The organism is Streptomyces sp. NPDC101152 (assembly GCF_044768275.1).
Lineage (GTDB): Bacteria > Actinomycetota > Actinomycetes > Streptomycetales > Streptomycetaceae > Streptomyces.
The window spans coordinates 71,208-125,312 of sequence record NZ_JBIWPO010000026.1; the positions used below are offsets into that span (position 1 = coordinate 71,208).

Annotated in this window: 58 protein-coding genes, 1 tRNA gene and 2 pseudogenes; 27 read left to right on the forward strand and 34 right to left on the reverse strand. The window is 70.6% G+C overall.

The genetic code is table 11. The annotated features are described in order from the left end of the window. The first annotated feature begins 137 nt into the window (after positions 1-137). Positions 138-1,253 (forward strand): ADP-ribosylglycohydrolase family protein, encoded by a 1,116-nt coding sequence (locus tag ACIRVK_RS28590; protein ID WP_404251977.1) that lies wholly within the window; start codon positions 138-140, stop codon positions 1,251-1,253. Between the two features lie 121 nt (positions 1,254-1,374). Further along, positions 1,375-1,560: an RICIN domain-containing protein gene (locus ACIRVK_RS28595; protein ID WP_404251978.1), complete on the forward strand. Its 186-nt coding sequence runs from the start codon at positions 1,375-1,377 to the stop codon at positions 1,558-1,560. Between the two features lie 69 nt (positions 1,561-1,629). Here ACIRVK_RS28595 and ACIRVK_RS28600 read toward each other — a convergent pair whose 3' ends face one another. Both ACIRVK_RS28600 and ACIRVK_RS28605 read right to left on the reverse strand, forming a co-directional pair. Then, positions 1,630-3,204 (reverse strand): sodium:solute symporter family protein, encoded by a 1,575-nt coding sequence (locus tag ACIRVK_RS28600; RefSeq protein WP_404251979.1) that lies wholly within the window; start codon positions 3,202-3,204, stop codon positions 1,630-1,632. A gap of 161 nt (positions 3,205-3,365) precedes the next feature. Further along, positions 3,366-4,151 (reverse strand): SDR family oxidoreductase, encoded by a 786-nt coding sequence (locus tag ACIRVK_RS28605; protein WP_404251980.1) that lies wholly within the window; start codon positions 4,149-4,151, stop codon positions 3,366-3,368. A gap of 80 nt (positions 4,152-4,231) precedes the next feature. Between ACIRVK_RS28605 and ACIRVK_RS28610 the strand changes: the two genes are divergently transcribed. Next, positions 4,232-5,071, forward strand: a complete 840-nt coding sequence (locus ACIRVK_RS28610) for a hypothetical protein (RefSeq protein WP_404251982.1) — start codon at positions 4,232-4,234, stop codon at positions 5,069-5,071. A gap of 114 nt (positions 5,072-5,185) precedes the next feature. Here the strand turns inward: ACIRVK_RS28610 and ACIRVK_RS28615 are convergent, their stop codons facing one another. The 3 genes from ACIRVK_RS28615 to ACIRVK_RS28625 form a co-directional block, all read right to left on the reverse strand. Further along, a complete protein-coding gene (locus ACIRVK_RS28615) occupies positions 5,186-5,377 on the reverse strand; it encodes a DUF397 domain-containing protein (protein ID WP_404251984.1) in 192 nt (63 codons plus the stop codon). A gap of 227 nt (positions 5,378-5,604) precedes the next feature. Further along, entirely contained in the window at positions 5,605-6,462 is an 858-nt protein-coding gene (locus ACIRVK_RS28620) for a helix-turn-helix domain-containing protein (RefSeq protein ID WP_404251986.1), read from the reverse strand. 283 nt (positions 6,463-6,745) lie between these two features. Continuing rightward, entirely contained in the window at positions 6,746-7,504 is a 759-nt protein-coding gene (locus ACIRVK_RS28625; protein ID WP_404251989.1) for a GPP34 family phosphoprotein, read from the reverse strand. A 236-nt stretch (positions 7,505-7,740) separates the two neighbouring features. Here ACIRVK_RS28625 and ACIRVK_RS28630 point away from each other — a divergent pair, with 236 nt between their 5' ends. Further along, positions 7,741-10,641, forward strand: a complete 2,901-nt coding sequence (locus tag ACIRVK_RS28630; RefSeq protein WP_404251991.1) for a D-alanyl-D-alanine carboxypeptidase — start codon at positions 7,741-7,743, stop codon at positions 10,639-10,641. Positions 10,642-10,861: 220 nt separating this feature from the next. Beyond that, entirely contained in the window at positions 10,862-12,754 is a 1,893-nt protein-coding gene (locus tag ACIRVK_RS28635) for an MFS transporter (protein ID WP_404251993.1), read from the forward strand. Between the two features lie 7 nt (positions 12,755-12,761). Here the strand turns inward: ACIRVK_RS28635 and ACIRVK_RS28640 are convergent, their stop codons facing one another. After that, on the reverse strand, positions 12,762-13,274 hold the full coding sequence (locus tag ACIRVK_RS28640; protein WP_404251995.1) for a glutathione peroxidase: 513 nt from the start codon (positions 13,272-13,274) through the stop codon (positions 12,762-12,764). A gap of 9 nt (positions 13,275-13,283) precedes the next feature. Further along, positions 13,284-14,279 carry a transcriptional regulator gene (locus ACIRVK_RS28645; protein ID WP_404251997.1) on the reverse strand — a complete coding sequence of 332 codons (996 nt, stop codon included), beginning with the start codon at positions 14,277-14,279 and terminating at the stop codon, positions 13,284-13,286. A 92-nt stretch (positions 14,280-14,371) separates the two neighbouring features. On the opposite strand from ACIRVK_RS28645, the gene ACIRVK_RS28650 reads away from it, so the two are divergent. Then, positions 14,372-15,562 (forward strand): MFS transporter, encoded by a 1,191-nt coding sequence (locus ACIRVK_RS28650; RefSeq protein ID WP_404251999.1) that lies wholly within the window; start codon positions 14,372-14,374, stop codon positions 15,560-15,562. A gap of 138 nt (positions 15,563-15,700) precedes the next feature. Here the strand turns inward: ACIRVK_RS28650 and ACIRVK_RS28655 are convergent, their stop codons facing one another. Next, complete coding sequence (locus ACIRVK_RS28655) at positions 15,701-17,116, reverse strand: N,N-dimethylformamidase beta subunit family domain-containing protein (RefSeq protein WP_404252001.1); 1,416 nt, start codon at positions 17,114-17,116, stop codon at positions 15,701-15,703. A 329-nt stretch (positions 17,117-17,445) separates the two neighbouring features. Here ACIRVK_RS28655 and ACIRVK_RS28660 point away from each other — a divergent pair, with 329 nt between their 5' ends. Continuing rightward, positions 17,446-18,234 (forward strand): calcium-binding protein, encoded by a 789-nt coding sequence (locus ACIRVK_RS28660; protein WP_404252003.1) that lies wholly within the window; start codon positions 17,446-17,448, stop codon positions 18,232-18,234. A 102-nt stretch (positions 18,235-18,336) separates the two neighbouring features. Here the strand turns inward: ACIRVK_RS28660 and ACIRVK_RS28665 are convergent, their stop codons facing one another. Next, a complete protein-coding gene (locus tag ACIRVK_RS28665) occupies positions 18,337-18,744 on the reverse strand; it encodes a RidA family protein (protein WP_404252005.1) in 408 nt (135 codons plus the stop codon). A gap of 100 nt (positions 18,745-18,844) precedes the next feature. On the opposite strand from ACIRVK_RS28665, the gene ACIRVK_RS28670 reads away from it, so the two are divergent. After that, positions 18,845-19,216 (forward strand): winged helix-turn-helix transcriptional regulator, encoded by a 372-nt coding sequence (locus ACIRVK_RS28670; protein WP_404252007.1) that lies wholly within the window; start codon positions 18,845-18,847, stop codon positions 19,214-19,216. Here ACIRVK_RS28670 and ACIRVK_RS28675 read toward each other — a convergent pair. Next, the gene (locus tag ACIRVK_RS28675; protein WP_404252009.1) at positions 19,171-19,569 is read right to left on the reverse strand and encodes a hypothetical protein; all 399 of its coding nucleotides are present in this window, start codon (positions 19,567-19,569) and stop codon (positions 19,171-19,173) included. The two genes, ACIRVK_RS28670 and ACIRVK_RS28675, sit on opposite strands and share 46 nt — an antisense overlap. Before the next feature lie 194 nt (positions 19,570-19,763). Further along, positions 19,764-20,168, reverse strand: coding sequence for a winged helix-turn-helix transcriptional regulator (locus ACIRVK_RS28680; RefSeq protein WP_404252011.1), 405 nt, complete (start codon positions 20,166-20,168; stop codon positions 19,764-19,766). A 143-nt stretch (positions 20,169-20,311) separates the two neighbouring features. Here ACIRVK_RS28680 and ACIRVK_RS28685 point away from each other — a divergent pair, with 143 nt between their 5' ends. Then, positions 20,312-21,184 carry an SDR family oxidoreductase gene (locus ACIRVK_RS28685; protein ID WP_404252013.1) on the forward strand — a complete coding sequence of 291 codons (873 nt, stop codon included), beginning with the start codon at positions 20,312-20,314 and terminating at the stop codon, positions 21,182-21,184. A gap of 28 nt (positions 21,185-21,212) precedes the next feature. Here the strand turns inward: ACIRVK_RS28685 and ACIRVK_RS28690 are convergent. Both ACIRVK_RS28690 and ACIRVK_RS28695 read right to left on the reverse strand, forming a co-directional pair. Beyond that, positions 21,213-21,352: pseudogene (locus tag ACIRVK_RS28690) on the reverse strand (IS630 family transposase); the annotation flags it as partial. Between the two features lie 203 nt (positions 21,353-21,555). Further along, entirely contained in the window at positions 21,556-21,819 is a 264-nt protein-coding gene (locus ACIRVK_RS28695) for a hypothetical protein (protein WP_404252015.1), read from the reverse strand. A gap of 209 nt (positions 21,820-22,028) precedes the next feature. Between ACIRVK_RS28695 and ACIRVK_RS28700 the strand changes: the two genes are divergently transcribed. From ACIRVK_RS28700 to ACIRVK_RS28735, 8 genes are all read left to right on the forward strand, one after another. Beyond that, entirely contained in the window at positions 22,029-22,724 is a 696-nt protein-coding gene (locus ACIRVK_RS28700) for a response regulator transcription factor (protein WP_404252017.1), read from the forward strand. Between the two features lie 6 nt (positions 22,725-22,730). Then, positions 22,731-24,128: a sensor histidine kinase gene (locus ACIRVK_RS28705; protein WP_404252019.1), complete on the forward strand. Its 1,398-nt coding sequence runs from the start codon at positions 22,731-22,733 to the stop codon at positions 24,126-24,128. 192 nt (positions 24,129-24,320) lie between these two features. Beyond that, entirely contained in the window at positions 24,321-24,743 is a 423-nt protein-coding gene (locus ACIRVK_RS28710) for a hypothetical protein (RefSeq protein ID WP_404252021.1), read from the forward strand. Further along, complete coding sequence (locus ACIRVK_RS28715) at positions 24,740-25,687, forward strand: FAD:protein FMN transferase (protein ID WP_404252023.1); 948 nt, start codon at positions 24,740-24,742, stop codon at positions 25,685-25,687. The genes ACIRVK_RS28710 and ACIRVK_RS28715 overlap by 4 nt, the downstream gene beginning before the upstream one ends. Continuing rightward, entirely contained in the window at positions 25,684-26,424 is a 741-nt protein-coding gene (locus tag ACIRVK_RS28720) for a ferric reductase-like transmembrane domain-containing protein (RefSeq protein WP_404252025.1), read from the forward strand. Before ACIRVK_RS28715 ends, ACIRVK_RS28720 begins: the two co-directional genes overlap by 4 nt. Next, a complete protein-coding gene (locus ACIRVK_RS28725; protein WP_404252027.1) occupies positions 26,421-27,776 on the forward strand; it encodes an NADH-ubiquinone oxidoreductase-F iron-sulfur binding region domain-containing protein in 1,356 nt (451 codons plus the stop codon). The genes ACIRVK_RS28720 and ACIRVK_RS28725 overlap by 4 nt, the downstream gene beginning before the upstream one ends. Before the next feature lie 5 nt (positions 27,777-27,781). Next, positions 27,782-28,027 carry a ferredoxin gene (locus tag ACIRVK_RS28730; protein ID WP_404252029.1) on the forward strand — a complete coding sequence of 82 codons (246 nt, stop codon included), beginning with the start codon at positions 27,782-27,784 and terminating at the stop codon, positions 28,025-28,027. 118 nt (positions 28,028-28,145) lie between these two features. Continuing rightward, the gene (locus ACIRVK_RS28735; RefSeq protein ID WP_404252031.1) at positions 28,146-28,784 is read left to right on the forward strand and encodes a hypothetical protein; all 639 of its coding nucleotides are present in this window, start codon (positions 28,146-28,148) and stop codon (positions 28,782-28,784) included. Between the two features lie 41 nt (positions 28,785-28,825). Here the strand turns inward: ACIRVK_RS28735 and ACIRVK_RS28740 are convergent, their stop codons facing one another. Continuing rightward, the gene (locus ACIRVK_RS28740; protein WP_404252035.1) at positions 28,826-29,263 is read right to left on the reverse strand and encodes a hypothetical protein; all 438 of its coding nucleotides are present in this window, start codon (positions 29,261-29,263) and stop codon (positions 28,826-28,828) included. A gap of 410 nt (positions 29,264-29,673) precedes the next feature. Here ACIRVK_RS28740 and ACIRVK_RS28745 point away from each other — a divergent pair. Then, a pseudogene (locus ACIRVK_RS28745) lies at positions 29,674-29,884 on the forward strand (DoxX family protein); the annotation flags it as partial. A gap of 150 nt (positions 29,885-30,034) precedes the next feature. On the opposite strand, the gene ACIRVK_RS28750 reads toward ACIRVK_RS28745, so the two are convergent. Then, complete coding sequence (locus ACIRVK_RS28750; protein ID WP_404252037.1) at positions 30,035-30,259, reverse strand: cold-shock protein; 225 nt, start codon at positions 30,257-30,259, stop codon at positions 30,035-30,037. Between ACIRVK_RS28750 and ACIRVK_RS28755 the strand changes: the two genes are divergently transcribed. Next, on the forward strand, positions 30,258-30,521 hold the full coding sequence (locus tag ACIRVK_RS28755) for a hypothetical protein (protein WP_404252039.1): 264 nt from the start codon (positions 30,258-30,260) through the stop codon (positions 30,519-30,521). The genes ACIRVK_RS28750 and ACIRVK_RS28755 overlap by 2 nt on opposite strands. 482 nt (positions 30,522-31,003) lie before the next feature. Here ACIRVK_RS28755 and ACIRVK_RS28760 read toward each other — a convergent pair whose 3' ends face one another. The 4 genes from ACIRVK_RS28760 to ACIRVK_RS28775 all read right to left on the reverse strand — a co-directional run bounded on the left by ACIRVK_RS28760 (position 31,004) and on the right by ACIRVK_RS28775 (position 33,838). After that, positions 31,004-31,357, reverse strand: a complete 354-nt coding sequence (locus tag ACIRVK_RS28760) for a VOC family protein (protein ID WP_404252041.1) — start codon at positions 31,355-31,357, stop codon at positions 31,004-31,006. Between the two features lie 142 nt (positions 31,358-31,499). Next, entirely contained in the window at positions 31,500-31,703 is a 204-nt protein-coding gene (locus tag ACIRVK_RS28765) for a hypothetical protein (protein WP_404252043.1), read from the reverse strand. A gap of 480 nt (positions 31,704-32,183) precedes the next feature. Then, positions 32,184-32,750, reverse strand: a complete 567-nt coding sequence (locus ACIRVK_RS28770; RefSeq protein WP_404252045.1) for a Uma2 family endonuclease — start codon at positions 32,748-32,750, stop codon at positions 32,184-32,186. Positions 32,751-33,331: 581 nt separating this feature from the next. Continuing rightward, entirely contained in the window at positions 33,332-33,838 is a 507-nt protein-coding gene (locus tag ACIRVK_RS28775) for an RICIN domain-containing protein (RefSeq protein WP_404252047.1), read from the reverse strand. 1,940 nt (positions 33,839-35,778) lie between these two features. On the opposite strand from ACIRVK_RS28775, the gene ACIRVK_RS28780 reads away from it, so the two are divergent. The 8 genes from ACIRVK_RS28780 (at position 35,779) to ACIRVK_RS28815 (ending at position 40,837) form a co-directional block, all read left to right on the forward strand. After that, complete coding sequence (locus ACIRVK_RS28780; RefSeq protein ID WP_404252049.1) at positions 35,779-36,198, forward strand: TIGR03668 family PPOX class F420-dependent oxidoreductase; 420 nt, start codon at positions 35,779-35,781, stop codon at positions 36,196-36,198. Between the two features lie 55 nt (positions 36,199-36,253). After that, positions 36,254-37,024 carry a GntR family transcriptional regulator gene (locus ACIRVK_RS28785; protein ID WP_404252051.1) on the forward strand — a complete coding sequence of 257 codons (771 nt, stop codon included), beginning with the start codon at positions 36,254-36,256 and terminating at the stop codon, positions 37,022-37,024. 194 nt (positions 37,025-37,218) lie between these two features. Beyond that, complete coding sequence (locus ACIRVK_RS28790) at positions 37,219-37,467, forward strand: hypothetical protein (RefSeq protein ID WP_404252053.1); 249 nt, start codon at positions 37,219-37,221, stop codon at positions 37,465-37,467. Further along, the gene (locus ACIRVK_RS28795; protein WP_404252055.1) at positions 37,464-37,874 is read left to right on the forward strand and encodes an XRE family transcriptional regulator; all 411 of its coding nucleotides are present in this window, start codon (positions 37,464-37,466) and stop codon (positions 37,872-37,874) included. The genes ACIRVK_RS28790 and ACIRVK_RS28795 overlap by 4 nt, the downstream gene beginning before the upstream one ends. Beyond that, positions 37,871-38,083 carry a hypothetical protein gene (locus ACIRVK_RS28800; protein ID WP_404252057.1) on the forward strand — a complete coding sequence of 71 codons (213 nt, stop codon included), beginning with the start codon at positions 37,871-37,873 and terminating at the stop codon, positions 38,081-38,083. The genes ACIRVK_RS28795 and ACIRVK_RS28800 overlap by 4 nt, the downstream gene beginning before the upstream one ends. Further along, positions 38,080-39,501: a replication initiator protein RepSA gene (gene repSA / locus ACIRVK_RS28805; RefSeq protein ID WP_404252059.1), complete on the forward strand. Its 1,422-nt coding sequence runs from the start codon at positions 38,080-38,082 to the stop codon at positions 39,499-39,501. Before ACIRVK_RS28800 ends, repSA begins: the two co-directional genes overlap by 4 nt. Next, on the forward strand, positions 39,501-39,713 hold the full coding sequence (locus ACIRVK_RS28810) for an excisionase family DNA-binding protein (protein WP_404252061.1): 213 nt from the start codon (positions 39,501-39,503) through the stop codon (positions 39,711-39,713). The genes repSA and ACIRVK_RS28810 overlap by 1 nt, the downstream gene beginning before the upstream one ends. Further along, positions 39,713-40,837: a tyrosine-type recombinase/integrase gene (locus ACIRVK_RS28815; RefSeq protein ID WP_404252063.1), complete on the forward strand. Its 1,125-nt coding sequence runs from the start codon at positions 39,713-39,715 to the stop codon at positions 40,835-40,837. Before ACIRVK_RS28810 ends, ACIRVK_RS28815 begins: the two co-directional genes overlap by 1 nt. A gap of 90 nt (positions 40,838-40,927) precedes the next feature. Here ACIRVK_RS28815 and ACIRVK_RS28820 read toward each other — a convergent pair. The 15 genes from ACIRVK_RS28820 to ACIRVK_RS28890 form a co-directional block, all read right to left on the reverse strand. After that, positions 40,928-41,000 (reverse strand) — tRNA-Arg (locus tag ACIRVK_RS28820). 300 nt (positions 41,001-41,300) lie between these two features. Then, positions 41,301-41,537 carry an acyl-CoA carboxylase subunit epsilon gene (locus tag ACIRVK_RS28825; RefSeq protein ID WP_404252065.1) on the reverse strand — a complete coding sequence of 79 codons (237 nt, stop codon included), beginning with the start codon at positions 41,535-41,537 and terminating at the stop codon, positions 41,301-41,303. An 8-nt stretch (positions 41,538-41,545) separates the two neighbouring features. Beyond that, positions 41,546-43,144 (reverse strand): acyl-CoA carboxylase subunit beta, encoded by a 1,599-nt coding sequence (locus ACIRVK_RS28830; RefSeq protein ID WP_404252067.1) that lies wholly within the window; start codon positions 43,142-43,144, stop codon positions 41,546-41,548. Beyond that, positions 43,141-44,007: a 4'-phosphopantetheinyl transferase family protein gene (locus ACIRVK_RS28835; protein WP_404252069.1), complete on the reverse strand. Its 867-nt coding sequence runs from the start codon at positions 44,005-44,007 to the stop codon at positions 43,141-43,143. Before ACIRVK_RS28835 ends, ACIRVK_RS28830 begins: the two co-directional genes overlap by 4 nt. Before the next feature lie 232 nt (positions 44,008-44,239). Further along, positions 44,240-45,118 carry an alpha/beta hydrolase gene (locus ACIRVK_RS28840; protein ID WP_404252071.1) on the reverse strand — a complete coding sequence of 293 codons (879 nt, stop codon included), beginning with the start codon at positions 45,116-45,118 and terminating at the stop codon, positions 44,240-44,242. A 4-nt stretch (positions 45,119-45,122) separates the two neighbouring features. Next, positions 45,123-46,670, reverse strand: a complete 1,548-nt coding sequence (locus tag ACIRVK_RS28845; protein WP_404252093.1) for an FAD-dependent monooxygenase — start codon at positions 46,668-46,670, stop codon at positions 45,123-45,125. A gap of 143 nt (positions 46,671-46,813) precedes the next feature. Further along, complete coding sequence (locus tag ACIRVK_RS28850) at positions 46,814-48,319, reverse strand: FAD-dependent monooxygenase (RefSeq protein ID WP_404252073.1); 1,506 nt, start codon at positions 48,317-48,319, stop codon at positions 46,814-46,816. 2 nt (positions 48,320-48,321) lie between these two features. After that, the gene (locus ACIRVK_RS28855) at positions 48,322-49,272 is read right to left on the reverse strand and encodes an aromatase/cyclase (RefSeq protein WP_404252075.1); all 951 of its coding nucleotides are present in this window, start codon (positions 49,270-49,272) and stop codon (positions 48,322-48,324) included. A 78-nt stretch (positions 49,273-49,350) separates the two neighbouring features. Next, positions 49,351-50,139 (reverse strand): 3-oxoacyl-ACP reductase FabG, encoded by a 789-nt coding sequence (gene fabG / locus ACIRVK_RS28860; protein ID WP_404252077.1) that lies wholly within the window; start codon positions 50,137-50,139, stop codon positions 49,351-49,353. A 117-nt stretch (positions 50,140-50,256) separates the two neighbouring features. Next, positions 50,257-50,532: an acyl carrier protein gene (locus ACIRVK_RS28865; protein ID WP_404252079.1), complete on the reverse strand. Its 276-nt coding sequence runs from the start codon at positions 50,530-50,532 to the stop codon at positions 50,257-50,259. 83 nt (positions 50,533-50,615) lie between these two features. Continuing rightward, the gene (locus ACIRVK_RS28870) at positions 50,616-51,827 is read right to left on the reverse strand and encodes a ketosynthase chain-length factor (RefSeq protein ID WP_404252081.1); all 1,212 of its coding nucleotides are present in this window, start codon (positions 51,825-51,827) and stop codon (positions 50,616-50,618) included. Continuing rightward, complete coding sequence (locus ACIRVK_RS28875) at positions 51,824-53,095, reverse strand: beta-ketoacyl-[acyl-carrier-protein] synthase family protein (RefSeq protein ID WP_404252083.1); 1,272 nt, start codon at positions 53,093-53,095, stop codon at positions 51,824-51,826. Before ACIRVK_RS28875 ends, ACIRVK_RS28870 begins: the two co-directional genes overlap by 4 nt. Beyond that, on the reverse strand, positions 53,092-53,421 hold the full coding sequence (locus ACIRVK_RS28880; RefSeq protein ID WP_404252085.1) for a TcmI family type II polyketide cyclase: 330 nt from the start codon (positions 53,419-53,421) through the stop codon (positions 53,092-53,094). Before ACIRVK_RS28880 ends, ACIRVK_RS28875 begins: the two co-directional genes overlap by 4 nt. A gap of 126 nt (positions 53,422-53,547) precedes the next feature. Beyond that, a complete protein-coding gene (locus ACIRVK_RS28885; RefSeq protein ID WP_404252087.1) occupies positions 53,548-53,718 on the reverse strand; it encodes a hypothetical protein in 171 nt (56 codons plus the stop codon). A 23-nt stretch (positions 53,719-53,741) separates the two neighbouring features. Beyond that, positions 53,742-54,105: acetyl-CoA carboxylase biotin carboxyl carrier protein subunit (locus ACIRVK_RS28890; protein ID WP_404252089.1), on the reverse strand; the 364-nt coding region annotated here is incomplete at its 5' end.

The following is a 54,105-nucleotide window of genomic DNA, read 5'->3' on the forward strand; positions in this document are numbered from 1 at the left end:
CCCCTTGAACCCTCCCATGAGCGGCCACTCCCGTCACTCGCCGCAAACTCCGTGCCCCCTCAACCCACCGTCCCCGTTCGATTACAGTGCTGGACTGTCATGCGTCGGGCGGAGCCACAGTCACAGGAGGGGTCTTGGTGAGTGCGACAGCCGGGGCCGTGTGGGGCCGTGTCGAACAGCAGGACTTCCGCAGCCGGGTGCGCGGGACGCTGCTCGGGGCGGCCGTCGGGGACGCGCTCGGGGCGCCGGTCGACGACCTCCTTCTCGACCAGATCCGGGAGACGTACGGCGCCGAGGGGCTGGTGGACCTCGCCTTCGCCTTCGGCAGACGGGGTGCCGTCACCCACCTCACCCAGCTCACCCTCTTCTCCGTGGACGGGCTGATACGGGCCCAGGTGCGGCGTGACACCGGCGCCTGGCACCCGCCGACCGACCTGCACCGGGCGTACCTGCGGTGGGCGGCCACCCAGCGGGACTGGGGGCCCGACGAGCGCCGTAAGGACGACGGGTGGCTGGCGCGGGAGGAGTGGCTGTACGCGCGCCGGGACCCGGCCCGTTCGCTGCTGATCGGGCTCGGCGACGAGACCATGGGCACCCTGGACGCGCCCAAGAACCCGGCCGAGGTCGGGGCCGAGGCGGTCGCCCGGTCCGCGCCCTTCGGGCTGCTGGTCGGCTGGGAGCCCCAACTCGTCGTCCAGCTCGCGGTGGAGTGCGCCGCGCAGACCCACGGCCACCCGACCGCCTACCTGTCGGCGGGGGCGTACGCGGTGATCGTGCACGCGCTCGCCCGGGGCGACAGCCTCGACGGCGCCGTACAGCGGGCGCTGGCGCTGCTGGCCGCGCGGCCCGGACACCAGCCGGTGTCGGACGCCCTGCAGCACGCGCTGGGCGCGGTACGTCAGGGCATGCCCATCCCGCTGCGGGTGGAGGAACTGGCCGGCGACGGCTCCGCCGAGGGCGTGCTGGCCGCCGCGGTGTACTGCGCCCTGGTCGGCGAGGACGTACGGCACGGGCTGTGCCTGGCCGTGAACCAGGACGGCCCCTCGGGCCCGACCGGCGCCCTCACCGGCGGTCTCCTGGGCGCCCTGCACGGCGAGACCGCCCTCCCCCCGGCCTGGCTGGCCGAACTGGAGGGCCGCCCCACCATCCTCGAACTCGCCGACGACTTCGCCATGGAGATGACCCAGGGCCCGGCCCTCCACGGTCCGGCGGGCGCGGCCCCGGGCTGGCTGGCGCGGTATCCCAGGGCTTAGGGCCCTTCTGACGGATCTCCGCGGCGTCGCGACGCCCGGCACGCACTCCCCCACTCTCGGCTGCGCTCGAGCGGTGGGACCCCCATGCCGCACGGTGCGAAGGGACAGGTGGCTCCGCCACATGACCCTTCGCACCGCACGCCGGACGCTCACCGACGCGGGAGGCGGCTACTTCAAGATGGTCGACTCCGCCGGCGACCTGGTCGCGGATGTCGCGTCCGCCTCCACCGCCAACGGTGCCCTGATCGTCCAGGCGACGGACACCGGCGCCAATGACGAACTGTGGCAGGTCGTGCGGGTCAACTGAGAAGCGCACAGGCGATGGCCCGGGCTCCTGGTCGAGCCCGGGCCACCGCCCGTTCGTACCCTGTCCGGCTCAGTCCTTCACGGGCGCCCTGCCGAGGGTGTCGTCCACCCCGCCCGCGGGGACCGGCACCGCGGCCGCCGTGCTGTCGTCGTCCGTGTTGACGCGTTCGATGACGGCCAGGCGGTCCGGGGTGTCCTCGGGCTTGAGGTAGCCGACGAGGACGTACAGGAGCAGGGAGACGGCCAGCGGGACCGAGACCTGGTACTGGAGGGGGACGCCGCCCTTGACGTTCCAGTTGATCGGGTAGTTGACCAGCCAGAAGGCGAGCAGACCCATCGACCAGCTGGTGAGGGCCGCCGTGGGGCCGGAGCGGCGGAACGGGCGCAGCAGGCCCAGCATCATCGGGATGGCGATCGGGCCCATCAGACCCGCCACCCACTTGATGACGATCGTGATGATGTCCTTGAAGGCGGGGGAGTTGACCTGCGTCGCCACGGACATCGACAGGGCGAGGAAGACCACCGTGGTCACCCGGGCCGCGATGAGGCCGGAGCGCGGGCCCCACTCCCGGGCCCGCCGGGACAGCACCGGCGCCGCGTCCCGGGTGAAGACCGCCGCGATCGCGTTGGCGTCGGAGGAGCACATGGCCATCGTGTGGGAGAAGAAGCCGACGATGACGAGGCCCAACAGGCCGTGCGGAAGCAGCTGTTCGGTCATCAGGCCGTAGGAGTCGGAGCCGTCCGGCTTCTTGGCGTGGACCAGCAGCGGCGACATCCACATGGGGAAGAAGAGGACCACCGGCCACACCAGCCACAGGACGGCGGACAGCCGGGCCGAGCGTTCGGCCGCGCGCGGGCTGCCGGTGGCCATGTAGCGCTGGGCCTGGTTGAGCATGCCGCCGTTGTACTCGAAAAGCTTGATGAAGAGGAACGCGAGCAGGAAGACCGTCCCGTACGGCCCGACCAGACCCTTGCCGTGCCCGTGCAGGGCGGGCTGGTTCCAGGCGTCGAAGAAGCCGATGTTCTTGTCGTGCAGCTTCAGGACGACCGCGACGAACATGGAGACGCCGGCCAGCAACTGGATGACGAACTGGCCGAGTTCCGTCAGCGCGTCCGCCCACAGGCCGCCGATCGTGCAGTAGACGGCGGTGATCGCGCCGGTGATGAGGATGCCCTGGTTCAGCGTGACGCCGGTGAAGACGGACAGCAGCGTGGCGATCGCCGCCCACTTCGCGGCAACGTCCACGATCTTCAGCAGCATGCCGGACCAGACGAGGGCCTGCTGCGTCTTCAGGTCGTACCGGTTCTTCAGGTACTCCAGCGGGGAGGCCACATGGAGCCGGGAGCGCAGCCGGTTGATCCGCGGCGCGAACAGTTTCGAGCCGATGGCGATGCCCAGCGCGATCGGGAAGGACCAGGTCACGAAGGAGGTGACACCGTAGGTGTAGGCGATGCCCGCGTAGCCCGTGAACAGGACCGCGCTGTAACCCGACATGTGGTGCGAGATGCCGGACAGCCACCAGGGCATCTTGCCGCCGGCCGTGAAGAAGTCGCTGACGTTGCCCACCTGCTTGTGCGACCAGACGCCGATGGCCACCATCACGCCGAAATAGCCGATGAGCACGGCCCAGTCGAGACTGTTCATGAGCCCCCTTCCAGGGTCCGCTGCCGGGTTCGGGCATGTGAACTCTGGGTGGGGTGGCATGATCACGGCAAGCAAGCGTAGGGTCAAGAGACGGCAAAAATGTTCCGCTCAGTGGCCCAGGTTTACGTATATGAATGATCGGGTTGGCTGAAACCTGCCGCTCAGCGCATCAGCTCCCCCGCGTTGACCAGCAGCGACTGCCCGGTGATCGCCCGCGCCCGGTCCGAGGCCAGGAACACCGCCGCGTCGGCCACGTCCGCGTCCGTGGCGAGGTCGGGGAGCGCCATCCGGGAGGTCAGGCGCTGCAGCACCTCGGCCTCCGGGACGCCCTCCGTCTGTGCCGTGAACTGGACGTACGCCTGCACCGGCGGCCCCCACATCCAGCCCGGCAGCACGGTGTTGACCCGGATGCGGCGCGGCCCCAGTTCCCGGGCGAGCGAGTACATCGCGCTCGTCAGCGCCCCCTTGGAGGCCGCGTACGCCGCCTGCGCCACCTGCGTCGGAGCCGCCACGGACGACTGCGTCCCGATGAACACCACCGACCCCCCGCGCTCGCTCATCGCCGGCAGACACGCCCGCGTCATCCGCAGCGTGCCGACCAGGTTCACGTCGATCACCGCGTGCCAGGTGGCGAAGTCCGCGTCCGCGAGGCCGCCGAAGTAGCTGTCCCAGGCGGCCACATGGACCACCGCGTCGATCCGCCCGAACCGCTCCCGCGCGAGCCCCGCCAGCGCCTCGCACTGCCCCTCGTCGGTGATGTCCGTCGCCCGGTACGCCGTGTGCGCCCCGTCCGGATCGATCTCCCCGGCGCTCTTGGCGAGGTTCGCCTCCGTACGCGCCCCGAGCACCGCGTTCCCGCCGTCCCGGACGACCGCCGCGGCGACCTGGTGACCGAGCCCGACGCCGACTCCCGACACGACGACGGTCTTGCCCGTGAGCAGTGACATCCGAGCCTCCGGGGGTATGGCCAATTATCTGACGGGGCGTCAGAGTATGGGCGTCCGGCGGAGGACGGAAGGGGAGCGACATGAGCGAGGAAACCCGCAGCGACGTGTACGCCGAGCTGGCCGCGGTGGGGCCGTACGGGGTGCGGCCCGGCCACGCCCTCATCACCATGGTCGAACCGCACCCGGGCCACGAGTACGCGTACAACCGCTGGTACGAGGACGACCACTACTACGCCGGCGCGATGGCCATGCCCTGGATGTACGCCGGCCGCCGCTGGGTGGCCACCCGCGATCTCCAACTCCTGCGCTACCCCGAGAAGTCGGCGATCGCCCAGCCCGTCACCGCCGGCTGCTACATCTCGACGTACTGGGTCACGGACGGCCGCTACGACGACCACATGAAGTGGACCGTCGCCATCAACAAGCGCCTCAACCGCGACGCCCGGGTCTACCAGGACCGTACCCACGTCTTCACGGCGTTCCAGGACCACGAGGCGACCGTGTACCGGGACGGCGCGGCGGGGCCCCGCGACTTCCACGCCCTCGACCATCCCTACGCGGGGCTCGTGCTGGAGGTGATCGACGCCGAATCCCCGGAGCAGCGGGCGGAGTTGCTCGAGTGGCTGCGCTCACGGCACCTGCCCGGGCGCCTGGCGGGCTCCCCGGCCGCGATGGTCACCGTCTTCCGGCCGACACCGCTTCCCGGGGACCGCATGACCTACGTGAAGCAGGTCGAGGGCGTCGACACCCGGCTGACGCTGCTGTGGTTCCTGGAGGCGGATCCACGCGAGTGCTGGGAGGCGTACTTCACGGACCTGGACGAGCCGGTGGCCGAGGCGGGCCTGGGGAGGGTGGAACTGGTGGCGCCGTTCGTGCCGACCGTTCCCGGGACGGACCGCTACGTCGACCGCCTTCGGTAGCTCCAGGGCGGTTTCCGGACACAAGCCGAGCCCCCTCGGCAAGGACGGCGAGCTCGTCGAGAGGGCTCTGGTGGTGAAGCTTGTGCGGTTGTCGCATGCGTGACAGGCGTGCCGTTACGCCTTGACCGAGGCCACGAAGGCGTTCCAGGCGTCGGCCGGGAAGGCGAGGACCGGGCCCTCGGTGACCTTGGAGTCCCGAACGGCCATGGCCGCGATCACCGGGGACTTGACCTCTACGCACGCGCCGTTGCCGGTGGAGTAGGAGGACTTGGTCCAGGTGGCCTGGGCGCCCTGACGAATTGCCATTTTTGCTCCGTAATACCCGTTGATGAGTTGCTGGGTTTCCGCCAACCTTGGTGCGCGGTTGGCGTGATCGACGTTACTCGCCAACCTCGGAGTACGAAGCGACTATTCACTCGACCGGATGGCATATTCCAGGTGGGTCTTCCAATCCGGCCGGGGGAAGGTGTACTGTACGGCGCCTTCCGTCGAGGAAGGCCGAAGAAGGCCGATATGACGGGCCCCGGCCGGCCTCAGCGGGCGTACTCCTTCGCGATGTCCGCGATGCACTGACGCGACTGCTCCGGGTTCAGCGCCTGCGCCCTGAGGTGCTCGTACATGACGCTGTACTTCTGCACGTCGTTGGCCTTCTCCAGGTACAGGTCGCTGGTCACGCCCTCGATGTAGACGACGCTGGAGTCGGCCGCGTCGGGGAACTCCAGGATCGCGTACTGGCCGTTCACGCCCGGGTGCGCACCCATCTCGAAGGGGATGACCTGCACGGTGACGTGCGGCAGCTGGGACTGCTCGACGAGATGCTCCAACTGGTCCCGCATCAGCGACCTGTTGCCGACCACGCGCCTGAGCGCCGCCTCGTCCATCACGGTCCACAGCCGCAGCGGGTTCTCCGGCGCGGTGATTCGTTCCTGCCGACGCAGGCGCACCTGCACGCGCTTGTCCACGTCGGCGGCGGCCGTCTCCGGCAACGCCCCCGCGATCAGCGCCTCCGCGTACTGCCGGGTCTGCAACAGGCCGGGGACCACCTGGGGGTCGTACACCCGCAGACTGGCCGCGTCCGTCTCCAGCCCGATGTACACGCTGTAGGGGATGTCCCCGAAGGAGTGCCACCACCCCTGCTGGCGGCTGTCCTTGGCCATCTGCATCAGCGAGTCGACGATCCGGTGGTCCTCCACCTCGTACACCCCGCACAGATCGCGGACGTCGCGCTGGCTGATACTGCGCCGTCCGTTCTCCAGCCGGCTGATCTTCGACTGCGACACCAGCAGTCGCTCGGCGACCTCCTCGGCGGTCATGCCCTTGAGCTCACGGAGCCGGCGCAGCTCCTGGCCGAGCCGGCGTCGCCTGACGGTGGGATTGACATTGGACGCCACGGGACGTGCACCTCCGGCTGCGGACCACTGGTTGCCACTTTGCGTATCTGCTGCTGAGCAGACTGCCACCAAGGGGCTTACTACCGCTGCCAAACGGTGGATATGCGCTGCATACGCGCCAGTTCACGGCACATGGCGCGAGCCGGGCGCGAACGCGGTCGCGCGGGGCGGCGGGACCTCGCGATCCCGTCACCCCGCGCTAACCAGCGGCTCCCGAACCGGGTCTGGGGACTTCGGTGCGGCGTGTGCGGTACTGCCCTGTGCGTTGTCGTGGGCCCGCGGCTCAGTGGGCCACGACACGCGCCATGGAACCTCGGCGCGGCTGCATCGGAACACCACGAGCGGGTTCCGGTGCGGGCCTGGCGGGTCCGGCGGCGGCCTGACGGCCGGCCGGGGCCGGGCTGCGGCGGGGCTGGGCGGCCACGCCGTTCTGGACGTCCATCACGGCGTGCGCGACGAGCCCGCCCATGGGGTCGTGCCGGATCAGATCCCGCAACCGGGAGCGCGAGGACCTGCCCTCGTTGCCCGGGTACAGGTGCTTGCCGAGGCCGACCGCGTGCGCCAGCGCGGCGAGTGCCGCGGTCCGTGGGTCCGGCGGTACGCCGGTCCGGATCGCGGAATCCAGCCGGGCTCGGATCTCCCGGCTGATCTCGTTGTCCGTCGCCTGGTAGCGAGTCGTCGGCAGCACCCCGCACATCTGACCGGCCACGGCATGCACCATGCCGCACCGCTCCAGATGCGAGAGGTAGGTCTGGCGCAGCCCGAGACGCGGCCCGCCAATCCAGTTCACCGCCCGCACGGGAGCGCCGCGCCTACGCAGCAACTCCAACGCGCAGTCCAAGGTTGGGTCTCCAGTCGGCCGTGGGGCTACCACGGCGATACGATCCCCGTCTGGGGCTATCCGTCCGGCCAGCGCCAGCTCCACTAGCTGTGCTCCGGCCAGACCGAGGTCGAGCGACTGCGGCTGTGCAGTGGTACCCGTGGCCGGGTCCAGTGCCAGCAGCAGAAGCTCCTCCGGAAGTGTTCTGCGGCTCCTGCCCATCCATGCCTCCCCGCGTGGATGAAAGACAGGGTGACCCCTCTCACATTGGTCTGTCGAGGGTGCGTGACCTCTTTGTGAGGGAACCGGTAGGTATGTCGTTCTCGTCTACCGCAGGGGTTAAGCCCCCACACAGGACACTGGTACATGGTTCGGACAGCGTGTACGGCGGTGTCCCGGGCGGCGATTCACGGTTCGGTTGACGGTTCGGCAGCCGCGTGCGGAGCATGCGGCGGCACATGGAGGAGGCATCGGTGGCGGGCGAGTCCCCCGACAGGTCGAAACAGCGCGAGTCGTCGGCAGAACCGACGTCGGGGAGCGCGGTCCCGGTTCCCGAGACACCCCACCCGAAGCCCGACCCCCGCCTCACGACAACCCGAGGCGGCGTCGACACGGCAACCCGAGCCATCTCGACGCAGTCCCTCAGGCCCCGGCCCCAACACCGCCCGGACCCGTCCGACTCCGTTCGGGAGACGACGCCGGATGACGCGATCACCGGGGCGGAGGGCGAGACGGCCGAGGATGTGGCCGACGGGTCTGGCGCTGAGGCGGGCGCCCGTACGGCCGCCGGGGCGACGGACGGAGCGGCTGGGCCGGAGTCGACGCCGGATGGGGCCGACGGTTCGACGGGGGAGGCGGCCGGTGGCCGATCGCCCGCAACCGCCCGCGCGGCGGCCGACGGGGTGGCGGATGAGACCGCCGACGAGGCGGAAGCGGCTTCCGGCGGCGGTTCCGACGCGGCTGGGCCTGCGGCCGCCGAGGTCGAAGCGGGGTCCGACGGGACGAGCGGGGCCCGGGAGGCCGCGGCCGATGGGGCGGAAGGGTCGGTCGGGCGCGCAGCCGACGCGGTGACAGACGAGGCGGCCGGTGGACCGGCGGAGGGGACAGACGGCGGCGTGACCGGCGTGGAGGTGGCTGAGGGGCGGTCTGGGCCGTCGGAGAAGGCTGCGGGGGGTTCCGGAGCGTCCGAGGGCGCGGAGGCCGTCCAGAGGGCCGACGGCGCCGCGGAAGCGGAAGCCGTGGTGGAGGCTCGGGTGGCCGACGGCGCGGTGACGGGTGTCCCGAAGTCCGGGCGCGCCGAGGATGCGCAGGATGCCGACGGCGCCGGGGAGTCCGCGGAAGCGGAAGCCGTGGTGGAGGCTCGGGTGGCCGACGGCGCGGTGACGGGTGTCCCGAAGTCCGGGCGCGCCGAGGATGCGGAGGATGCCGACGGCGCCGGGGAGCCTGCGGAAGCGGAGGACGCCGGGGATGCTCGGCGGTCCGGCAGTGCGGCCGAGGAGGGTGACGATTCCCCAGAGGCGGCCGGCGAGGTCGGCGACGCGCGACTGCGCGCGGCTGTGGCGGCGTGGGTCCGGACGGGCGACACCGACTCGAAGGACGCCGAGGACGCCGAGGACGCCGAGGACGCTGACATCGATGCCGAGCCGCAGTCCGGAACGGACACGGCAACCGACGCCCCCGTCGACGAACCCGCGGTCGCCGATGGCGAGAAGGCCCCACAGGGGCCACCCGCACCCGGCGACGAAAGTGGTACGGGTGGTGCGGGTGGGAAAAACAAGGACAACGCACCCGCACCCGGCAAAGCATCCGGCGCCGCCCCGCAGGGCCCCGTCGATCAGCCCACCGCCGTCTTCAAGCGGCCCAAGCCGCAGGTCGACCAGCCGACCACCATGCTCAAGATCGGCGGCAAGCTGGCGGACGTTCCGTCCGACGCGCCCTCCGACGCCCCGTCCGACCCCGAGCGCACCAGCAAGTTCGTCGCGCTCAAGCCCCTCGACGAGCCCGCCACCAGGAAGCCGGCGGACGCCACCGCCCCCGTCCCCCAGGTCGGCCCCGAGCGCACCACCCAGCAGCCGCTGCCCCCGAAGCCGCCCCTCGACCTCCTGGCCGAGCTGACCAACACCCCGCCCCCGCCCCAGACCCCGGTCCGCACGGTCGTGCGCCGGGTCAAGATCTGGACCCCCCTCGTCCTGCTCCTCGTCCTCGTCTTTGCGATCGTGCAGGCCGTACGCCCCCTCCCGACCCCCACCCTCGCCCTCACCGCCGACAACTCGTACACCTTCTCCGGCAGCAGCGCCGCACTGCCGTGGCCGAACGAGGGCCAGGGCCGCCTGGACATCAACGGCATCGGCACGATGGGCACCTTCGGCAAGCAGACACCCGTCCCCATCGGCTCGGTCGCCAAGGCCATGACGGCGTACATCGTCCTCCAGGACCACCCGCTCAAACCGGGCCAGGACGGCCCGAAGATCACGGTGGACGCGCTCGCGGAGAAGGAGGGCGGCTACGACAAGCACAACGAGTCCACGCTCAACACCGTCAAGAAGGGCGACGTCCTCTCCGAGAAGCAGGCCCTGTCGGCGGTCATGATCCCGTCGGCGAACAACATCGCCCGCCTCCTCGCCCGCTGGGACGCCGGCTCCGAGGCCGCGTTCATCACGAAGATGAACGACACCGCCAAGAAGCTCGGCATGACCGGCACCACGTACACCGACGCCTCCGGTCTCAAGGAGACCACCGTCTCCACCGCCTCGGACCAGGTGAAGCTGGGCAACGAGCTGGTGCGGATCCCGGCCCTCATGGACATCACCAAGCTGCCGAACTGGACGGACCCCTCCGGCCAGAAGTGGCGCAACTACAACTCCCTCGTCCCCTACGACGGCGCCATCGGCATCAAGACCGGCACCACCACCAAGGCCGGCGGCAACCTCCTGTTCGCCGCCACCAAGGTCGTCGGAGGCGAGACGGTCACCGTGGTCGGCGCGATCCTCGGCCAGCACACGGCCCCGATCATCGACACCGTCAACGGGGTCAGCAAGACGGCGATGCTCGCGGCCCAGGCCGCGCTGAAGTCGGTGACGATCCTGAAGAAGGGCGATGTCGTCGGGTACGTCGACGACGAGCTCGGCGGCCACACCCCGATCGTCGCCACCAAGGACGTCACCGCCGTCGGCTGGTCCGGGTTCCGGGTGAAGCTGTCCTTCGCCGCCGGCCACGTCCCGCACACCGCGAAGGCCGGCACCCAGGTGGGCACCCTCACCGTCGGTGACGGCACCAGCGGTGCGGTGAAGGTCCCGGTGGCCCTGCAGAAGGACCTCGCCGAACCCGGCCTCACGGCCAAGCTCAAGCGCCTCGGCTGAGCCGTCGTCCCCCGTACGCCACCCCGTTCGGCACCGCGTACCCCGCCGGGCACCCGGCAGGGAGCCCTCGGGCGGGGTGCGTGCTAGCGTCACGAAACGGGCAGGTCGCCGTTCACGGTGCGCGACCGGGACACCCGACCGGGACGTGGCCGGGGCAACGGACGGCCGACGGGACGCGTCTCAGAACAGAAGACAGGACACCCAAGGGGAGTGCCTACAGGTGGCCACTGCGGAGCCGACACGCGCCGACGACGCCGATCCGGGCCCGGGAACCGGCCCGCGAATACGCGTGCCCGTAAACCCTCGCGAGAACCGGCCCGAGGACCGGCAGGGGGAAGTCCGTACGACGGCCTCCGCCGGAGACACGACCTCCGTCAGGGACAGAGGCCTCCGCGCCTTCCACGCCCTGCGGGAGCGCCTGCTGCGCCACCCGGTGCTCTCGATCACCGTCCTGTCGGGCCTCCTGCACATCGCCTGGTTCTTCACGTTCGCGAACAGTGGTGGTGACCTCGCGGCGCAGGACGCGTGGGCCGAGTTCGTCGGCCGGCACCCCGACTCGGCGTACAACCTCGCCTGGTACGGCGGGATGCACCCGGTGTCGTACAGCATGGTGTCGCCGTACCTGATGTCGCTGCTCGGCGTCCGTATGACCATGATGATCGCCGGGACGTTCTCGGCCGGGCTGCTGACCATGATCCTCATCCGCAGCCGGGCGGTGCGGAACCCGCTGTGGGCCTCGCTGGCGGGTCTCGTCGCCTTCCTGTGCAACGCGGCCTCGGGGCGGGTCACCTTCGGTCTGGGCACGATGTTCGCGCTGGGCGCGGTCGCCGTCGTCTTCTGCTGGCCGCGCAAGTGGCGTCACAAGCGGCGCGCCAAGGCCGCCTGCGCCGCGCTGCTGGCGGCGCTCGCCACCATGTCCTCGCCGGTGGCCGGCCTGTTCGTGGGGCTGGTCGCCGTCGCGCTGTTCCTGCAGAAGCGCCGGCCCGGCGCCTGGGCGCTCGGCCTGGCGCCGGCCGCCGTGGTGGGGGTGTCGGCCTGGCTGTTCCCCTTCTCGGGCACCCAGCCGATGACGATCGCCTCGGTGATACTGCCCTTCACCTACGCCGTCTTCTGCTTCACCCTGGTCCCCAAGGAGTGGGCGACGGTCCGGCTGACGTCGGCCGTGTACGGCTTCGGGGTGCTCGCCGTCTGGCTGGTCAGCTCGCAGATCGGGTCCAACATCACCCGGCTCGCGATGCTGTTCGCCGGGGTCACGCTGGTCGCGGCGCTGCCGTTCCACGCCCGGCGCTCGCGGCAGTGGTGGCTGACCGTGGTGGCCATAGTGGGTTTCACGTTCTGGATCGGCTACAAGTCGGTGGACGACGTCATCCACACCACGCCCGCCGCGTCCTGGGCGCGCGAGCTCGCGCCCCTGGTCAACCAGCTCCAGAAGGCCGGCGCCGAGAAGGGCCGCGTCGAGGTCGTCCCCGCCCGCTCCCACCGCGAGGCCTCCGCGCTCGCCCCGTACGTCAACCTGGCCCGCGGCTGGAACCGCCAGGCCGACATGGAGCGCAACCCGATCTTCTACGACGACACCCTCGACTCGGCGAACTACCACGAGTGGCTCCAGCGCTGGGCCGTCCACTTCGTCGTGCTGCCCAAGGACGAACCGGACGGCAACGGCGGGGAGCGCGAGCGGCAGCTCCTGCAGGAGGGCATGCCGTATCTGAAGCAGATCTGGGGCGACGCCAACTGGCAGCTGTTCCAGGTCACCGACGCGGCGCCGCTGGCCGAGCCGAACGCAGTGGTCGACCGGGCCGAGCAGGGCGAGATGACCATGCAGGTCAAGAAGGCCGGCCGGATCCTCATCAAGATCCCGTACTCGCCGTGGCTGAGCATCGTCGACGCCCAGGGCAAGAAGCTCAAGCCCCCGCAGGAGACGCAGGCCTCCAAGCACCGCGCCGAGGGCCGGCCGAAGTCGTACGACAACGTCAACGGCTGCCTGATGGAGACCGGGAAGGACGCGTACGGCGACCAGTGGACGATGCTCATCGCCCCGAAGGCGGGGACGTACCGCCTGGCGGCGCCCTACACGCTGCCCCGCGGCACGCCCTGCCCCGACGAACTCAAATGATCACAGGTCAGCCTGCGAGCGCGCTCTCCACGGCCGCCACGACCTCCGGCGCCTCCGGCTCGGTCTGCGGCGAGAACCGGGCGACGACCTTGCCGTCCCGGCCGACCAGGAACTTCTCGAAGTTCCAGCGGATGTCGCCGGTGTGGCCCTCCGCGTCGGCGAAGCCGGTCAGCCGGTCGTAGAGGGGGTGCCGGCCCTCGCCGTTCACCTCGACCTTCTCGGTCAGCGGAAACGTCACGCCGTAGGTCGCCGAGCAGAACTCGGCGATCTCCTCGGCGCTGCCCGGCTCCTGGCCCAGGAACTGGTTGCAGGGCACGCCGAGGACGGTGAAGCCCTGGTCGGCGTAGCGCTCGTGGAGGCGCTCGAGCCCGGTGTACTGCGGGGTCAGCCCGCACTTGGATGCCACGTTCACGATCAGGACCGCCCTGCCCGCGTACTGGGAGAGGTCGGCGGATCCGCCCTGGAGGGCGCCGATCTCCACGTCGAGGGGACCGGCGCCGTTGCTGTCTGCAGTCGTCATGAGCGGATGCTAACTCCGGTACGTGTCGGGCCGGTTCCCGGCCTCCAGGAGCACCTCGCCGGCCGGCGTGCGGGAGTAGAGGACCGAACGGCCCGAGCGCCCGCGTTCCACCAGCCCCGCATCCAGCAGGACCTTCAGGTGCCGGCCGACGGAACCCAGCGCCTGCCCGGTCACCGCCACCAACAGGGTCGTGCTCAGGGGGGAGTCGAGCAGCGTCAGGACCTCGGCGCGGGCCGCCCCCAGCAGGGCGCCGAGAGCGGCGGGGACCGCCTCGCGGTCGGCGCCCGACAGGACGCCCGCGCACGGGTAGACGAGGGCGTAGCGCCGCCGGTCGTCCTCCCAGGAGACCCAGCCGCCCTGCCGCTGCGGGGTCACCGGGACGAAGACCAGTTCGGCGCCGGAGATCTCGCGGGGCGGGTACTCGAAGAGGTTCACCTGCAGCCGGTTCTCGCCGAGCCAGCGGGTCCGCCCCGGCCGCAGCTCGTCCAGCACCGTCGCCCAGCCGCCCTGGCTGACCTGCGCGGTGCGGGCGACCACGTCGGCCTCCAGGACGCGCCGGCGCCGGTCCCAGTACGGCCGTACCGTCTCGGTCCAGACGTGGGCGAACAGGTCGGCCGCGCGCTCGGGCAGGTCGTCGCGGTCCAGGGCGGCGGGCAGTGGGCCGCCGGCCAGCGAGACGACCAGGTCGGCGCGGGCCCGGTCGGCGGGCGTGGTCCGTACCCGGGCGAGGCCCTCGTCGACGGATTCGCCGTCCCTCGGGGTGGGGGCTAGGAAGTCCGCGGTCCAGACCCGTCCGAGCCCGGCGCGCACCAGCAGCGCGGTGACGGGATCGGCGGCCAGCCGCGCGCGGTAGCCCGGCAGGTGCTCGCGCAGCCACGCCCGCTCGCCCGGGTGCGCGGCCTCACCGGCGTGCAGCAGCTTGAGCGAGGCCAGCGTCTCGGCGAGCGGGGACAGCACGAACCGGCTGCCCGCGAGCGTGTCGGCGTTGATCTGCCACCACCCCATACCGCGCGCCCCCCACTGCCCTGGCCTGGACGACCTTTCGCGCTCACGCGAAACAGTAACGGCCCGTCGCCCCGCCTTCCGAGACTGCGTCCATGCGCAGCTACCAAGACCTCTTCCGCACACCGGAGTTCACGCCGTTCTTCCTCGCCTCCGCCGCCCAGACCGCGGCCCAGACGATCGGCGGTCTGGCGCTCGGCACCCTGGTCTACCGGGTCACCGACTCGCCGCTGCTGTCCGCGGTGAGCATGTTCGGGCCGCAGTTGGCGCAGGTGCTGGGGGCCACGTTCCTGCTGTCGGGCGCCGACCGGCTGCCGCCGAGGTCGACCCTGACCGGCATCGGCCTCGCCTTCGCGGCCGGCACGGCGCTGCTCGCGCTGCCCGGTCTGCCGATCGCGGCCGTCTTCGCCCTCGTCCTCGTCCAGGGCCTCGTCGCCTCCCTCGGTGGGGGAGTGCGCTGGGGGCTGCTGAACGAGATCCTCTCCAAGGACGGCTATCTGCTGGGGCGTTCGGTGTTCAACATGCTCTCCGGGCTGATGCAGATCACCGGGTTCGCGACCGGCGGCGTCCTGCTGACCGTCCTGTCCCCCCAGGCGTGTCTGCTGCTGGCGGCCGCCCTCTACGCCACGACCGCCCTCGGCATGCGGCTCGGGCTGACCGCACGCCCGCCGCGCTCCGCGGGCCGCCCGACCGTCTCGGCGACCTGGCGCACCAACGTCCTGCTGTGGTCCGACCGCCCCCGCCGCCTCACCTACCTGGGCCTGTGGATCCCCAACGGCCTGGTCGTCGGCTGCGAGTCGCTCTACGTCTCCTACGCGCCGCACGCCGCCGGCGCGCTGTTCGCCTGCGGGGCACTGGGCATGTTCGCCGGCGACGTGACCGTCGGCCGCCTGGTCCCGGCCACGGTACGCCGGCGATTGGCGACCCCACTGCTCCTGCTGCTGGCCACGCCCTACCTGTTCTTCGCCCTGCACCCGGCGCTCCCCGTGGCCGCCCTCGCCGCCGCCCTCGCCTCGGTGGGCTTCGGCGCGAGCCTGGTCCAACAGGAGCGGCTGATGCGCCTGACCCCCGACGAACTGAGCGGCCACGCCCTCGGGTTGCACTCCTCGGGAATGCTCACGATGCAGGGCGTGGCGGCGGCCCTGGCGGGTTTGCTGGCCCAACTGACCACACCGGCCCGGTCGATGACCCTGATGGCCCTCGCGTCGATCGCGGTGACGTTGACGCTGTCCGCGGCCGCCCGCCGCGGGGCGCCCCAACGGGTGCCGGTGGCACAGGAGTCGTAGCCCTGAAGGGGCCTCACTGCGGACGCCCGGCAACTGGCCGTCCTGCTGCCGGCCGACGCGGAGACGGCCCAGGCGGTGGAACGGCTGCGCAGCCGCCGCTCCCACGGCACCCTCCGCGCGATCTCCTGACGGCGGACGTCAGGTCGCCGCCGCCCCGTACACCTCTTTCACGTTCGGCCGGGGTGCCGGGCGGTGCCGCGCGGCCGGGCCCTCGGCGAAGGCGCGCAGGAGGTTCTCGGTGGTGCGGGTCACGAAGGCGCGGGTGCGGACGTTCATGCCGTGGTCGTGGCCGCCGTCGGGGGTGCCGGCCATCAGGGCCTCGACCCAGCGCATGGTGCCGCTGGCGAAGACGCCCGCGCCGCCGGGGGCGGTGTAGTACGCCGAGTCGCTGTGGCTGGAGTTTCCGTTGCACACCAAGGGCGAGTGCGCGGTGATCTCGAGCGGCTCGGGGACGGGTGCGCCGGGGGTGACCCGGTCGTACTCGACGCCCACCAGATGGTCGAAGCCGTCGCCCGCCCGGACGCCGGTCCCCTCGTACAGCCAGTGGTCGGCGGCGTGGACGACGTACGGGGCGTCGACCGGATAGCCCTCGTAGAGCACGCCGGTGAGCGAGGACTCGGGGTCGGGGGCCGGGGCCGCCCGGAAGTCGGTGGTGACCAGGTCGGGCCGGGACGGGTCGCAGGGATCGGCGTGGTAGTCCGACTTGTAGCAGACCACGGTGCGTTCGGGCGCTGTCCCGCCCGCCTCCAGACGTATCCGGCGGAAGCAGGTGTTGGCGCCGAGGAAGGCGACGTTGGTGCCGGCGTCGCGGGCCGCGGTGACGTGCTGCCGCTGCTGGGGCGTCCAGTACTCGTCGTGCCCCAGGCTGACCACGGCCCGGGCGCCGTGCAGGACGCCGGGATCGCGGTGGACGTCCGCGCCGGTGGTGTAGGCGAGCGGTATGCCGAGCCGTTCGGCCAGCACCACCGCCGCCCGCTCGTACACCAGGAACTTCTCGGCGCCCTCCGCGTCGTAGGGCCGGTCGAAGCTGACGGCGAGCGAACGGGTGAGGTAGGCGCCGTCGGCACCGGCGTAGAGGCTGTATCCGCCCCACCTGTTGTACGCCTGCCAGGTGGCCGGGGCGTGCATGAGGACGGTACGGCCGACGCCCTCGGTGGACCGCACGATGAGCGGGACGTAGCGCTGGTGGCCGTTGTCCGCCTCAAGCCGCAGCAGGTACGCCCCCTCGGGCCAGCCCGCGGTGGAGAAGCTGAGGGTGCGCCGCCAGTCGGCACGGACGGTGCGGGTGTCGGACAGCAGACGCGGCGCCGACTGCACTCTCCCCGGTATGCGCTCCGAGGCCCAGACGCGGCGCGCCTGCGCGCCCCCGTACCAGCCGACGCGGAAGGCGGAGACACGGAAGGAGGACGCGGTGGTCGACACGTACAGTCCGCATTCCTCCCCGGGCGTCACACTCACCCGGTCGGCGTACCCGACCACGGCGTCCGGCGGCCCCTGGGACCGGATCCGCCAGTCGGAGGTCCCGGGCCGATCGCGCTCGGCCGTCGTCGTCACCGGGTGCCGCGCGCCCCCACCGTGACCACGACCCCCCTCCGCCCCGGGCGAGCACGCGGCGGCCGCCGCGGAACCGACACCGACCCCGGCGCACACCCGCAGGAACCCCCGGCGCCCCAACTCCCCAGAACTCGGACCCACACCGCCTCCCGCACGTCACCACACCCGAAACGCCCTTCCTGGGCCACGGTGCCACAGCCGGGGCGGGGGCGCTCCGCCGACGTCGGGCTGTGACCCACCTCGGCGCCGTCGAAACAACTCCATGGTGAAGCCTTGGCCAAAGCCATAAGATCCCCCCCGACCAACCAGAAACCTGTGGGGGAACACTCATGCGCGCAACCACGCGCCGCCTCGCCCTGCTCGGCGCCGGCGCCGCGCTGCTCACCACCGCCCTCGGCGCCACCGCCGCCCGGGCGGACGACGGCGGCAGCGGCGACATCACGATCGACAAGGTCGTCGTCAACGGCGGCAAACCGGTCGTCGTCGGCACCACCAAGGTGGTGTCCGCCAAGGTCTCCGTGACCGCGTCGGACGACTCCGGCATCGCCGAGACCACGTACATCAGCGCCTTCGGCCCGAACCCGAACTACGCGCAGATCTGGTACGACGACGGCGCCATCACGTGCGTCAAGGCGAACGCCACCACGTCGACCTGCACCGGCACCCTGACCTTCGACCCGCAGGCGGCGACCGGCTTCGTCGACAACAACGCCGCCGCCACCTGGAACCTCTCCACCCTCGTCACGGCCAACGACCTCGACTACATCCACCGCGACGCGGCCACCACGTTCAGGGTGCAGCGCGCCTCGTCCGTCACGGTCAACGCCGCACCGGAGCCGGTCCGCAAGGGCAGGACCATCACCGTCACCGGCAAGCTCGCCCGGGCCAACTGGGACGACAACAAGTACCACGGCTACGCCAACCAGCCGGTGAAGCTGCAGTTCCGCAAGAAGGGCGGCACCACCTACACCACCCTGAAGACGATCAGCTCCAACACGACGGGCGACCTCAAAACCACCGTCACCGCCACCGCCGACGGCTACTACCGCTACAGCTTCGCGGGGACGCCCACCACGGCGGCGAGCGACGCGGCGGGGGACTTCGTGCACGTGCGCTGACGTGAGGCACTGGCGACGGCGCGTCGCCAACTGGCCGGCGCGCCGGTACTCGTGCCTGGACGTACGTGCGCACGCGGCTTCGCCGGTATGGGGGGCAGCTGTTCAGTCCAGGATGGCCGTGGCTTCGACCTCGACCAGATGGTCGGGGACGTCCAGGGCCGCGACACCCAGCAGCGTGGTCGGCGGGACCGGGGTGATCCCCAGCTTCGCGGACGCCCGGGCGATGCCCTCCAGGAGCGGGGGCATCTTGTCGGGGGTCCAGTCGACGACGTAGAAGGTCAGCTTCGCCACGTCGTCGAAGGTTCCGCCCGCCGCTGACAGGGCGGTGCCGATGTTGAGGTAGCACTGCTCGACCTGCGCGGCGAGGTCACCTTCGCCGACCGTGGTCCCCCCGGCGTCCCAGGCGACCTGACCGGCGATGAAGACCAGCTTCGACCCCGTCGCGATCGACACCTGCCGATAGACATCGATCTTGGGCAGTCCACTCGGGTTCACCAGCTTGATGGCCATGGTGCTGCTTCCTTGTCTCGGTCTCTTGTGGTTACTCAGGAACCGTAGGAGAGTGAACGCTGACATGGAAGAACGCACTTTCCAGTGACGGGGGAACCCGATGGTGACCAAGGGCTCAGCCGAGGATGCGGACCTCCGGCGCGCGGACTCGCTGGCGCGGGAGATCTTCTCCGACGTCGCCAACAAGTGGGCGTTCCTGATCATCGAGACTCTCGGTGAGCGCACCCTGCGTTTCAGCGAACTGCGCAACGAGATCGAGGGCATCAGCCACAAGATGCTCACCCAGAACCTGCGCATGCTGGAGCGCAACGGCCTGGTCGAGAGGAACGTGCACCCCACCGTCCCGCCGCGGGTCGAATACACCCTCACCGAGCCGGGCCAGGGCCTGCGCGCGACCGTTGACGGCATGTGCGACTGGACGCACCGCTACTTCGGGCACATCGAGGCCGCCCGCCACCGCTTCGACGCCTGACGGAGTATCAGCGCCTGCGACAGATCGCGGAAGAGGCCGGAGAGGCGTGGCTCAACCGGCTGGCCGACGAAGCCGACTCCGAGGGAACGGAAGGGTCGGTCTCGCTCGAGGAGATGGCCGCCTTGCTCCGCGTCCATGAGGCCTGACCCATTGGGGCACGTCACGCGCTTCACGCCGCGCGCCCAGCGGGACATGCTCGAGATGCTCTCGGGCAGCCGGTCCTCCAGGGACGGCAGCAGCAGGGCCTGATGCGCGTCGAACGCCCGGAAAGTCTTGTCCACCGCCGCCGGACTGCCCTGAGGCCGCTTCGTCTCGGTCGGCTCCATCTCGAACAGCCGACCCCGGTCCCGCATGCCGAGATCATCTCGTACGAAAGATCACGAGCTGCAGGTGGGTTGCCCGTTACTGGGGAGCGCGCCTCCAACGCCTGATGAAGCGGTTACTGAGGTTGAACTCGTGATGTCGCCGGGTTGCTCAGGTGAGTCTGAATTGTCGGTCCGGTCTCGGCGAGGCGGTCGTCTATGACCAGACCGCCGGCCGCCACCGATTACCGGGTGCGCTCAGCGCGGTCGTCGTACTCTTCGCGGGCGGTGATGACTTCTTCGATGTGCAGCACGGACCACTCCGTGAGTGCCTTCAGCGGTTCCCGCAGCGTCTGGCCGAGCGCGGTCAGCTCGTACTCCACGTGCGGCGGCACCTCTGGGTAGACGGTCCGGCTGATCAGCCCGTCGCGTTCGAGGGTGCGCAGCGTCTGGGTGAGCATCTTCTCGCTCACGCCCGCCAGCGCCTGCCGGAGCCGGCCGAACCGGGAGGTCCCGTTCCGGCCGAGTTCGCCCAGCACGAGGACCGCCCACTTGCTGCCGATCTGGTCGAGCAGGTCCCGCGACGGGCAGCCGCGCTCGTAAGGATCGAACGACGGTATGCGCCCGGTCACGTTCTCGACAGCAGCCATTCGGCTCACCTCAATGCTTTCTCTCCCGTAAGTACCCTACCAATAAGTGGCTACTCCCCAGCAGAGAGTGTGCAGATCATCCTGTGTTGCATCCGCCGCGGACGGACCGCGGCAGGCGTGCGAGGCACGCGCGGCAGGAAGGAATGACCATCATGCCGATCGTCGTCACCGGAGCCACCGGCCAGCTGGGCGGGCTCACCATCGAGGCACTGCTGCGGCGCGGGATCCCGGCCGCGGACATCATCGCGACCGGCCGGGACATCGACCGGATCAAGGACCTGGCCGACCGAGGCATCACGGTACGCCGCGCCGACTTCGCGGACGCCGACGGTCTGGCCGAGGCATTCGCGGGGGCGGACAGGCTGCTGCTGATCTCGGCCTCGGTCCCCGTGGGCGAGCGGGTCGCCAACCACCGCCGCGTGATCGACGCCGCGGCGTCCGCAGGCGTGTCGCTGGTGGCCTACACGAGCACGACGCACGCGGACACGGTCACCACCGTCATCGGTGCCACGCACCGCGCGACCGAGGAGTATCTGCGGGACTGCGGAATCCCCAGCGTGCTGCTGCGCAACGGCTGGTACCTGGAGAACTACACCAGCCAACTGCCGCAGATCCTGCAGAACGGCGCCGTCGTCGGCGCCGCAGGCGAGGGGCGGATCAGCGCCGCGTCCCGCGCCGACTACGCCGAGGCCGCAGCGGTCGTCCTCACCGCTGAAGGTCACACCGGCGCCGTGTACGAGCTCGGCGGCGACGAATCCTTCACGCTGACCGAGCTCGCCGCCACGATCTCCGCTGCGGCCGGAAAGCAGGTGACCTACTCTGACCTCCCGGTGACCGACTTCGCCCAGGTACTGGCCGCTGCGGGCCTGCCCGCCGAGCTGGCTGAGGTCCTCGCTGACGCTGACCGCGGCATGAACCGTGGCGAGATGTACACCGACTCCGGCCACTTGCGCCGCCTGATCGGCCGCCCGCCCGTGACCCTGACCGAGGCACTCGCGGTCGCCCTGCACAACTGAGGTTGTACTCGGGATGTGGCCGGGTTGCTCAGGTGGGTCTGATTGTCAGGCCGGTCTCGGCGAGGCAGCTGTCCATGAGTTCGCTGCGGTACTGGATGTGCCGTAGGCCGCGCCGGATGCGCTGGACGAGGTGTTCGGGGATGCTGAGGCGACGTTGGAGAGCCAGCCTGGCGAGGACCGCAGGGACCCCTGGGGCGCCATCGCCCCCGTCGTCCACGCCATCCGCGTCCTCGAAGGCGTCGTCCCCGGTAGGGAGAAGGCAGGGGCTTCGACGTGCTGCTCGGCAGAGCCTGGCCGGCGTAGGGTGCCGGACCTCATCGCGCCGTCCGGGGCCGGCCGCGATGCACACCACTGACGGTGAGATGCAGGGGTCAGGACGCTCCGGTCGTCGTCTGCGCGGGCTGCGTGGTGGGGGCCGGGGCGTTGGCCGGGGACTGAGGGCGGCGACCGGAGGAGTGCTCGACAACGCCGGACGCCAGTTGGGAGACGCTCGGCAGTACGTGGGCGTAGCCGGCGCCGAGCAGCAGGGCTGCGGCTGTCGCGGCGGTGGCCGTCCGGCGGGTCGTGGTGCTCACCCGCCGGAGTCCGCGTTCGCGCCGGCGCACCCGGTCGGAGTCGTGCGTGGGGTCGGGCATGGTCGGCCTCCTTCGGGCGAAGGCGGTGCCGCAAGGCGATCGTCCGGCTCGCGGACGCCATGTCATCAGCGTGCGTCGCGGCGCGTCTGGAAGCCGTTCGGGAAAGCTTCAGATGTGGCAAAGCCGAGTGACTGCGGCAGCGGCTCCCGCGCGTGCGCTGTCCTGCGGCCGGTCCGGGGAGCCGTCCGCGTCGTCCTAGTCTTGGTGCCGTGGAACAGGAAACCGGCTCCCGGGCGGAGCCGGACGCGCTCGCGGTGCTGGTCGTCGAGGACGACCCCGGCCTCGCCGGGTCGCTGGTGCGCGGCCTCGACCGCGCCGGGTACCGGGCGGCCAGTGTGGGCACCGCGCGCGGGGCGCTCACCCACGCCCCGGCACCCGACGTGGTCCTGCTCGACCTCGGACTGCCCGACATGGACGGTATCGAGGTCTGCCGCAGGCTGCGCCGCAGGTCGGACGTGGTGATCATCGTGGTGACCGCCCGCGGCGAGGAGGGCGACAGGGTCGCCGCCCTCGACGAGGGCGCCGACGACTACCTGGTCAAGCCCTTCGGGCTGGCGGAGCTGCTGGCGCGGATCAGGGCCGTTCTGCGTCGCGTCCGCCCCGCCGAGCCCGAGCTGCTGGCCTACGGCCCGCTCGTGGTCGACCCGCGTACCCGCAGGGTGACCGTCGGTGGAGAGGACATCGCGCTCACCCCCAAGGAGTTCGACATCCTCCAGTGCCTCGTCGCCGATCCGGGCCGGGTCGTGACGCGCCAGGAGATCCTGGAACGAGCCTGGGACGCCCACTGGTACGGGCCCACGAAGGTGCTGGACGTCCATATGGCCGCGTTGCGCCGCAAACTGGGCGTGCCCGGACTGGTCGAGACGGTCTACGGGCGAGGCTTCCGCCTCGGTGAAGTCGGCTGACGCGCCGTGACCCGTCGCATCGCGCTCAGCGTTCTCGCCCTGATCACCGCGGTACTGGTGCTGGCGGTGGTGCCGCTCGGGCTGATCATGACGCAGCGCGAGCAGACCTCGTTCCGGGGTGATGCGGCCGCGAAGGCGAGGTCGATCGCCTCCGCGGTCGAGGAGCATCTGTCCGACCACAAGCCGGACGCGGCGGCGCGGAGCCTTGTCGCTCAGGCCCAGGGCAGAGGCGACTGCGCGACCGTCTACGACAGCGCGCGCCGCGTGGTGCTGTCGACCGTGTGCTCCGACGTGGCCGGGGGCGCCCCCGCGCGGCTGGTCTCGTCCGTGCTCGCCCACCCGGAGACCCGGGTGCGCCAGGACGAGCAGTGGCTGACCACCGCGGTACCGGTCGGCGACTCCTCGGACCCGGTCGGGGTCGCCGTCCTGAGCCGGTCGGCCGATCCGCTGCACGACCGGATCCTGGTCTTGTGGGGCTGGCTCGCGCTGATCGGCGTCGGCGGCCTCGCCGCCGCCGTGCTGATGTCGGTGCTGCTGGCCCGCTGGGTCGGCCGTCCGCTGCGGGTGCTGGACCGGGCGGCACAGCGGCTGGGCGAGGGGGCGCTGGACGAGCGGGCGCCGGCCGAGGCAGGGCCGCAGGAGGTGCGCCGTCTCGCGGCGACGTTCAACACCATGGCCGCCCGCACCGAGGCCCTGGTGCACGGTCACCGTGCCGTCGTCGCCGACGTGTCCCACCAGCTGCGCACGCCACTGGCCGCGCTCCGGCTGCGGCTCGACCTGCTCGCCGTCGACGCCGAAGGGGACACCGCGGCCGAACTGGCCGACGCGCAGGGCGAGATCGCCCGCCTGTCCCGGCTGGTGGACGGCATGCTGGCGGTGGCCCGTGCCGAGCACGCGGTGCCGCGACCGGTGCCGGTCCGGGTGGACCGCGTCGTGGCCGAACGCGTCGCCGCCTGGGAGCCCGTCGCCGACGCGGGCCGGGTCCGGCTCGCCGTCGACTGCCGCCCCCGGCTGACCGCCTTCCTCGGCGAGGGCGACCTCGAGCAGGTGCTCGACAACCTGATCGCCAACGCCCTCGACGCGGTCCAGGACGGCGGCCGGGTGCTGATCACCGGTAAGCGGACCCACGAGACGGTTCAGCTGCGGGTCGTGGACAACGGCCCCGGGATGACCCAGGCGGCGCGGGAGAGCGCGTTCCGCAGGTTCGGCAACCCCGAGGCGAGCGGTAGCGGGCTGGGCCTGGCCATTGTCCACCGGCTGGTCACCGCCAACGGCGGCACCGCGGCCCTGCTGGACTCACCCGGTGGTGGCCTGAGCGTGACGCTGTCGCTGCCCGCGTCCCGGCGGCTACGCGACCGCGGTGGCAGGTCCGACCCCGGCGGCCCCCGGCCGAGCGACGCCTGAATCCCTCCAAGGGCCCGCGCAGGTGATCGCCTTCACCCTCCTGACCACCACATTCGCTGATCTTTGCGGGTTCTGAAGGATTCCTGAACCGGATACAGACAGTCGCCTGCGCAGGCTGGTCGACGGATACCCACAGGTACGGCCGCGCAGTGTCGAGCACTTCGACGGCACACCGACGGCCGAGGAGGAACCATGTCCCACCCCGACCACTCCACGTCGGCCGGCGCCGCCCGGCGCCGTGACCGCGGTCTGCGCCGGGTCAAAAGCACCACCCGCTGGGTGGCCGCCGCGGCCGCGGCCGGCTCCGTCGTGCTCGCCACCGGATACGCCCACGCCCTGCCCGGGAAGTCCTCGGCCACGCCCAGGGACACCTCCCGGCCGTCGGCTCCCGCGCCGACGCCCACGTCTCCCACGCCCGCACCCAGGTCGAGCACGCCCGCGGCCCCGAGGACTCCGTCGCGGTCGGCGGCCCCGTCCCCGCACCCGGCCGTGCCGAGGCAACGGACGACCTCCGTCGGGCCGCGCACCGCACGGCCGTCCACCTCCACGCCCACCGCCACGAAGCCTCCGGCACCGACTCCACAGCCCTCGCACACCACCTCGGGTGCCTCATGACCGCCGCCGCCACGCATCCGGCGTCGGTCTCCTTCCGCGCGCTGGGCACCACCGCCTCGCTGCTGGTCAGCGACGCGGGCGCACTGGGCGCGGCACGGCGGGTCCTCGACGCCGAGCTCGCCGCCGTCGACGCGGCGTGCAGCCGCTTCCGGCCCGACTCGGAACTGTCGCGTGCCAACGCCGCAGCGGGAGCCGCATTCCATGTGAGTGCCCTGTTCGCCGAGGCCCTGGACGTGGCGTTGTACGCGGCGGAGGAGACGGGCGGCGTTGTCGACCCCACCGTCGGCACCGCGGTGGCCGCGCTCGGCTACGACGTCACGTTCGCCGCGCTGCGACCGCAGGACCTGGGTCCCGTCCGCCTCGCGGGACCGTCCGCGGGCTGGCGGGCGGTGGAGTGGGAGCGGGCCGCCCGGCGGCTGCGGCTGCCCCCGGACACCGCGCTCGACCTCGGCGCGACCGCCAAGGCTCTCGCCGCCGACCGGGCCGCCCACCGCGCCGCCGAGGTGACGGGCTGCGGTGTCCTGGTCAATCTCGGCGGGGATCTCTCCGCCGCGGGCCAGGCGCCGCCGGGAGGCTGGCGGATCGCCATCGCCGACGACCACGCGGCGCCCGACACCGCGGCCGGGCCCACGGTGAGCATCACCGGGGGCGGACTGGCCACCTCCGGCACCACCGTGCGGACCTGGTGCCGCGGGGGACGGCGACTGCACCACATCGTCGACCCCGCCACCGGCGACATCCCCGCCCCGGTCTGGCGGACCGTGAGTGTCGCCGCCATCAGCTGCGTGGCCGCCAACACCGCCGCCACCGAGGCCGTCGTCGTCGGCGAACGTGCTCTCGACCGACTGCGCCTGGCCGGGCTGCCCGCACGGCTGGTCCGCGTGGACGGGGCCGTCGAGCGAGTCTGCGGCTGGCCCGAAGACAACCCGGGAGACGCCCGATGACCGGACTCGTCCCCCTCGCCGCCGGCCCCAGCCCGCTGTGGTACGCGACCCGGGCCGGCGGCACCGTCGCCCTGGTGCTGCTCACCACGACCGTCGCGCTCGGTGTCGCCGTGGGAGGCCGCCACACACCGCGGCGGCTCGCCCGCTTCGAGGTGAGCGCACTGCACCGCAACCTGTCGGTGCTGACCCTGGTCTTCCTGGCCCTGCACATTTTCACCGCGATCCTCGACACCTTCGTCCACCTGGGGTGGTGGGTGACGGTGGTGCCGTTCGCCGCCTCGTACCGGCCGCTCTGGCTGGGACTGGGCACGGTCGCGTTCGACCTGCTGCTCGCGGTCGCGGCCACCAGCGCGGTACGGCTGCGCATGGGGCAGCGGTGGTGGAAGGCCGTGCACTGGCTGGCCTACGCGGCCTGGCCCGTCGCGCTCTTCCACGCCGCCGGCACCGGCACGGACACCCGGCTCACGCTGCAACTCGCCTTGTACGCCGCATGCGCCACCCTCGTCGTCGCGGCCGTCTGGTGGCGGTTGTACCGGGCGGGGCCGGGTCGGGTCGCGGTGCGGCTCTGGGCGGGAGTCACCGCGGCGGCGGTGCCCGTGGTGCTGGCCGCGTTCATGAACTCCGGGCCTTTGCAACCCGGTTGGGCGCAGCGTGCGGAAGCGGGCACGAGCACCGGCACGGGCACTGTCCACTCGACGCCCGCACCGACCGATGACGACGAGGGAGGGTCCGAATGACCGAGGCGATGACGAACGGACGGACAACCCTGGCGGCCGATGACGGGCGCGCGGGCGTGCTCGGCCCGTACGGCTCACGGCTGCTGCACGGCTGGTACGCCACCGGCGGCCCGGCCGGCCTGGACGAGCACCTCGGCCGGTACGGTCCACCCCCCCTTCCTCGCACCACGGACGCGGCCGACCGACTGATACGCGCGGTGGAGGACGCCGGACTGACCGGCAGGGGCGGCGCCGCCTTCCCCACCGGACGCAAGCTGCGCACCGTCGCCGCCGGCCGGGGTACCGCGGTGGTGGTCGCCAACGGCATGGAGAGCGAACCGGCCAGCCGCAAGGACGAGACCCTGCTGGACCTCGCCCCGCACCTGGTCCTGGACGGCGCCGCACTGGCCGCCGCCGCGGTGGGCGCCGATGTGGCGCATCTGTGCCTGCCGCGCACCAGGCAGGACCAGACGGACGCCCTCCGCGAGGCCGTCGGGGAACGCCAGAGGGCCGGCACCGACCCGTTCCCGGTCCAGGTGCATGAACTGCCCCACCACTACGTCTCCAGCGAGGAGACGTCGCTGGTGCGATGGCTCAACGGCGGCGACGCCCGCCCGCTGGCCACCCCGCCGCGCCCGTTCGAGAAGGGGGTCGGCAGGCGCCCGACCCTGATCGACAACGTCGAGACCCTCGCCCACCTCGCACTGATCGCGCGCTACGGTCCCGGCTGGTTCCGCGGTGCCGGGCGCCCCGACGCCGCGGGCACCACACTGGTGACCCTCTCCGGGGCGCTGCGTACACCGGGTGTCTACGAAGTGCCGATGGGCCGACCGCTCGGTGAGGTACTTGACGTCGCGGGCGGAGCCGCGGAACCGCTCGCAGCCGTTCTGTTGGGTGGCTTCTTCGGCAGTTGGCTGCCGGTGGGGCAGGCGCTGCACGTCCCGTTCGCCAAGCAGGACCTGGCGTCCCTCGGCGCGGGACCCGGTGCCGGAGTGATCGTGGCGCTTCCCGCCCGCGCCTGCGGTCTGGCCGAGGCGGCCAGGGTTGTCGGCTACCTCGCGGCGCAGAGCGCACGGCAGTGCGGACCGTGCCGACTCGGCCTGCCGGCCGTCGCCGCGGACTTCGCGGACCTTGCCTGGGGGAACCCCACCCCGGAGCTTGTGCGGCGTCTGGAAGGCCGTACGGGACTGCTCGCCGGACGCGGCGCCTGCCGGCACCCGGACGGCGCCTCACGCTTCGCGGCGACCGCCCTTCGCGTCTTCGCCGACGACGTACGGCACCACCTGAGCCGCGGCCCGTGTGCCGCAGCCGGGCACGAGCCCGTACTGCCGGTCCCGGCCACACCGGTACCCGCCGACCGGGAATGGAGGTGACCGGGATGGCTCGTACACACACCGTCGGAATCGACCGCATCGCATGCGACGGCTACGGCCTGTGCGCCGAACTGCTCCCGGAATTGATCGAGTTGGACGAGTGGGGCTACCCGGTCGTGGGATCGGCCCCGCTCACGGGTGAAGCACTCGGGCACGCACGTCGCGCGGTGGCCGCGTGCCCAGCGCTGGCACTGCGCCTGGACCGGGCACCGGAGCGCGCACCGGACCGGAAGGGGGCCCAACGGTCGTGAACGAGTTCTTAACCTCACGTCGGACATACTTCTGCCCGCTCCGGCGCACGGCGCGGAGCAGGCAGGACAGCACTGCCATCCGGGCTGGGCGGGGCCTGATCACCAGGAGGACGGACGCGTGACCGTGATCGGCGGCAGGACACCGACGGACGTCCCGTACGAGGGGCCCGGCACGACATCCGGTGGCCCGGAGGGCAACGAGCGGCTGACCGCCGCGACCGGTGCGGTCCTGCTGGTCCTCTTCGCCATCGAGGGCGTCACCATCCTCTTCCTCGGGCAACTCCTCACCCTGCACTTCTTCATCGGACTGCTGCTGACCGGCCCGGTCTGCCTGAAGATCGGCTCGACCGGCTACCGCTTCTACCGCTACTACACGGGCTCGCCCGCGTACCGCCGCAAGGGGCCGCCCGCACCGCTGCTGCGTGTGCTGGGCCCGCTGGTCGTGGCCACAAGCGTCGCCGTCCTCGGCACGGGGGTGGCCCTGGCCGTGCTCGGACGCGACACCGGTCCGGTTCCGGTGCTCCTGTTGCACAAGGCCGCCTTCATCTGCTGGGTGGCCGTCATGGCCGTGCACGTCCTCGCCTACGTCTGGCGCCTTCCGAGCGTCATCGGCGCCGACCTGCGCCGCCGTCCGGCGCGCCACGGGATCACCGCCCCGCGGCGCGCCGGACGCTGGTCGCTGCTGGTGGTCGCGCTCGGTGCCGGCCTGGTCGTGGCGATGGCCGGAGTCCACCTGGTCTCCGCCTGGTCCGGGTAGCGCGGCCGGGCCGGCGAACCGACCGCGCGCGAGACCGGTGCTCAGGCGTCGGTGGACCCGCGCGCCATCGAGTCCACGAGGCCCGACAGCCCCAGCACCACCACGACCGCTTCGACGAACATGGAAGCCAGCCCCAGCGGTTCCAGCCAGTTGCCGATGTCGTCCATGGCACCCGGAAGGCCGACGCTCCGGTTGACCACGTAGCCGAGGAGTACGGCGGCGGCGAGCGCGGTCGCGGCCAGCCAGGCCCGCCGGTCATGACGCCGCATCAGGTACTCCGCGACCGCCACGCTCGCGATGATGAGCAGGATGTACGCGGCTCCGAGGTAGGGGGTCTCCTTGAGCTTGCCGGGCAGGTCCAGCAAGTGGATCAGGGCGATGCCCAGGAGACCGAGTGCCGTGACCGCACGTCGCGCAGGTTCGTCCTGGCGGCTGGGCTCGACGGCCCGGGTCGCGGCGACTTCGGTGCGAATCGCCATGGCCGAAGTCCTTCCTTGGTGGGGGGTCGGGGGACAGAACGCTGTGGTCCGAGTGGTGCGCGGTGCGGGCACATCGTCGCGAGCCGGGACCGGTGGGACAAGGCCAAAATCTGTCATGTACGCCCCAATTTCTGGCCGAGAGGCGGGTGTGCCGACGACGGTTGTCTTCGGAGCGTGAGGGAGGGGCGGCTCTCCTTCATCGACGCGATGAGTCGCTACGCGACCGAGCCCGCCACAGACCTCGCCTGAAGCCGATCGGCACAGCGCGGCACAGCCACCCTCCTTTCGACCGGCAGGACGGTGGTGTTGCCACCTTTCGGTGTCCGGGCCCCTCGGGTGACGGACCGGGCCTTGACCAGTGGCTCTTCTGGTAATGGACGCAACGACGGGTCTCCGTGAGCCGGTGGCCCATGAACGGGAATCATGGACATCGCCTTTGGATCGTCGCGGGACTGCTCGCCGTCTTCTACGTCTACGCCGGCACGCTGAAGGTAATCCGCAGCCGCGATCAACTCCGACCGATGATGGCCTGGGTCGACCGCATCCCCCTGCCTGCCCTCAGGGCGCTGGGCGGTCGAAATACTCGGCGCGACCGGCCTGATCCTGCCGCCGCTGACCGGTGCTGTTTTGCCTGGTCGGCTGGGGCATGCAGGGCTGCCGTGCCTACAGATCTTCGGGTAGGAGCCGGAATGCCGGGTGGCCGGTCAGGGGCCGGACCATGCGGAAGTGGGGGCCGTGGGCGTACGCCGTCGTTGATGTCGGCTGTGGGTGTCAGGCAGCCCGAGGGACGATGCTCACCACGCGGTAGTCGTACCCGTCCTGCTTGAAACCGGGGGCTTCCCACGTGAGGTCGACCTGCTGTCCGGGCGACAGCGTGCGGAAGCCGGTCGCCTGGATGTCGGAGAAATGGCCGAAGCAGCCGCCGGGGGTATCGGGGGAGTCGAGAACGCCCCACCCTTCCTCGTCGTCCCACTCGCGGACAGTCGCAGTCACCATGGACGGCACCCTACGGCTGTTCGCTACGGGCCTGGTCCCCGACGACGACGCGGCCGCCACGACCGTCAGCGTCGCCGAAGCCGTCCAGGGCCACCTGACCCTTTACGAGTTCATCCAATGGCCGCTCTGTCCCGGGCACGGGCATCCGATGCGGCCGAGCGTCGAACATGACAAGGCTTGTCGGACCTGCCCGGCCTCGCACCGGAGTATTTGCGCCATCGGCGAGCTGCCGCCGCCCGATCCCTCGGCGACCGTCACCTGACCTGGTAGCGAAACGGGACCAGTCCCTCGGTGTTCTCACAGGTCACCGGCTTGGAGCGCGTCAAGTTCCAAGCGGCTGTCCACACATGGTCTACATGCCGCCAGGAACGTCGTCAGAATATGATCGCGCGGTGATCGTAGGAGTGATCGTCTTCGCAGTGGTGGGCACCGGCTCAGCGACTGCCCAGATCATCAAGCGACAGTGGCACCAAGCTTCTGGCGCATTGTTGGTGACGGTCGGCGTGGAGATGGGTTACGCCTCGATGGCCTTCCACCAGCCTTGGCTCGCTATCGCTGGCACCGGCGTCCTGGTGACGGCATCCGTCCTTGCGTGGCGGGTCAGGCGGCACGAGGTGCGGAGGGTCGGGGGGCGGCAGTCGGACTGATCCTCGCTGTGGAACATGGCTGCGCGGGCCTGACCAGGCTTCACGCCTGGACAACCTAGTGGTCTACCTGCGCATCGCCGTCTGTCTGAAGGCGCGGTCAGACGGGCTGCCACAGCTCGACCCGGTTGCCCTCGGGATCGGTGACCCAGCCAAACCGGCCGACACCTTCCATGTCCTGGATGTCCTCGGACACGTCCGCTCCCTTGGCACGCAGTTGCGCCAGCATCGCATCCAGGTCGCGCACCCGGAAGTTGAGCATGGTCTGCTGAGAGCGGGACCCGAAAGAGTCGGTCCCGGACTCGAACGTCGCGAACACCGTTGGCCCGGCTCCCTGACGCCACAAGCCGTGCTCGTCGGCGTCCAGGCCCAGGCAGTCCCGGTACCACGCGTTCAGGACCTTCGGATCGGCAGCCCGCATGAAGTAGCCACCAATTCCAAGTACACGTTCCATGCCGCCATCCTGCCAGGACGGCGATCAGGCGGGCCCAGCATCACACCATCACGCTCTTCAATCCGGATCAGTCGCGGGCCAACTCGTCAACAAGGTCGATCCGAGCCTGTTCCGGCTGCAGACGTGGATGGGAACGACGGCGTCAGAAGCCAGGCTGGCCGATCGGCGGCTGACTTTCCGATCCGCCCCCTTGGCGGCGACCGGCTATGGCTGCGGCGAGCGCCAAGGTCGCCTCGACTTGAGCCATCTGCAAGCGGTAGTCCGGCTGGACTCGTCCTCCCATGGCACCCCTTAGCGGCGCCAGGAGTTCGATGGCAGCCTGCTCGTGCTCTTCGTAGCTGGCCACGCATACCTCCAGGTCAAGTGGTGCGGCGCGCTGCTGGGGAGCGACTGATCATGGCCCGTGAGCTTCCGGCGCGTCGGGCAGTCGGTCGACCTGCTCGTTAGAGCACGACGTTGGGGCCATGATCTTAGAGGCTCGCTCCGAAGTGGCTGTCCAAAACAGTGGAGTTGATCGCCTCAGCCCCGCGGGGTTCTCCCGTCATGGCCGCTCGAACGCCCGAGCATCTGGTGGCGGCGACACGCGGGCCGATGTGGCCGTTGATGCGCCTGGGAGGAGTCTTCGGCCCGAAGATCAGCGAACCTTGATCTCGACGGTCGCGTCCTCTACGTCCGACAGCGGTTTCAGCGCCGTCGTGGCGTCCTCTACGACGACGACCCGAAGAGCCGCCGTCGCCGGGCCGTCCCGCTGCCCGCCCTTGATCCGGTCATTCTCGCTGTATCGGGCCGTCCGCTCACGCGTTGCCGACTGTCAAGCAGCGCGTGGTCAGATCTGGCCGAGGTCGATCTCCACCGGGAAGGGGGCCACTACCTTGAGGACGCCGGTGAACACGTCTCCGTCCCGGTAGGTCTTCGTCGCGGGGTCGAGAACGTAGGTGTACACGAGAGGAACGCCTGTCGCCGCCTGCTCGATCCGCCAGTAGAAGCCGATGCCTGCCTTGGCGTACTGGTCGACCTTCACGATCCGGTCGGTGGTCTCCGAGCCTGGAGACACCACCTCCGCGACGAGCAGCACGTGCTCAGGGCGGGTGGGGGTGATGTCGATCGTGTCCGCGCGGTACACGACGACGTCCGGACGGCGATTGGTGAGCGGGACGTCCTGAAGCCGGACGTCGAAGTCCGTGTCGGCGTTCCACTCCGGGCCCGCGGCGGCATCCAGGGCGTTCGCCAGAATCCGGGCCAGCCGGTTGTGCCGCTTGGACGCGCTCGGACTCACGACGACCATCCCGTCCACGATCTCGATGCCGGCGCACTGCTCCTCGGACCAGGCGTCGTACTCCTCCGCCGTGATCTGCTCATGCATCCACGCCGGGGCCACCATCTCGGCCGTCATGAAGCACCTCCCGGACACTGTGCTGCGGGCCCGATCCCGCTGGATTCAGCGTACTGTCTGCCATCCGTCCGGCACGCTGATCTCGCCTCCGCGCCCTTCCCGTCGGCCGGCATCCGACCAGCGAGCCCACCCGCCGATACGTTCGGCCTGGCCTGAACCGGAAAGGGGCCCGACGTCCATACCTGCGCGTAGAGGCCGGCTACGGGCCGAGTAGTTCCCGTCGCTCACGCGAAACGGCCCCGTACAAGGAACCCGAGGCCGAACAAACGATCAGCCACATGGACCGGCTGCTCAAACGTCGCCTGCCTGCTGCATAGGCCCCGCCATTCTGAGCGGCGTTGCTCGGGGAGGCGCTTGAAAGGGCGTCTGTCCGAGCAATTAAAGGCCCCGCCGCAGCCGCCTCCCGCCACGCCACCGCCCTACGCGAGTCCGGCCTCATCGCCACCATCCGCAATGGCCAGACCATCCACCACACCCCGGCCCGACTCGGCACCGACCTCGTACACGGATTAACCATCGAGCAGACAGCCTGAACAAAAAAAGCCCGATGCCTCGCGGAGGCATCGGGCTTCATCGTGTGGTCAGGGGTTCAGGCTGAACGCCTGGTTCGAGTCGCCCAGGTCGTTCCAGAGTTGGAGACCGCGGCCGGCACCGGAGTCGTCGTAGTCCAGCACCAGGCCGGTGGCGACGTTCTTGATCTTGTAGTAGTCGCCGTGCAGCCAGCTAAAGGTCCAGAGCGCATCGCTTCTGTTGCAGACGTTGCCGCTTCGGTCACCGCTGACGACCACCGGCGAGCCCAACCGGTCCCAGTTCGGGATCAGACATCCGCGGTTGGGGGCCCACCAGATCTGGGTGTTGGCGCCTCCCGGACCCGCAAATTGCCAGTGGTGGGCCAGACCGTCCGAGCACGAGTACTCGTGGACGCTCTGCCCCAGAGGCCAGTACAGGTCCGGGCGGAGGCACTGACCGCCGTCCCAGGGCGTCTGGAGGTTGCGGTTCGTCGTATCCGCGTGCGCCGACGCGGCCTGCGTCAACGACAGCGCCAGGGCCGCCGCCGGAAGCAGCAGGCGCCGAAAGATCTTTCCCATGGTGTGTGTCCTCCCCTGAGTCACGGGGCGGATGGCCCCCGTCAGGCCCATCGTCGCCGCCCGTCTCCTGGACCACCAGACATTTGCGTCAGCATGCAAAAGCTCAAAAGCCACCGAAGGCAAAAAGAGGCCAGATAGGCCTCGAAAGCCCGCCTGACCTGCGATGAAGTGCGCCCGAAGGGATTCGAAGCGAGCACTTCCGTGCCAGGGCGATTCCCTGGCCTCGGCTGCTATCGGCTGGTGCCGTTTGCCGTCGTCTGTTGCTTGGCGCTTGTCGTCTACTGTCGGCTGGTGTCGTCTGTTGTTTAGGGCACGTGATACTGCCCGCCCTCTCTGGCGGCCTGTGGACTGGTTCCTCCGCGTACCGTCGCGAACTAACGCGTTCATCGCTACGGCGGTCGGAGGTCAGGCCATCTTTATCGTGGTGACGACGGACTCACTGCACTCTTGACCCAGGTGTGGGAGCCCTGCGGTATCGCTGGTGCGTTGCTGTTCGCGCTGGCGCGCTGGCTGCGCCGCATACGGGGCATTGAGGTCGCAACCGCGGGGGAACACGTCGAAGATTGAAACGGCGCGGTCTGCCTCGCTTCCTCGTCCGATGGCTCGGGCAAGAGCTTCGCGGGAGGGCGTCCTGGCCCAGCTAGTGGCGACTGCCGTCAAATGGTGCCGTCAAAACGGCCCGCACCATGATCGGTCCGGGCCGTTTTGCCTGGTGCCCCCGGCAGGATTCGAACCTGCGACACCCGCTTTAGGAGCGAGGTTGGGCGATCTTGGGTGTGACCTGCGGGTTTCGTACCGTAGGAGCAGTCCGCCGTGAGTACCCCGGCGCACTGTGGTTCCCCGTGAGTCCCCGTCCCATCTGGCACGAGAGTGGCACGGCCATATTGCGGTCTTGTGGCGGCTGGCGCGGCCCCTCAGACTCGCGTCCATGGGTTCGGACTCCAAGACCAATTCGAGCGGTTCATGCGAGAGATGCGGGGCTGGTTGCCGGACGGAGAAGCCAGTCTATGGCTGGGTTTGCGCTCGATGCGCCCGTGAGCTTGATGCCTACTACTTGATGCTGGTCGGCATGAGGGGTGGAGATCCAATACAGCTCTACCTGGCCGACAAGAGGGCTGGGCGGGTGCCTCCTCGGACGTGAGGTCGGTGGAGCGACTTTGGCCTGGAGCTGCTTTGGCGCGAGTGATCATGGCCCCGTAAGCTTCCGGCGCGTCGGGCAGTCTGTTGACCTGCCCGTTAAAGCACGACGTTGGGGCCATGATCTTCGAGGCTCGCGCCAAAGTGGCTGGCTAAAGTCGTGGAGCCGACCGCCCCAGCCACGACGGGGTTCTCCCCCTCGTCATGGCCGCGTTCGCCGTCCGGCCGGTGGCCCGGTGCGGGATCAGCGGGCCGTTCGAACGCCCGAGTATCTGGTCGCGTCGGTCGGCATGCCGCCGCCACCACGATCCGGCCTCTTTCGGTAACACAAAGCGTCTTTGACCTGCACTGTTGGGGATCACCGTTCGTCCCCGTGCCCGTGTTGGAATGTGGCCGCTGCGGGCGGCGACGGGCGGGCGGCGACGTGCGGCCGGTGGCGAAGACATGGAGGCGGCGCGGCGGCGACCGACCGGCGCCGCCGCGCTTGGCGCGGCCCTCGGTGTGATCCGACCTACTGCTGTAGGCAACCGGGTGGAAAGGGGTGCGGCGTGGCCCCTGAACGAGGGCGTTGAGGTCTAGCGGCTGTTGATCTTTTCCATCCCTGAGGCCGGATCGTGGTGGCGGTGGTGTGCGGGCCAGGAGCGGCCGTCGATGCGCTTGGGCGGAGTGTGCGGCGGTCGGGTTGGCGATGATCGATGAGCGCCGTCGGCAGACGGATGAGCGAGCGCAGCGAGCCTTGATGAGGTAGAGAAACCCGTAACTGGCTCCGTGGAACACGGAGGATCACGGGTACCGTCCCAGGTATGAAGCTCTCCCCCGGCGAGGCTCGCAAACTCTTCGTTGGATCTCCGATCGCTCGGCTAGCTACGGCAAGCGGCGGTGGCGTGCCGCACCTCGTGCCTGTGACCTTCGTGGTCCAAGAGGACATGATCTACTTCGCAGTCGATCACAAGCCCAAAGACACCTGGAACCTGCGGCGGCTACGCAACATTCATGAGAACGATCGGGTCGCTGTCCTTGTCGACCACTACGCCGACGACTGGTCGCGTCTCTGGTGGGCTAGAGCTGACGGTCACGCAGAGGTGTGGTCGGATGCCGAGCATCGGAAAGGTCCGGTTGAACTGCTCCGCCAGAGGTATCGCCAGTACCGCGAGAACGTCCCGGAAGGCCCGGTTGTAGCGATCAAGGTTGAACAGTGGTCTGGGTGGAAGTTCGCCGGGTGACGTTGTCGGCAGCAAGCTCTATGCTTGCTTGCATAGACAAGCCGAGGTGAATTTCATGACGAGCGATACTCGTCCTCTCTATCAGCGAATCGCAGACGATCTACGTGCTTCGATCTTGTCGGGCGAGTTGGAGCCCGGCGCAAAGCTCCCCTCCGAGAACGTCCTCAAGGAGCGATACGGCACTACGCGCGTGACTGTCGGTAAGGGGCTTGCGCTCCTCAAGTCCGAGGGCCTTGTGATCAGTTCGCAAGGCAAGGGGGCGCTTGTCCGGCCGCGCCCCAACGTCCAGATGCTCACTACGGGGGCCAACTACCGAGAGCGTCGCAACACGGGCGTTAGCAACTTCAACGCTGAGGCCATGGCACAGGGGTTGAAGCCTGAACAGCGAATCTTGAGCGTTGAGACGGTGTCGGCGCCGCCGGAGGTGGCTAGTCGCCTCGGCCTTCCGGATGGCACTCCCGTGATCGCGCGGCGTCGTGCCTTCTATGTCAACGATCAGCCGATGCAGCTCGTTGACGGCTACTACTCCGCCGAGCTGTTCAGCGGCACGGCGGTCGAGGACGTCCGGCGGATTCGTGGTGGAGTCAGCGCCCTGATCGAAGATCCTCAAGGTCCAGTCGGTGAGCGGATCACGCAGTTCGTGGAAGATCTTGACATCAGGATGCCCACGCCATCGGAGGCCGGTGATCTTGCAATTCCTCCCGGGGTCCCGTTGGCCAGGGTCTTGCGGACTGCTCACACGTCCAGTGGCGTGGCGGTTGAGGTGCTGGATTCTCGGGTGCCGTGTGATCGGCATGTCTTTCGGTACGTGATCGACATTCCCTGACGCTCTGTCATATCTGGGGTCGACCTGATGGGTTGGCCCCATTTTTTTGTGTCTACCCACTTGCATATGCAAGTCGAGGTCCGTACGGTGGAACCAGCTTGCATAGTCAAGTTGAAGAGACCGTAGAGAGGCGCGACGCCCTACCGCCAAGCAAGTCGTCGCGCCTCCTGGTTCCCACGAAGGGAAGCTCCATCATGCCTGCTTCTGCACAGGTCGCGCGCAGCATCTTCCCGTCCGTCATGGACCTGCTTAGCGTGTTCGACCGCCCAGTGCCCTGCCCTGGCTGCCGCGTACACGCCCCGCGCTGGACCTGGGTGCGCATCGACGGCCTACGCGTGCTGACCCACGACGGGGACCTGATCTGCCCCGCCGACCGTACGTTCGGCGCGCCGACCGGTCCCGCACCGTTGGCCGTGGTTGAGCCGCTGGGGGTGGCCGCGTGAGCGCCCCCGTGGTGCCGCTGACCGATCGCACCCGCCCCGCCGTGCAACCCCCAGCGCAGCATCTCGCCGACACGCCGTTGGCCCAGGGGCGGGCGTCTCGGGGATGGTCACAGCTTCAGGTGATCCGGTCGTTGATCGCGCTGGCCGAACAGTGGGGCTGGCAGATCGCTTCGGAGAACTCGCTCAAGGTGCAGCTCTCCCGCTGGGAGAACGGCGCCACTCCGAGCCAGACGTACCAGGTCCTGCTGTCCGCCGTTCTGCGTGCCACCCCGGCAGAGCTGGGCTTCGGTCGCACCGACCGTCCGTCCGCTCCGGGTCCGGACGTGGCCGCGCTTGCCGAGCGCGTGCAGGCTCTCGAAACCCTCGTGCTTCAGCTCTCTGCACGGCTCGGGGCGGCGGCCGCATGAACTACTTCCCCGAACCCGAGCACGCGGCCGAAGCAGCCGACGAAGACCGCAGCACCATGATCGCTCAGTGGCTGACCGTCAACGAGAACGGCCCGCGTGACGCCTTCTGGTGGCTGCTGGACGACGCCCTGAACGCGGAGGACTGGGCCAAGCTGCACGGCCAGTACCCGCCCGCCGGGCACGGCTACCCGAGGGAGGACCACGCGTGACGGTCTTCCCCGTCGCCCCTGAGGCCGTGGCTGGTGCTGCGGCCTCACTGGGCACCGACCCGATCACCCTGGCCGACATGCTGCGGGTGGCCAATTCCCCGGGCTTCGACCGGTGGCAAGAGCAGATCAAGCGCACGGGCGGCTGCTCCAACCCCATCCGCCTGATGGGCCAGACCGTCACCCGCGACGCCAAGACCGGCGACGTCCTGTACTCGTACTCCACGGCGGATGAGCCGGGCGGCATGCTCCGGGTGGCCTGCGGTAACCGTCGGGCCTCCCGCTGCCCCTCGTGCGCCTGGACCTATGCGGGGGACGTCTACCACCTGATCCGTGCCGGGATCACTGGCGACCCCAGGATGGGCATTCGCGGGGAGATCCGCCAGCACCCCGGAGTGTTCGCCACTCTCACCGCGCCCTCGTTCGGCCCGGTCCACAACCGGCCTGACTCTGGTCGCTGCCGCTGTGGCGTCCGGCACGCCGACGATGACCCCGCCCTGGGCACGGCGCTCGATCCCGAGCGGTACGACTACGCCGGGGCGGTGCTGTGGAACAACCACGCCGGGGACTTGTGGCGGCGCTTCACCATCTACCTCCGCCGGGAGGTCGCCGCCCGTGCGGGCCTGACCCAGACGGCCATGAAGGAGGTGTGCCGGGTCTCCTTCGGCAAGGTCGCCGAGTTCCAGAAGCGGGGCGCCGTGCACTTCCATGCCGTGGTGCGCCTCGACGGACCGGACGGACCCGACTCGCCGCCCCCGGCCTGGGCCACCATCGCCCTCCTCGACGGCGCCATCAAGGCCGCCGCTGCTCGGGTCGCCGTGCCGGTCCCGTCCGCCGGCGCTTTCGCCGGGCGCGTCCTGCGCTGGGGATCCCAGGTGGACGTGCAAGCGATCGGCAGCATGGACGGTGTGGAGCTGACCGATCAGACGGTCGCCTCCTACGTCGCCAAGTACGCCACCAAAGCCGCTGAGGCGACCGAGACCGTAGACCGCCGGATCGGGGAGCTAGCCGAACTCGACAAGCTGCCGTTGCCCGCGCACACCCGCCGCTTGATCGAAGCCTGCTGGGCGCTCGATGACGCCTACCCGGATCGGCTCCTGTGGCGCTGGGCTCACATGCTCGGCTTCCGCGGCCACTTCATGACCAAGTCGCGCGCCTACTCCTCGACGCTGACCGAGCGCCGCCAGGTCCGCGCCGACTACCGCGCCCGCCAAGAGCGTCGCGAACGCGGACTCCCCGACCCCGACGAAACGGAGGGCACCACGCTCACCCTCGCCCACTGGACCTACGCCGGACAGGGCCACACGCCGGGTGAGTCGTGGCTGGCCGAATCGATCGCAAAGGACATCCGACTGAACCGAGAGATCGCACGCGAAGCGCTGGCTGACATGCCGGATCACGAGACGGCGGGGGAGTGGTGATGGCTGATCAACTCTTGGACGTCAAGCAGGTAGCCGCTCGCCTTGGTACAGGCGTCCGCTTCCCTCGTCGGCTGATCGAGGAACGCCGCATCGCCTTCGTCAAGGTCGGTCGCAACGTCCGGATCTCGGAACGCGTGCTGGATGAGTACATCGCCGCGAACACCGTCCAGCCGGTGACCATTCGTCCTGGTGTGCTGCGGAGGGTTGCCTGATGGCGAACAAGCAGGGCAAGCGCCGCCGGTTCGGATCGGTCCGTCAGCTCAAGTCCGGTCGTTGGCAGGTCCGTTACCGTGATCCGAACACGGGACAGCTCCGCAGCGCAGAGCAGACGTACGCCACCAAGACCGATGCCGAAGTGGCATTGGCTCAGATCGAAGCGGACATCACTCGCGGTGCATGGGCCGACCCTGATGCGGGCAAGGTCCACTTCGGTGAGTACGCCTTGGCGTGGCTCAAGGACCGGAAGCTTGAGGACCGAACTCGTGAGCGCCATGAGTCAGTGATCCGGCTTCACCTGCTGCCTACCTTCGGCAAGCGTCCGCTGTCCTCGATCACGACGGCTCAGGTTCGATCCTGGCGTACGCAATGCCTCACTCAGACCGGTGAGCCGACCGTGGTCAAGGCGTACCAGATCATGCGGGCGGTTCTGAACACGGCCGTGGATGATGAGCTGATCCGGCGCAATCCTTGTCGGATTAAGGGCGCCGACCACTACGACGTGCCAGAGCGGCCCGTCCTCAGCGTGGCCGAGGTGTTCGCCGTGGCTGACGCGATGATCCCGCGCTACCGGCTGCTCGTCCTGCTGGCTGCCTTCACCGGGCTGCGCTTCGGCGAGCTGGCTTCCCTGCGCCGACGGGACATCGACACGGAGAATGGTGCGCTCATGGTCCGCCGTTCACAGGCAGAGATGCAGACCGGCGCTCTCTTCGACAAGGCACCCAAGTCGGCCGCTGGCGTCCGGCCGGTGGCCTTTCCGACCGAACTCCTGCCGGATGTGAAGGGACACCTGGAGAGCTTTGCCGGGGCCGGTCGTGATGGCCATGTCTTCGTCGGCCCTCGGGGCGGTCAGCTCCGCCGGAGCAACTTCCGGGACGACTGGATCAACGCGCGCACCAAGGCGGGCATCACGGAAGCCGTGCACTTCCACGATCTTCGGCACACCGGGAACACCCTCGCCGCCTCCGGGGCGAGCCTGCGGGAGCTGATGACCAGGATGGGCCACAGCACACCGCGCGCCGCGCTGATCTATCAGCACATGGTCAACGGCCGTGACCGCGAGATCGCCGATCGGCTCGGCTCGATGATCCGCAAGGAACGGGGGGAAGCGGACTCCTAGCGGACCTTGTGGCACGGGTGTGGCACGGCCGTGATCATGGCAAAGGGCCAGTTCGAGGTGATCAAGCCTCTGAACTGGCCCTTAGTCGTGTGCCCCCGGCAGGATTCGAACCTGCGACACCCGCTTTAGGAGAGCGGTGCTCTATCCCCTGAGCTACGAAGGCAGTGGTGCGGCGGCAGCGCCGGCGTGCGGCTGTGCCACCGCCCACAGTGTAGCGGCTGGCATGGTGACGGCTGGAAGCTTGGTCGTCTTGGCCGCCAGGTGGGTGGATCTGGCCATCGCAGGGGCGCGATGGACGCCGCGGAGAGCGGGGTCGTGGGGGAACGCGGATGCCGGGTGCTGGAGCTGTTTCTCGCCCGTTGCCACGCACGACCGCTTCGGCTTTGCGATCGCTCGGATGCTCGGGCGGCCTGGTAACCCCAGGCCGACCGAGGTCGGCCTATGGGGTGCGCCGTTGGGCACCTCAACCGTGCCAGGCCCGGGGGCAGTTGTAGGCGCGCAGGCGTTCCGGGCGGGTCCAGGCTGCCGTGGTGCGGTGTTGCGCGGCGGGTTCGTCCCGGGGCGTCAGGCGCAGGGTCAGGACCGCCATGACCGCCGCGAGTTCCTCGGCGCTCGGCTCGCCCCGCAGCACCCTCAGGGACGCGGCGGTAAGCAGGTCGGAGGGGGTCGGGGTCGGCATGATGTCCGGCGTCGCTGTCATGAGGCCTCCTACTGGGGCGGGTTGCCGTGCTTGCGGGTGGGCAGGGCGGCGGACTTGGCGGCGAGCATCGCCACGGCGCGGCTCAGGATCAGCCGCGTCTCGCGGGGGTCGATCACGTCGTCCACGAGGCCGCGCTCGGCCGCGTAGTAGGGATGGACCAGTTCGTCCCTGTACTCCTTGATCTTCTGCCGACGCATCGCCTCGGGGTCCTCGGCGGCCGCGATCTCCCGGCGGAAGACGACGTTGGCGGCGCCTTCCGCGCCCATCACCGCGATCTCGTTGGTGGGCCAGGCGAGGGCCACGTCGGCACCGATGGAACGGGAGTCCATGACGATGTAGGCACCGCCGTAGGCCTTGCGCAGGACGACCGAGACGCGCGGCACGGTGGCGTTGCAGTAGGCGTAGAGCAGTTTCGCCCCGCGCCGGATGATGCCCTCGTGCTCCTGGTCGACGCCGGGCAGGAACCCGGGCACGTCCACCAGGGTGATCAGCGGGATGTTGAAGGCGTCGCAGAACTGCACGAACCGCGCGCCCTTTTCACTGGCCCGGATGTCGAGCACACCGGCCATGGAGGCGGGCTGGTTGGCGACGATGCCCACGACATGCCCGTCGAGGCGGGCCAGTGTGCAGACGATGTTGGTGGCGAAGGCGGCGTGGACCTCCAGGTGGTCGCCGTCGTCGACGATCTCCTCGATCACCTTGCGGATGTCGTAGGAACGGTTGCCGTCCTCGGGGACCAGGTCGAGCAGGGCGTCGCCGGAGCGGTCCGCCGGGTCGCCCGTCGGATGCGTGGGCGGCAGTTCGCGGTTGTTGGAGGGGAGCAGGGAGAGGAGGTAGCGGACCTCCTCGAGGCAGGTGAGCTCGTCGTCGTAGACGAAGTGGGCGACGCCGGAGGTGCCGCCGTGGACGTCGGCGCCGCCGAGGCCGTTGTGGCTGATCTCCTCGCCGGTGACCGCCTTCACCACGTCCGGGCCGGTGATGAACATCTGCGAGATGTCGCGTACCGCGAAGACGAAGTCGGTGAGGGCGGGGCTGTAGGCGGCGCCGCCCGCGCACGGGCCGAGCATGACGGATATCTGCGGGATGACGCCGGAGGCCTTGGTGTTGCGCTGAAAGATGCCGCCGTAGCCGGCCAGGGCCGAGACGCCCTCCTGGATGCGGGCGCCCGCGCCGTCGTTCAGGGAGACCAGCGGGGCTCCGGCCGCGATCGCCATGTCCATCAGCTTGTGGATCTTCTGGGCGTGGGCCTCGCCCAGGGCGCCGCCGAAGATGCGGAAGTCATGGGCGTAGACGAAGACGGTACGGCCCTCCACCGTCCCCCAGCCGGTGATCACACCGTCGGTGTAGGGCTTCTTGGCCTCCAGGCCGAAGCCCTGGGCGCGGTGCCGGCGCAGGGCCTCGACCTCGGTGAACGAGCCGGGGTCGAGGAGGAGTTCGATGCGTTCGCGGGCGGTGAGTTTGCCCTTGGCGTGCTGGCGTTCGGTGGCCTTGGGGTCGGGTCCCGTACGGGCGAGTGCCTTGATGGTGTGCAGCTCCGTGAGACGGTCCGCCTCCGGGGTCTCGGGGGCGGTGCCGAGCACGGGAGCTTCGGGATCGGTGACGGTCATGATGCCTGGGCCCTTTCCTTCCTGTTCCGGGTGTCGATGAGGGCGTGCGGGCGGACGGAGAGCGGGTCGTGGGCGCGCAGCGTGGTACGCAGGCCCGGTGCGACGGTCGCGATGCGTTCGACGGCTTCCGGGGCGTAGAGCCATTCGGCGGACACCGGATACATGGCGGCCCGCCAGTCCCCGCCGCCGGCCAGCGCCGCGGCTGCGACATGGCCGTCGCACAGGGGCGTGTTGCGCACCGTCCAGCCGGCCGGGCGCCAGGACTCGGCGGCCTCGCCGAGGTAGTCGAGGTCGGCCGCGCGGGCGAGTCCGGTGCCGAGGCCCTTCAGATAGGCCTCCTTGCGGGACCACAGCCGGGCGAAGGCCGTCAGCCGGTGGCCGGGGGGAAGCCGGGTGATCTCCTGGCGTTCGGCCGGGTGCAGCAGGGGCAGACAGGCGTCCACGGTCTCCTGCGACGGCAGCGCCTGGACGTCGACGCCGACCCGGGTGCGGGCCACCGCGACGAGGGCCAGGCCGTGGCTGTGGGAGAGCGAGAACTCCGGGGCGCCCGGCAGACCGACCAGCACCGGCCGGCCGTGCCGCTCGCCGCACTCCTCGCACCACTCGCGTCCGAGGGGCAGTTTCCCGGGCTCGACGCCGGTGTAGGCGGACAGCACGCGGCGCAGACCCACATGGGCGGCGACATACGTCTGCCGGTCGCTGTGCCGGCGGTAGGCGGCCGCGTGCCGCCGCTCGTCCGGGTCGAGCTCACCGACCGGTACGTCCCGTGGCGAGACTGGGGCCGGGAGCAGCCACAGGTGCAGGTCCGACGGACCCGGCTCACGGGTCAGGCGCGGGGTGTTCGGTACGAGGGGGACGTTCACGTGCGCTCCTGGTTCCGGTCGTATGTGCCTGCTCGCGCCCGGCGGGAGCCGCGGGCCGAGTGCGGCTGCCGTCGGCGACCTCCGCGAGGAGCGCGGCCGCCGGTGCGATCAGGGCGCTCGCCCACGGCGCGGAGCAGGTGCCCGGGTGCCGGGTGACGGCGCCGACGAAGAAGCTCCCGGGGCGTGGTCGGCGGACGGCGGCGGGGGCCTCGGCGCGTGGATGTGGACGCGGTCATGGGCCGTCCCGCTCCGGCAGGCACTCCTCGAAGAAGGCGAGCGCGCGCAGGTGGTAGGCACGGGCCGTGCGGCCGAGGCTGATGTTGTGACCGGCGTCCGGCTGCCGGTCGACGACGACCCGCGGCGCGGCGCTCAGCCTCGCGCGCAGATCGTCGAGGGCGGCGGCGTCGTGTCGCCACCACAGTTCGTGCTCGGCGAACGTCAGGCGCACGGGGACGCGCACGCGCGGGGCGAGTGCGTCGAACACCTCCGGCCAGTCCGAGGCCGCCCGCAGCTCCTGTTCCGGGATCGGCTTCACGAGCTCGGCGCTGCGCTGGAAGGTGGCGGGCGGATAGAGCCCGAGCCGGCCCCAGTTGTGGCGCCACCGGGCCCGGTCGGGGCCGGCGAGCAGTTCCGCGGAGCGCGGGGCGTAACGGTGACCGCAGCCGGAGATGTCCAGGCCCAGCAGATCAGCCGGCGGGGCCTGGGCGGCCAGGGTCAGCGCGAGTTTGCCGCCGAAGGAGTGGGCGAGCAGGAACGTGCCCGTGCCGACGTCGTACCCGGCCTGGAAGTGGTCGAGCCCGGCCCGCAGCACGCGGGCCTGCCCGGCGAGGTCCATGCCGTCGGGGAGCCCGGCGGCCGAGTCGCCGTAGCCGGGCCGGTCGACGGCGAGGACCGCGAAACCGAGGTGCGCCCCCAACGCGCACAGGGAGGCGTCCGGTCGGGCCCCGCCGTCGAAGTACCCCGCGCTCATCCCGGCCCCGTGCAGTGCGACCACGGTGGCACGCGGCGGCGTGTCCTGGGGCGCGCTCAGCAGGGCCGACAGGGTGTGCCCGGCGGCATCCAGCGTGATCCGCCGCACGCGCGGGCCGACGGACAGGGACGGGGTGGCCATGGCGCTACGCCACCTCCGGAGAGCCGAACCAGTGGTGGAGGGCGGTGACGAGGCTGTCGACGGCGTCGGCGAGCTCCGCTTCGGTGGCGGGGGCGGCGTCGGAGGTCACCGGGGCAGGTGCCTGCGGGGCTGCGTCGTACGGGTCGGTCATCGTGTCGGTGTCCTTTCCTGCGGCGGTCGTGTCCTTTCCGCCGGCGGTCCAGGCGACGTGGCCGTCGGGGCGCACCAGCAGCGCGGTCGCCTGCGAGAAGACCTCGGGGTTCTCGGGGGTGGCCCTGACGACCGAGATCCGGTCGGCCCAACCGGCCGCGGCGGCCCGGAGCTCCGGGGCGTCGGCGAGGTCGAGCAGCACGCCCCGGGCCGGGTGGAGCAGGTCGGTCGTGGTCGTCCGGGTGCCGTCGGCCAGCGTCAGCGGGCGCGGGGGCAGGCGTCGGCCGAGCAGGGGGTGGGTGCCGGGGCCCAGGTCGTAGGTGATGTCGAGGTGGCTGACCACGCCGGCCAGTCGGCGGCGGACCTCCTCCAGGGCCATCAGCTCGCCGAAGACCGTGCGCACCGGGTCGGCCTCGGCACCGCCGAGGAAGATCACGCCCTGCGCCCGGGTGTTCATCAGCAGCCGGGCGCCGACCGGGTGCCGTTCGTCGTGGTAGGTGTCGAGGAGGGTGTCCGGCACGTCCCCGCGGATCACCGCGGCCAGCTTCCAGCCGAGGTTGACCGCGTCCTGCACGCCCGTGCTGAGTCCCTGGCCGCCGGCCGGGAGATGGACGTGCGCGGCGTCCCCGGCGAGCAGCACGCGGCCCCTGCGGTAGGCGGAGGCCTGCCGGGTGGCGTCCGTGAAGGAGCTGACCCAGTCGGCGCCGCCCCCGGCCAGCGACTCGCCGGTGATGCGCTCCCAGGCGGCCGCGACCTCGTCGAACTCCACGTCCTCGGGCCGGTCACCCGCGGGCGTGCCGTCCTCGCACACGATGATCCGGTCGACGCCCGGCTTCAGCGGCGCGGCCATCACCATGCCGTTCTGCAGCCGCTCCCCCAGGAAGCGGGGGCGGATGTCGCAGCCGGTGACGTCGGCCAGGTACATGCGGCGTGTGGCCGGCAGCCCGGGGAAGTCGAAACCGGCCGCCTTGCGGACGACGCTCTGCCCCCCGTCGCAGCCCACCAGGTACGCGCCGCGCACCCGCTGTTCGCCCTCGGGCGTGGCCGCCACGATCTCGACGCCGTCGCCGGAGTCGGCCAGCTTGGTCAGCTCCCAGCCCCTGCGGATGTCCGCGCCCAGCTCACCGGCCCACTCCTCCAGGACGGCCTCGGTCTGGGACTGCGGCACGCCACGCGCGCCGAAATGGGCGTCCGCCAGGACGGTGTAGTCGAACTGCACACCGCCGAAGTGGCCCATCGGGCTCTTCTCCAGCGCACCGAACCGCGGCAACAGCCCCCGCTGGTCGAACACCTCCATCGCGCGAGCCGTGAATCCGAGCCCCCGGGACTGCCCGGTGGGCTCCGCCAGCTTCTCCACGACGACCACCCGGGCCCCGCCCAGCCGCAGTTCCCCGGCCAGCATGAGGCCCGTCGGCCCCGCGCCGACGACGATCACATCCGTGTCCACAGCGCTTCCTCTCTGAGCCTCGCTGAAAAATTCCGAGTCGATGCCGAAGGGAACGAACCGGAGCAAGCCGTCTCTCACCGGTTCTGTCCGTAGGTCCGTCACAGCCCGGGGTCGGGCCGCCCGAACCAGTGGCGGATCGCCGCCGTGGCCGCCCATGGGTCCGCGCCCGCCCAGGCGACGTGGCCGTCGGGGCGGACCAGCAGCCCCTCGGCGCCGTGCAGCGGCCCGTCGTCGTCCGGTCGTACCGCCACCGAGGTGACCCGGTCCGACCAGACCTTGCCGAGCCAGCGCAGTTCGGCCCGGGCCGCGTCGGAGACCAGCAGCAGTCCGCGTCCGTCCCGCAGCGACTCCGCGACCCCGACCGGGCCGTCCGGTGTGGGCAGCGTGCCGAGCGGGAGGCGGGCGCCGAGCAGCGGATGGGTTCTGCCGCCCACGGGATAACGGATGTCGAGCCCGGTGATCATCGCCGCGAGACGGTCCCGCGCGGGTCCCGCGGCGATGAGTTCGCCGAGCAGGGTGCGCGCCGCCTCCACCTCCGGTCCGCCGAGCAGCAGCAGCGCCTGGGCCCGGATGTTGGCGAGCACGCGGCGCCCGACCTCGTGCCGCTCGTCGTGATAGGTGTCCAGCAGCCCCGCCGGGACCCGGCCGCACGCCACCGCGGCCAGCTTCCAGCCGAGGTTCGCGGCGTCCTGGAGGCCCAGGTTGAGCGCCTGACCGCCGCTCGGCATCTGGCGGTGGGCCGCGTCCCCGGCGAACAGCACCCGCCCGTGGCGATACCGCTCCAACTGCTGGTTGGCGTCGCCGAACGCGTTGAGCCACACCGGGCGGCCACCGCTCAGATCCTCGCCGGTGACCTGTCGCCACACGTCGACGACCTCGGCGAAGTCCGGCGGAGCCGTCCGCCGCCGCGCCGGGCGGCCGAAGGCGTGCACCATCACCCGGGTGACCCCGCCGGGCATCCGCGCCGCGATCGCCAGCCCGTGCTCCCGGCGCTCGAAACGCCGGTTCTGGATGTCGACCCCGGAGATGTCCGCCCGCAGCAGCTCCCGCACGGCCGGCGTACCGGGGAAGGCCGCACCCGTCAGCCGCCGGACGGTGCTGTCCTCGCCGTCGCAGGCGACGACGTACGCCGCCCGCAGCCGCCTTACGCCGTCCGGAGTGTCGGCCGTGAGCTCCACGTACCCGTCCACGTACCCGTCCGCCGGCCCGTCGTGCTGGGTGAGTTCGCGCACCTCCCAGCCGCGCCGGATGTCGGCACCGAGGGCCCCGGCCCAGTCCTGGAGGAGTTCCTCGGTCCTGGTCTGGGGGACCTTCCACTGACCCGAGTAGGGGCCGGGCACGGTCAGATCCATCGGTACGCCACCGAAGTGCCCCCTGGGCTCGCGCGGCGGGTCGCCGAGCGCGTCCAGCAGTCCACGGCAGTCGAGCAGCTCCACGGTGCGGGCGTGCAGCGTGGAGGCACGGGACTCCGTGGTGGGGGTGCGCAGCCGTTCCAGTACGACGACGTCGGCGCCCCCGAGGCGGAGCTCGCCGGCGAGGAACAGGCCGACGGGGCCCGCCCCCACCACGATGACCCGGGTGGCCCGGGAGGTGTCGGAGGCCATGGTCAGCGGCTCTTCTCCGCGTAGTCCCTGGCGTGGCCGAGCGTGGCGCGGCTGTTGGTGCTGAGCGCGCCCTGGACGTACTCGCGGGCGTCCTCGACGGTCGCGTCGGGGCCGAGGACGCGCGCGATGTTGTCCGGGTTGAGCACGACCGTGTGCTGCGAGGTGGCGGCCACCCCGCGCGGGTACTCCTCGAACGTCCACAGGCCGGTGTGCAGGGTCATCAGGGCCGGCAGGGTGACCTGCTTGTAGGCGATCGCGCGGTGCGGGAAGGTCACCCGGTACGACTTGGTGGTGTGCGTCGAGCCGTCCTTGGCCCTGGTGTCCATCTCCAGGACCTGCAGGCCGGGCGTGGGCTCCTCGAAGGCGACGCGGGCCACGTGCGGCAGCCGGTCGACCCACAGCTGGGCCTCATTGATGAAGTCGTAGACGTCCTTCGCCGAGCCCTCGATCAGGACCGTGTCCTCGAAGGAGAAGGTGAGTTCGCGCGCGGCGTGGGCCCGCTCGACGTTCTCCTTGAGGGCGGCCAGCTCCGAGCGGGAGTTGCGGTCGACGGCCTCGTCGATCCAGGCGAGGCCCTCGGGGTCGTCGTCGACGGCGCGGTAGTCGTGCAGCAGCCGTACCAGCGCGTCGCCGCCCGGCAGCTCCTCGATCACCCAGGCGCCGCCCATCGCGGCGACCGGGGGAGCGGAGACCTCCTGACGGAAGGTGATCCGGCGGTTGCGGGGGTCCAGGGTGCGGCGCGAGGTCCAGCTCTTGGCCGCTCCGTTGGCGGTGGCCCAGATGCGGATGCGCTCCTCCTGCTCGCCCTTCTCCAGGTGGTCCACATGGATGGTGGGCGGGAAGATCTGCGGCCAGTTCTCCACCTCCGCGATCAGGCGGTAGACGGCGTCGGCGGGAGCCGAGACGGTGATCTCGTGCGCCACCTCGCGGGTCGTTGCTTCCGTCGTGGTCACGTCCTCGTCCTCTTCTTCCTCGGGTACGGGCTCGGGTGCGGTCGGTGCGGGGCGCGGGATGCGGTCGTTCGGGCGGGGTCAGAAGTTGCCGAGGCCGCCGCAGACGTTGATCGCCTGAGCGGTGACGGAGGCGGCGGTGTCGGAGGCCAGGTAGCCGACCATCCCGGCGACCTCCTCGGGCGTGGAGTAGCGGCCGAGCGGGATCTTGGCCTGGAACTTCTCGAGGATCGCGTCCTCGGTGGTGTCGTAGGCGGCGGCATAGCCCTGGCGGACCCGCTGGGCCATGGGGGTCTCGACGTATCCCGGGCAGACGGCGTTGACGGTGATGCCCGTCGGCGCGAGCTCGTTCCCGAGGGCCTTGGTGAAGCCGACGACGCCGTGCTTGGAGGCGGAGTACGGGGCCCCGAGGACCACGCCCTGCTTGCCGGCGGTGGACGCGATGTTGATGATCCGGCCCCAGCTGCGCCCCCGCATGCCGCCGGTGTTGAGCACCTCGCGGGTCATCCGGAAGACGCTGTTGAGGTTGGTGTCGATGACGTCGTCCCACAGCTCGTCGGGGACGTCGGCCGTCACCCCGCCGCCGCTGCGGCCGGCGTTGTTGACGAGGACGTCGACGGCGCCGAAGCGGTCGACGGCGGCCTGCACGAAGGTACGGACCGCCTCCCGCGAACGGACGTCGACGGCGGCGCCGTCCGCGTCGATGCCCTCCTCCTGGAGCCGCTTGACCGTGGCGGCCACGTTGTCGGCGTCGCGCGCGCCGATGAACACGCGATGCCCGGCCAAGCCCAACTGCCGGGCGGCCGCGAGGCCGATGCCGCTGGTGGCCCCGGTGATCAGTGCGACCCGCTGCGTCTGCTGCTGCGGCATGCTCTCTCAACTCCCTTGAACGGGGGACTGCGTGGACTGCGAGGGGGGGCGCCGCCGACGGCCGTGCTGATGGCGCCGACGGCGGCGGGATCACGAGACGCCTGGTGGGGCGGGGCGTCAGGCCGCGGCCTGCGTGCCCTCGCCCAGCTGGGCGTTGACGGCGTCGATGAGGGCGCGCGGCGTGTTGTTCTCCGACAGGACGTCGTCGTCCAGGACGATGCCGTACTCGCGCTCGATGCGGCCGCCGGTCTCGAGCAGCGCCAGCGACTCGTAGCCGAGGTGCTCGAAGTCCTCGTCGAGGATGTCGCCGTCGAGGTCGACGCTCTCCTCGGCCCCGGCGCCCTCGATCAGGATGCGCTTGAGGTCGTCGAGGGAGAACTGCTTTGTTTCCACGGTGAGTTCCTTTCGGATGGTTCGGATGCATCGAATGGTTCGGATGGCTGGGGTGGTCGTGTGCGGCGACGGTGCCCGGGTGGTCAGGCGATCGCCCGTACGACGGCCGCCGAGTTGAAGCCGCCGTGGCCGCGGGCCAGCACCAGCGCCGTCCGCAGCTCGCCGGCCCGCGGCCGGTCGACGACCAGGTCGAGTTCGTAGTCGGGCGACGGCGTCACGTGAACCGTCGGCGGGATCACCCCGTCGCGCATCGAGAGGAACGCGGTGGCCAGATCCAGGGGTGCCGCGCCCGAGTACAGGCGGCCGGTCATCGTCTTCGGCGCGGTGACCGGCACGCCCCTCGGCCCGAACACCGCCGTGATCGTCTCCGCCTCGATCCGGTCGAGCTCGGGGTCGGCCGCCGCGTCGCAGAACACGACGTCCACCTGCTCGGCCCCCACCCCGGCGTCGTCCAGGGCGAGTTCGACCGCCCGGCGCAGGCCCGGCGGGCGCTCGCTGCCGGGCGCGGGATCGAACGTCGCGGCGTATCCGGCGATCTCCCCGTAGATCCGCACGCCACGCGAGCGCGCCGACTCCTCGGACTCCATGACGAGCAGTGCGCCACCCTCGCCGGGCACATGCCCGTCGGCCGCCCGGTCGAAGGGCAGATACGCCTGACTGGGCTCGTCGCGCGTGGTCAGCCGCTGCGCGGCGAGCTGGGCCACCCAGCCCCACGGGCAGATGGAGGCGTCCACGGCCCCCGAGACCACGACCGCGGTCCCCTTGCGGATCAGCCGGCGCGCCTGCGCCACCGCGTCCAGACCGCCGGCCTGGTCGCTGACGACCACGCTGCTCGGGCCCTTCATGCCGTGCCTGATGGAGATCTGTCCGCTGTTGACGGCGTAGAACCAGGCGAACGACTGGTACGCGCTGACGTACTGGCTGCCCCGGCCCCACAGCGCCTGCAGTTCGCCCTGGCCGAACTCGAAACCACCCGACGAACTCGCCGTGACCACGCCCATGCTGGACTCGGGCCACTCCTGCGGCCGGATCCCGGCGTCCTCGAGCGCCCAGTCGGCGGCGACCAGCGCCAGCCGGGTCATCCGGTCGGTCTGCGGCAGCAGCCGGCTCGGCAGGTGTTCCTCGGCGGCGAAGCCGGGGATCTCACCGGCCAGTCGCGCCGGATACCGCGACGGGTCGAAGCGGGTGATCCGCCCGATGCCGCTCTTGCCGGCGAGCGTCGCCTCCCAGTAGTCCCGGGCGCCCAGCCCGTTGGGGGCCGTGATGCCCAGCCCGGTCACCACCACCGCGGTCATGCCGCACTCCTCTCGGGACGCGCGAGCACCATCGCGCTCTGGAATCCGCCGAACCCGCTGCCCACCGTCAGCACCGCGTCGGTCAGCTGTTCGCGCGCGGTGACCGGCACGTAGTCCAGGTCGCACTCGGGGTCCGGGGTGTGCAGGTTCGCCGTGGGCGGCACCACGTGGTGCTCCATCGCCAGGGCGGACGCGGCGATCTCGATCGAGCCGATCGCGCCGAGGGAGTGCCCCACCATCGACTTGATGGAGCTCACGGGGGTGCGGTAGGCGTGCTCGCCCAGGCTCTTCTTGAAGGCGGCCGTCTCGTGCCGGTCGTTCTGCTTGGTGCCGGATCCGTGGGCGTTGATGTAGTCGATCCGGTCGACGTTCATCCGGGCCTCGTCCAGCGCCACCGTGATGGCCTCGGCCATCTCCGCACCGTCCGGACGCAGCCCCGTCATGTGGTACGCGTTGCTGCGGGTGGCGTAGCCTGCGATCTCGGCGTAGATGTGCGCCCCCCGCCGCCGTGCGCTCTCCAGCTCCTCCAGGACGAACACCGCACAGCCCTCGCCGAGCACGAACCCGTTGCGGGTGCCGTCGAAGGGACGTGATGCCTGCTCGGGGGCCTCCTTGCGCGGGGTCGTGGCCTTGATGGCGTCGAAGCAGGCCATGGTGATCGGTGAGATCGGCGCGTCGGACGACCCGGCGATCATCACGTCGGCCGAGCCCTCGCGGATCAGCTCGACCGCGTAACCGACCGAGTCGATGCCGGAGGTGCAGCCGGTGGACACCACGGAGTTGGGGCCCTCCGCGCCGACCGCCCACGCGACCTCGGCCGAGAAGGAGCTGGGGACGAAGTAGTTGTACAGATGCGGCACCGCGTACTCGTGGTCCACCAGGTGCAGCCGGCCGCCGTCGCTGACGATCCGGTATTCCTCGTCCAGGCCCGTCGTGGCGCCGACCGCGCTGCCGATGGTGACGCCCACCCGGTGCGGCTCGTGGACGGCGAGATCGATCCCGCTGTCCGCGACCGCGCCCCGCGCGGCGACCACCGCGAACTGGGCCGCCCGGTCCATCCGGCGGACCTCCTGCGGGGTGAGGCCGTGCTGCTCGGGGTCGAAGTCCATCTCGGCGGCGACCTGCGAGCGGAAGGGGCTCGGGTCGAAGAAGGTGATCCCGCGCGTGGCGGTGCGCCCCTCGCTGAGCATGTCCCAGAACCGGTCCTTGCCGACGCCGCCGGGCGCCAGCACCTCGATACCGGTGATGACGACTCGACGGCCGCTCATCGGGACGCCTCCCAGGAGTAGAAACGCGTGGCCATGGCATCGGCGGGCGACCGCCAGGTGGCGGGGTCGTACGCCTGTATGTAGGGCCTCAGGTCCTCGCTGATGCGCACGAAGCGCTCGTCGGACTTGGCCTCCTCGATCAGCTCGCCGCCGTTGTCCGCGTCGAAGTCCTGCAGATGGAAGTACAGACCTCGGTACTGGAAGAGCTGGCGGCGTCGCGTGCCCATCAGGTGCGGCATCTCGGACTCGTCGAACGCGCCGAACAGCTTGGCGACATCGGTTGCCGAGCCCGGTTCCATCCGAGCCACGATCAAGGTGCTGTGCATGAGCTCTCTCCTTGGAAAGGGTGCGTGGGATGTGGGGGCGGAAGGGAATGTGTGCGCGGAAGGCAAGAGAACGGGAATACGGTGTGCGGGCGGGAAAACGGAGGGCAGAGGAAAGTCCGGATTCCGTCAGTCGATGCTCCGGCAGATGTGCGGATGGTCCCTGTCGATCTCTTCGTCCTCGCCTGCCAGCAACCAGGCGGGTGCCTGGGGAACGGGCGCGTCGTTTTCGTCCTTCGCCCCGGAGCGGATCTCGGAACGGGGCTGGGAGAACGTCTGGGAATACGTCTCGGAGTACATCTGGGTCACACCTCCCTGGGGACTCAGTCCTTGATTTCGCAGATGGGTGCGCCGGAGGCGAGAGAGGCGCCGACCGCGGCCGACAAGTCCTTGATGGTGCCGGATTTGTGGGCGTTGAGGGGTTGTTCCATCTTCATGGCCTCGAGGACGACGATGAGGTCGCCTTCCTTGACTTCCTGGCCTTCTTCGACGGCGATCTTGACGATGGTGCCCTGCATGGGGGAGGCGAGGGTGTCACCCGAGGCGAGGGGGCCGGATTTCTTGGCGGCGCGGCGCTTCGGCTTGGCGCCGACGGCCAGGCCGGTGCGGGCCAGGGACATGCCCAGGGAGGCGGGCAGGGACACCTCCAGGCGTTTGCCGCCGACCTCGACGACGACCGTCTCCCGG

Coding starts and splice junctions, on each gene's coding strand:
- ACIRVK_RS28775 (WP_404252047.1), bottom strand. CDS start 33,838: ATGGGAAAGATCTTTCGGCGCCTGCTGCTTCCGGCGGCGGCCCTGGCG.
- ACIRVK_RS28885 (WP_404252087.1), bottom strand. CDS start 53,718: ATGTACTCCGAGACGTATTCCCAGACGTTCTCCCAGCCCCGTTCCGAG.
- ACIRVK_RS28800 (WP_404252057.1), top strand. CDS start 37,871: ATGAACTACTTCCCCGAACCCGAGCACGCGGCCGAAGCAGCCGACGAA.
- ACIRVK_RS28720 (WP_404252025.1), top strand. CDS start 25,684: ATGACCGGACTCGTCCCCCTCGCCGCCGGCCCCAGCCCGCTGTGGTAC.
- ACIRVK_RS28880 (WP_404252085.1), bottom strand. CDS start 53,421: ATGCACAGCACCTTGATCGTGGCTCGGATGGAACCGGGCTCGGCAACC.
- ACIRVK_RS28650 (WP_404251999.1), top strand. CDS start 14,372: ATGCGCAGCTACCAAGACCTCTTCCGCACACCGGAGTTCACGCCGTTC.
- ACIRVK_RS28710 (WP_404252021.1), top strand. CDS start 24,321: ATGTCCCACCCCGACCACTCCACGTCGGCCGGCGCCGCCCGGCGCCGT.
- ACIRVK_RS28810 (WP_404252061.1), top strand. CDS start 39,501: ATGGCTGATCAACTCTTGGACGTCAAGCAGGTAGCCGCTCGCCTTGGT.
- ACIRVK_RS28610 (WP_404251982.1), top strand. CDS start 4,232: ATGAGCGAGGAAACCCGCAGCGACGTGTACGCCGAGCTGGCCGCGGTG.
- ACIRVK_RS28750 (WP_404252037.1), bottom strand. CDS start 30,259: ATGGTGACTGCGACTGTCCGCGAGTGGGACGACGAGGAAGGGTGGGGC.
- ACIRVK_RS28830 (WP_404252067.1), bottom strand. CDS start 43,144: ATGACCGTCACCGATCCCGAAGCTCCCGTGCTCGGCACCGCCCCCGAG.
- ACIRVK_RS28695 (WP_404252015.1), bottom strand. CDS start 21,819: ATGCCCGACCCCACGCACGACTCCGACCGGGTGCGCCGGCGCGAACGC.
- ACIRVK_RS28845 (WP_404252093.1), bottom strand. CDS start 46,670: ATGCTGGCCGGGGAACTGCGGCTGGGCGGGGCCCGGGTGGTCGTCGTG.
- ACIRVK_RS28875 (WP_404252083.1), bottom strand. CDS start 53,095: ATGAGCGGCCGTCGAGTCGTCATCACCGGTATCGAGGTGCTGGCGCCC.
- ACIRVK_RS28825 (WP_404252065.1), bottom strand. CDS start 41,537: ATGACAGCGACGCCGGACATCATGCCGACCCCGACCCCCTCCGACCTG.
- ACIRVK_RS28760 (WP_404252041.1), bottom strand. CDS start 31,357: ATGGAACGTGTACTTGGAATTGGTGGCTACTTCATGCGGGCTGCCGAT.
- ACIRVK_RS28670 (WP_404252007.1), top strand. CDS start 18,845: ATGGTGACCAAGGGCTCAGCCGAGGATGCGGACCTCCGGCGCGCGGAC.
- ACIRVK_RS28665 (WP_404252005.1), bottom strand. CDS start 18,744: ATGGCCATCAAGCTGGTGAACCCGAGTGGACTGCCCAAGATCGATGTC.
- ACIRVK_RS28840 (WP_404252071.1), bottom strand. CDS start 45,118: ATGGCCACCCCGTCCCTGTCCGTCGGCCCGCGCGTGCGGCGGATCACG.
- ACIRVK_RS28725 (WP_404252027.1), top strand. CDS start 26,421: ATGACCGAGGCGATGACGAACGGACGGACAACCCTGGCGGCCGATGAC.
- ACIRVK_RS28675 (WP_404252009.1), bottom strand. CDS start 19,569: ATGCGGGACCGGGGTCGGCTGTTCGAGATGGAGCCGACCGAGACGAAG.
- ACIRVK_RS28785 (WP_404252051.1), top strand. CDS start 36,254: ATGACGAGCGATACTCGTCCTCTCTATCAGCGAATCGCAGACGATCTA.
- ACIRVK_RS28780 (WP_404252049.1), top strand. CDS start 35,779: ATGAAGCTCTCCCCCGGCGAGGCTCGCAAACTCTTCGTTGGATCTCCG.
- ACIRVK_RS28715 (WP_404252023.1), top strand. CDS start 24,740: ATGACCGCCGCCGCCACGCATCCGGCGTCGGTCTCCTTCCGCGCGCTG.
- fabG (WP_404252077.1), bottom strand. CDS start 50,139: ATGCCGCAGCAGCAGACGCAGCGGGTCGCACTGATCACCGGGGCCACC.
- ACIRVK_RS28595 (WP_404251978.1), top strand. CDS start 1,375: ATGACCCTTCGCACCGCACGCCGGACGCTCACCGACGCGGGAGGCGGC.
- ACIRVK_RS28605 (WP_404251980.1), bottom strand. CDS start 4,151: ATGTCACTGCTCACGGGCAAGACCGTCGTCGTGTCGGGAGTCGGCGTC.
- ACIRVK_RS28600 (WP_404251979.1), bottom strand. CDS start 3,204: ATGAACAGTCTCGACTGGGCCGTGCTCATCGGCTATTTCGGCGTGATG.
- ACIRVK_RS28730 (WP_404252029.1), top strand. CDS start 27,782: ATGGCTCGTACACACACCGTCGGAATCGACCGCATCGCATGCGACGGC.
- ACIRVK_RS28640 (WP_404251995.1), bottom strand. CDS start 13,274: ATGACGACTGCAGACAGCAACGGCGCCGGTCCCCTCGACGTGGAGATC.
- ACIRVK_RS28630 (WP_404251991.1), top strand. CDS start 7,741: ATGGAGGAGGCATCGGTGGCGGGCGAGTCCCCCGACAGGTCGAAACAG.
- ACIRVK_RS28685 (WP_404252013.1), top strand. CDS start 20,312: ATGACCATCATGCCGATCGTCGTCACCGGAGCCACCGGCCAGCTGGGC.
- ACIRVK_RS28770 (WP_404252045.1), bottom strand. CDS start 32,750: ATGACGGCCGAGATGGTGGCCCCGGCGTGGATGCATGAGCAGATCACG.
- ACIRVK_RS28815 (WP_404252063.1), top strand. CDS start 39,713: ATGGCGAACAAGCAGGGCAAGCGCCGCCGGTTCGGATCGGTCCGTCAG.
- ACIRVK_RS28755 (WP_404252039.1), top strand. CDS start 30,258: ATGGACGGCACCCTACGGCTGTTCGCTACGGGCCTGGTCCCCGACGAC.
- ACIRVK_RS28615 (WP_404251984.1), bottom strand. CDS start 5,377: ATGGCAATTCGTCAGGGCGCCCAGGCCACCTGGACCAAGTCCTCCTAC.
- ACIRVK_RS28680 (WP_404252011.1), bottom strand. CDS start 20,168: ATGGCTGCTGTCGAGAACGTGACCGGGCGCATACCGTCGTTCGATCCT.
- ACIRVK_RS28740 (WP_404252035.1), bottom strand. CDS start 29,263: ATGGCGATTCGCACCGAAGTCGCCGCGACCCGGGCCGTCGAGCCCAGC.
- ACIRVK_RS28850 (WP_404252073.1), bottom strand. CDS start 48,319: ATGGCCTCCGACACCTCCCGGGCCACCCGGGTCATCGTGGTGGGGGCG.
- ACIRVK_RS28790 (WP_404252053.1), top strand. CDS start 37,219: ATGCCTGCTTCTGCACAGGTCGCGCGCAGCATCTTCCCGTCCGTCATG.
- ACIRVK_RS28870 (WP_404252081.1), bottom strand. CDS start 51,827: ATGACCGCGGTGGTGGTGACCGGGCTGGGCATCACGGCCCCCAACGGG.
- ACIRVK_RS28660 (WP_404252003.1), top strand. CDS start 17,446: ATGCGCGCAACCACGCGCCGCCTCGCCCTGCTCGGCGCCGGCGCCGCG.
- ACIRVK_RS28625 (WP_404251989.1), bottom strand. CDS start 7,504: ATGGGCAGGAGCCGCAGAACACTTCCGGAGGAGCTTCTGCTGCTGGCA.
- ACIRVK_RS28645 (WP_404251997.1), bottom strand. CDS start 14,279: ATGGGGTGGTGGCAGATCAACGCCGACACGCTCGCGGGCAGCCGGTTC.